This window comes from Mycobacteroides sp. H003 (genome assembly GCF_001440135.1).
Taxonomy (GTDB): Bacteria; Actinomycetota; Actinomycetes; order Mycobacteriales; family Mycobacteriaceae; genus Mycobacterium; species Mycobacterium gwanakae.
Genome location: NZ_LJYL01000020.1, coordinates 169561 through 227004, shown reverse-complemented (window position 1 = coordinate 227004; position 57444 = coordinate 169561). Strand labels below are relative to the sequence as shown.

Below are 57444 nucleotides of genomic sequence, written 5' to 3'. Positions count from 1 at the left end.
CTCCTGGGCGCGGGGTTCGACACCACCACCTTGCGCCGCGTCGCGCACGGCCCGATCAAGATCTTCGAGGTCGACGCACCGACTACCCAGGCGGACAAACGAGCCGTCATGGAACGGCTCCAACTAACCGACAGCAGCGATGAAATCGTGTGGGTTCCTTGCGATTTCGAACATGACGCACTCCGCGAAAGGCTCCTCGCCAGCGGATTCGATCCCACCCGGCCAAGCCTGTTCGTCTGGCTCGGTGTGACTGCTTACCTCACCCAGGACGCGCTCGACGCGACACTTGCCGACCTCGCGACGGTCTGCGCGCCCGGAAGCCTGCTGGTTTTCGACTACCTGGACACCAGTGTCGTCACGGGCGGAGACAACAAGTCGGTGCGTGCCCGGCTATGGACCGAAGCGGCGGCACGGTTCGGCGAGCCGTACCTGACCGGTCTCACCGAGGCAGACGCCGACGCGCTGCTGGCATCGCATGGATTCCAGTGCCGCCAGCACCTGACCACGCTCGAATTGCTGCGGCATTACGCACCGGCATATGCCAGTCGATCACCTGCCGACGGCCGGGCGGCGATCACCACGGCGCAGCGCACCTGACGGTGGGCTCGCCACATATCCGCGATGCGAAGCGGTGACGGCCACAACGGCGTTCACCAGCTATAATGAGGGCCACAACCTGCATGAACAGGGAACTAATGCCCCGGGTACGGCGTTGAGCTAGACAGCCACCAGCAATTTGAGCGCGGGATCCGATTGCAGAGACCCGCAGTGAAGAGGAGAAGTACACATGGCAGATCGTGTTCTACGAGGCAGCCGACTCGGTGCCGTCAGCTACGAAACCGATCGTGACCACGACCTGGCGCCTCGCCGCATGGCTCGCTACCGCACCGAGAACGGTGAAGAGTTCGACGTTCCCTTCGCCCACGACGCCGAGATCCCGGCGAACTGGGCATGCCGCAATGGCCTGGAGGGCACCCTGCTCGACGGCGACGTGCCCGAGCCCAAGAAGGTCAAGCCCCCGCGCACGCACTGGGACATGCTCCTGGAGCGCCGCAGCGTTGAGGAGCTCGACGAGCTGCTCAAGGAGCGTCTGGAACTGATCAAGGGCCGTCGCCGGGGCTAGAACCACCCGCCCTGATGAGCGCCCCCGGCAGGTCCGTCTCGGGTTCAGCCGTGCTGATCACCGGTGCCGCCAGCGGGATGGGAAAGGCCACGGCCCGGATTTTCGCCGAAGACGGCGCGCTTGTCGCGGTCACCGATCTTCGGCTGGAGGATGCGCAGGCGGTCGCCGCCGAGATCGGCGAGTCCGCCGTGCCGTGGGCGCTGGATGTCACCGACGAGGCACAGATCATCGAGGTCGTCGCGGCGGTTGCCGAACGGTTCGGCCGGCTGGACATTGTGGTGAACAACGCGGGTTTCGCGGCGTTCAGATCACTTGATGACCCCGACTACGGCAGCACCTGGGATCGCTCACTTGCCGTCCACCTGAGCGCACCCCAACGGATCGTCCGTGCGGCGCTACCGTTTCTGCGCAACTCCCCCGCCCCGCGCGTAGTGAACATCGCCTCGACGGAAGCCCTCGGCGCCACGCCGTACGACAGCCCGTACGCTGCGGCCAAAGCCGGTCTGGCCGGCCTGACCAGGAGTTTGGCGGTCGACCTGGGCCGGGAGGGAATCACCGTGAACTGCATCTGCCCGGGTCCCATCGATACCGCGATGACCGCAGCGATCTCGGCTCAGGACAAGGACACCTATGCGCGCAGGCGCACCGCACTGCGTCGCTACGGCCGCGCCGAAGAGGTCGCCCACATGACGCTGAGCGTGTGCCTACCGGCCGCCTCGTACCTGACCGGCACGGTCATCCCCGTCGACGGCGGCCTGATGGCCCGCAATGCGTGAGGACTGACTCCCTCAGCGATTGATGCCGCGGGCTCGGTCCAGACGGCTTTGGACGCCCCATTTGGTCACCTTGACCAGGGCTTCGTTGATGATGGACCCACTCATCTTGGATTCGCCGATCGCGCGTTCGGTGAAGGTGATCGGCACCTCGGCAACCTCGAAGCCGTGCGCGATGGTGCGCAGGGTGAGGTCGATCTGGAAGCAGTACCCGTGCGATTCCACCGCCGCCAGATCCAGCTTCTCGAGCACCTCACGCCGGTAGGCGCGATAGCCCGCGGTGATGTCGTGCGGCTTCACACCCAGCACCAGCCGGGCATACACGTTCGCACTCCGGGACAGCACCAGGCGCCGCCACGGCCAGTTGACGACGGTACCGCCGGGTACGTAGCGAGATCCGATCGCCAGATCGGCTCCGGCGTCGACGGCGTCAAGCAGCCGGGACAGCTGTTCGGGTGCGTGGCTGCCGTCGGCGTCCATCTCCACCAGCACCGAGTACTGGCGCGCCAGGCCCCAGCCGAAGCCCGCGATGTACGCCGCACCGAGGCCACCCTTTTCCTTGCGGTGCATGACATGTACGCGGTCGGGGTCGGCGAGCGCCGCCTCGTCGGCCAGTTCGCCGGTGCCGTCCGGGCTACCGTCGTCAACGATCAGCACGTGCGCATCGGGTTGCGCCTTGTGCAACCGACCAAGGATCAGCGGGAGATTCTCCCGCTCGTTGTACGTCGGAATGATCACCAGGGTCCGGGCGCTCGGACGTTCGGTCACGGGATCCACTCCGGTCAGGTCTCCTTAATCGGTGAGGCCGGTTCTACCTCATGTTTGGGCCTCTTCAGCCCTCCATTGTGCAGTATCGCCAGGCCAGCCGAGGCCAGGACGGCAAGTCCGGCGATCAGAGCCAGCGCCCACTCCACCCACGGACCCCATTGCGTGGCCGGTGTCACGTCGTTGTGCAGCCGCACCTGCATGTCGATGTAGGCCGGTTCGAAGAACTTGGTGCGCCCCGCGTCGACGCCGTCGGGAGAGATAAACGCGCTGATCCCGGTGGTGCCGACGACGATGACTTCCCGATCGTGCTCGACGGCCCGCACCTTGGAGATGGCCAGTTGCTGTTCACTCATCGCCGTACCGAACAGGGCGTTATTACTCGGCACGGTGAGTATCTCGGCACCGTTCAGGGTGGACTGCCGCAGCGCCCGATCGAACAGAACCTCCCAGCAGGTGGCAACACCGATCTTCACGCCGCCCGCGGTGACGACGCCGTTGCCGTCTCCGGGGACGAAGTATCCGGCCCGGTCCGCGTACTTGGAGAAGTGCGCGAAGAAGGTCCGCCACGGTAAATACTCACCGAATGGCTGCACGATCTGCTTGTCGTGACGCTCGCCGGGGCCGCTGTCGGGATCCCAGACGATCACCGAATTGATCGATTTGGGCTGTTCGGGGGTGGAATCTGGATGCCGCAGCACGCCGCCGACCAGGATGGGAACGCCGATGGCCTGCGCCGCCTCGGTGATTGCCTCGGCTGCGTCGGCGTTGCGGATCGGATCGATGTCCGAGGAGTTCTCCGGCCACACCACGAACTGCGGCGCCGGGGCCTTGCCCGCCTTCACGTCCGCGGCCAGCAAGAGCGTTTCCTTGACGTGATAGTCGAGCACGGCGCGCCGCTGTGCGTTGAAATCTAGCCCCAGCCGGGGCACGTTCCCCTGCACCGCGGCGACGGTGACACTGCGGCCATCGGTGGCGCCGTGGCTGGCGTGTCGAACCTGCTGCCAGCTCACCGCCATGGCGAAGAGCACGAGGCAGACGCACGCCCCGGGCAGCAGCACCGAGGGCACCGGACGCGCACCGCCTGGTCCCACCGAGGGGCTGCGCCACCAGCGGTACATCTCAATGCCGAGCGCGGTCACCGCGAACGCGCCCAGGGCCACCGTGAAGGACACCAATGGCGCGCCCCCGTACCGAGCCAGGCTCAGCATCGGACCATCGCCCTGACCGAAAGCGACTCGACCCCATGGGAATCCGCCAAACGGAACGCTTGCCTTACCCCATTCGGCGGCAGACCACGCGGCAGCGAACCACAGCGGCCAGCCCGGCAGCCGGCGCACGGCGACGGCCAGCACGCCGAACAGGGCGACCCAGGTCGCGCACAGCAACGACAGCGCCAGCCACGGGACGACGCCCACCAGCTGGCCCGTCCACGGCAGCAGCGGAACGTAGAAGGCGAGACCGAACAGCAGCCCGTACCCCAGCCCACCACGCAGCCTGGTGTTCGACGACCACAGCACCAAACCCAGGATGGACAGCGCCGGGAAGGCCGCCCACCAGAAACCCCAGGGCGGGAAGCTCGCGCACAACAGGAGACCGCCGATCACCGCCGCACCCTGGCGGGGCGCCGCGCGCAGCCAGGCCCGGCCGAACGCGATACTGCGGGCACGCACCGCCGCCGCGAAGGCCGCGCCACGTGAAGGCCCGGTTTTCGCCGGAGCCTCCGGCTCCTCGCCGGCCGGAACGTCGGCGGCCTCGGCCAGCTCGGTCACGTCCTGGTCGACAATCTCCTCAACGGACTCGTCGACAGTTTCGTCAGCCATGGATCACCGTGCCACGGTGCACAGTTCGTAGACACTTGGGAAGCACAGCGGCGGCGTCCGATAAGTCCGGCAGGGCGGGGACACGCGAGCGTGGGTCGGTGGACCACCGCTGTACACCCGGTTGGCTGGTGTTGATGGTCAACTCCCCTGTCTCCCAAATCGCATAGCTGGCAAGTGCTCCCGGGATCAGCGTGCCCGTGGCACCGTCATGAACTCCCTGGGCGCGCCAGCCACCTCGGGTGGCGGCGCCGAACGCCGCGCGGACCGAGACGGAACTGGTTGGGGTGCGATGATGGGCTGCCGCCCGCACCGTCATCCACGGATCCAGGGGCGTGACAGGGGCGTCAGAACCGAACGCGAGGGGCACGCCTTGGGATGCTAACAGCGCCAGCGGGTTTAGCTGAGTACCTCGATCCACGCCGAGTCGTTCCGCGTACATACCGTCGGGGCCGCCCCAGAGGGCGTCAAAGGCCGGTTGCACACTGGCGATCACCCCAAGGCGACCGAGCTGCTCCGCCTGTGCCGCCGAGATCATTTCCAGGTGCTCAAGGCGGTGCCCGCACCTAGCCACGGCCGGTATGCCGTGCCGGGTGGCGACGCGGTCCAGCGCGTCGATCACCTGAGTGACAGCAGCGTCACCGATCACGTGGAATCCCGCGGTAATACCGGCCCGTGTGCACGAGTCCAGGTGCGTCTCAACGGTTTCGGCATCCAGATGCATGGTGCCGCAGGTGTGTGGCGCGTCGTGGTAGGGCTCCTGCAGCCAGGCGGTGTGCGATCCCAACGCACCGTCGACGAAGAGGTCTCCGGCCAGACCGGCGGCCCCCGTCAACGCGATGAGCTCGCGCGCGTGCTCGGCGTCGCGCGCCGGCTCGCCCCAGTATCCGGTGACCTGCACGCCATGCTCGGTGGCCAACAGCTCGCGGAAATCGTCCAAACCACTGATCTCCGGCCCGCCGCACTCGTGCACCGACACCAGACCCAGCGATGCCGCACTGTCCAGCGCCGCGCGCCGCGCTGTCGCACGCCCATTGACGGAGAGCGCGCCGCGCGCATGTGCCCGTAACAGGTGATGAGCCGCACCGGCCACCGGATGTTCGGGATGAAATCCCGTGGCCCCGGCAAGCCCGGGTACCTGCTGCCGCAGCGCGGTCGACGCCGCAGCCGAATGCACATCGATCCGGCTGAGGTAGACGGCCCGGCCAGGCGCGGCCTCGTCGAGATCGGCGGTGGTCAGCGGCTGCCGCTCGGGCCATCGCGATTCGTCCCAGCCATGCCCCCAGATCACCTCATCGGAGTGCTCGCCGGCGTACGCGGTCAGTCGGGCCAGGCACTGCTCCCGCGAAGACATCCCGGACAAGTCGAGCCCGATGAGGGACAGTCCGATGGCGGTGAGATGAACATGGGCGTCGACGAACGCGGGCGCGACGAAGGCACCCTCGAGGTCGACGATGTCGGCGTTCGGGAACTCGGCACGACCGAGGTCGTCCTCGCCGATCCAGCTGATGACATCGCCAGTCACGGCCATCGCGGTCGCCGCCGGATGCGACGGGCTATGCACGCGCGCATTGACGAGCAGTTGAGTCTGCACTCGCTAATTCTGCCGGGTTCGGGCGGTGTCTACGCAGGCAGGTCGTGGCCGGGACGGTATCGCCGAGACGGTCCGGCTTGCTCGTCACTCACGTCGATGACCTCACCGTCGATGTAATCGACGGTGCTCGCCCGTGTTTGAGCCCCCTGAAAGGCACCGTATCCGGTGGGTATGACGGTGATGAGGGGCGCACGCCTACTCAGCTGGCGGGCCGCGACCAGGGTCAGGACCGGCCGCAGGACCGCACGGGTCGGGGGCAGCAGCATCAGCAGTCCGACGACCGAGGAGACCAGCCCGGGAATCACCACCGCAATAGTTCCCAGCGCGATGAGCGCGCCGTCCGCGACGGCCCCTCCCGGGGATCTGACTCCACGTCGCAGCTGATCAACGGCGCGTCGAGCCTGAGAGCCGGCAAGTATGAGACCGGCCACGAAGGCGGCAAGGACGGCGATGATGGTCCAGCCGATACCCACCGCCGAGGTCAACGCCACCAGGGCGGACACCTCCACGATCACGTACAGCAGAAACAGACCAGGCCACATATCCGGTCAACGAGCCGACCCGTCGCCGGGTTCCCGACTCACGCCGCGGTTCAGGCGGTGATGGCCAACCCGATGGTGCCGCTGCTGCCGCGACGCACGATGCTCGCCTTGACCAGCACCCAGCCCAACAGCCCGTACTTGCGCGTGATGGCCGCGCGGGCTCGCTGCGTGCCCTCGGTATCCAGGACGCGCGCGGTGCCCTCGATCTCGCCGCTGCGGACCTTGCCGCGCACATCGCAGATGGCCAGCGAGACCCGCGGGGTGTTTCGGATCCGGCGCACCTTCCAGGACGTCGTCTCGGTCCACACGAGAAGTTCACCGTCCTCGGGCGCCGCCCAGACCGCGGCAGGTTTGGCCCGGCCGTCCTTGGTGTAGGTGGTCAGCAGGACATACTTGGCAGCACAGACTTCGTCGAATGTCGGCACCGGGAGGTTCGCACCCATGCCGACCAGTCTAGAAACCTCAGGGCGCTTCCGGCGCGCCGAGCGTCACTGAAATCCCAACCCTGGCGCCGTTACGCCGGTCCAGCCAGGCGGTCACGATCCGGCTGGCCAGCCCGTATCGGCTGACCACCGCCGACCGAATACGCGCCACGGACGCCGGATCCTCGACGATCACCGCGGTGGCGTCGGCGGACGGGCTGATCACCCTGCCGCGCTGAGTACAGACGGCCACCCGCACCTTCCTGTTGCGCCGGATCCTTCCGACCTTCCAGGTGTTGGCACTTGTGGTCAGCAGAAGCTCGTCGCCCTCTGCCACGAAGCCCATCGGAGTTGGCTTGGGCACACCGTCTTTGGTGAATGTGGTCAACAAGATGTAGCGGCCCGCCGCCACCGTGCCGATGTTCAAGCCGATATCCCGGGCCATGCTCCGATGCTACGACTCCAACTCGCCCTCGGTTTCCAGGAACACCGAACGCAAATCATCCAAAACTTGCTGATCGGGTTCTTGCCAGAGACCCCGGCTGGCTGCCTCCAACAATCTCTCGGCAATCCCGTGAAGAGCCCACGGGTTCGATTGCTGCATGAACTTGCGATTCTGCTCGTCGAGCACATAGCTGTTGGTGAGCTGCTCGTACATCCAGTCGGCCATCACGTTCGCGGTGGCGTCGTATCCGAACAGGTAGTCGACGGTGGCGGCCATCTCGAATGCACCCTTGTAACCGTGCCGGCGCATCGCCTCCAACCACCGCGGATTCACCACGCGCGCACGGAAAACCCTTGTGGTTTCTTCAGATAACGTGCGGGTATGCACCGCGTCGGGCCGGGTGTTGTCGCCGATGTATGCCGCTGGCGCCTTGCCGGTGAGCGCTCGCACCGCGGCGACCATGCCACCGTGATACTGGAAATAGTCGTCCGAGTCGGCAATATCGTGTTCACGGGTGTCGGTGTTCTTGGCCGCCACCGCGATCCGGCGATACTGATGACGCATATCCTCGCTGGCAGCCGCACCGTCCAGTCCGCGGCCGTAGGCGAATCCGCCCCACGCTGTGTAGACCTGTTCCAAATCCGAGTCGTTGCGCCAGTTTTGACTATCGATCAGCTGAAGCAGTCCCGCCCCGTAGGTGCCGGGCTTGGAGCCGAAGATGCGCATGGTGGCACGGCGCCAGTCTCCGTGTTCGGCACGATCAGCCTCGGCGTGCGCCCGCAGATAGTTCTCCTCGGCAGATTCGTCGAGTCCGGCCGCAAGGGCGACGGCGTCGTCGAGCATGGTCACCACGTGCGGGAAGGCGTCGCGGAAGAATCCGGAGATGCGCACCGTGACGTCGATGCGGGGGCGCCCGAGCTCCGACAAGGAGATCGCCTCGAGGCTCACCACGCGCCGGGAGGCGTCATCCCATACCGGCCGAACTCCCAGGAGGGCAAGGACTTCGGCAATATCGTCGCCAGAGGTCCGCATCGCCGAGGTACCCCAGATCGAAAGCCCGACGGACCGCGGCCAGTCGCCATAGTCGGTGCGGTATCGCTGCAGGAGCGAGTCCGCCATGGCCTGCCCGGTCTCCCAGGCCAACTTCGACGGAACCGCCTTGGGGTCCACCGAGTAGAAGTTGCGTCCGGTGGGCAACACGTTGACGAGTCCGCGCAGCGGCGAGCCGGAGGGCCCGGCCTCGATGAATCGGCCATCAAGAGCGCGAAGCACCGCGTCGATCTCACCGTTGGTGCCGTCCAGCCGTGGCACCACCTCCGTCGTCGCGAACCGCAGGATCGATGCGACCTGCGGGTCGTCGGTGAGTTGACCGACCGCATCCGGGTTCCAGCCTGTGCCCTGCAACGCGGCTAGCAACGAATGTGCTTGCTGATCAATCTCATCCACCCGCGCACGGTCGTCGGTGCCGTCCTCGGCCAGGCCGAGCGCCTGCCGCAACCCCGGCACCGACTGTTCGCCGGCCCACATCTGCCGGGCGCGCAGGATCGAGAGCACCAGATCAACCTGAGCGGCACCCGTGGGCGCACTGCCCAGGATGTGCAGGCCGTCACGGATCTGCACATCCTTGATCTCGCAGAGCCATCCGTCGACATGCAGCAGCATGTCGTCGAAGACGTCCTCGTCGGGGCGCTCTTCGAGTCCCAGGTCGTGGTCCATCTTCGCTGCACGCATCAGCGTCCAGATCTGCTGGCGGATCGCCGGCAGTTTGGCCGGATCCAGCGCCGAGATGTTCGCGTGCTCATCGAGAAGCTGCTCCAAACGCGCGATATCCCCGTAGGTCTCGGCGCGCGCCATGGGTGGGATCAGGTGATCGACCAGGGTCGCGTGTGCGCGCCGCTTGGCCTGGGTGCCCTCGCCCGGATCGTTCACCAGGAACGGGTAGATGAGTGGCAGGTCACCGATCGCGGCGTCGGTAGCGCAATCTGCCGACAGGCCAACGGTTTTCCCGGGCAACCACTCCAGGTTGCCATGCTTGCCCAGGTGCACCAGCGCATCGGCGCCAAACCCACCCTCCTCGCGCGGGGCCGACAGCCAGCGATACGCGGCCAGATAATGGTGGCTCGGCGGCAGATCGGGATCGTGATAGATGGCCACCGGGTTCTCGCCGAACCCGCGAGGCGGCTGCACCAGCAGCAGGGTATTGCCGGCTTGCAAGGCGGCGATCACGATATCGCCGTCGGGGTTGACGCTGGTGTCCACGAACAGATCGCCCGGCGGCGGTCCCCAGTGTTCGACGACCTGCTCGGCAAGACCGGGTGCCAGCCGGGAGAACCACTCCCGGTACTGCCGCGCCGGCACACGAATCGGGTTGCCCGCCAGCTGGTCTTCGGTAAGCCAGTCCGGATCTTGGCCACCCCGCTCGATGAGCGCGTGCACCAGGGTGTCCCCGTCCCCGTCCGTGGCGGGGCGACCGGTGGCGGGCAGTCCGGGGATGTCGCCGTCGGCGCCCACGTCGTAGCCGGCCTCCCGCATCGCGGTCAGCAATGCCACCGCACTGGCCGGAGTGTCCAGTCCCACCGCGTTCCCGATCCTGGCGTGCTTGGTGGGGTATGCGGAGAACACGACGGCAATCCGGCGTTCACCGGCGGGGATGGATCGAAGCTTCGCGTGCCGCAGCGCGATACCTGCCACCCGGGCGCAGCGCTCCGGGTCGGGAACATAGGTGATGAGGCCGTCGCTGTCGATCTCCTTGAACGAGAACGGCACGGTGATGATGCGCCCGTCGAATTCGGGCACCGCGACCTGAGTGGCGACGTCCAACGGACTCATGCCATCGTCGTTGGCCTCCCAATCATCTCGGGGGCTGGTCAGGCACAGCCCCTGCAGGATCGGGATATCAAGGGCGGCAAGATGGCCGACATTCCACTCGTCGTCAGCCCCTCCGGCTCCCACAGCCGCCGGGGTGGCACCGCCCGCGGCCAGCACGGTGACCACCATCGCGTCAGCGGCGGCGAGCGTCTCCAGGAGTTCCGCCGGCGCGGTGCGTAGCGAGGCGCAGTACACCGGAAGCGCCCGCCCTCCGAGGTTTTCAATGGCGGTGCAGAGAGCCTCTATGTATGCGGTGTTCCCGGCCAGCTGCTGAGCGCGGTAGTACAGCACCGCGACGGTGGGACCATCGACACTCCCGGTCGCACGCTCCAGCACTCCCCAGGCCGGGTTTGTCGTCGGCGGTTCGAAGCCGATACCCGTCATCAGGACGGTGTCGGACAAGAAGGCGTGCAGCTGCTGCAGATTGGCCGTCCCGCCCTCGGCCAGGTACCGGTGCACCTGCAGGGCGACGCCGCCCGGAACGGTCGAGCATTCCATGAGTTCGGCATCGGGAGCCTGTTCACCGGAGACCACCACGGCCGGCACTCCGGAGGCAATGACGGCGTCGATGCCCTCCTCCCAGCCGCGACGTCCGCCCAGAAGCCGGACAACCACCAACCCCATCCCCTCCAGCAGGCCCGGGACGTCGTCGACGTGGATACGAGAGGGGTTGGCCCATCGATAGTTCGCACCGCTGGCGCGCGCGCTCAGCAGGTCGGTATCCGATGTCGACAGAATCAGGATCGGGGCATTGCTCACAGGACATTCGTACCGTAGTCCTACGGTGAGTAGGTGACCCGCTCCTCAGCCGACGACGCATGCCCCGGTGCGCTGCGGTTACATGAGGCGGCCGACGGAGCACTGGCACGCATCCGGCTGCCCGGCGGAATGCTCTCGTCGGCGCAGTTGGCCGCGTTGGCCACAGCAGCAGGCAGCCATGGCGCACCCGTTTTGGAGCTGACCTCCCGCGGCAACATTCAGCTGCGATCGATCCGGGATGCGGACGCGGTGGGCACCCTGCTATCGGACGCCGGGCTGCTGCCGTCGCCCAGCCACGAACGAGTGCGCAACATCGTGGCCTCGCCGCTCTCGGGCCGGGCCGGTGAGTTCCCCGATGTGCGGCCGCTGGTCCGCGCGCTCGACCAGGGGCTGATCTCAGCTTCCGTGCTCGCCGGCCTGCCGGGCCGCTTCCTGTTCAGCCTCGATGACGGACGCGCCGACATGGCCACCATGGGTGCGGACATCGGGCTCGGCCATGGGCCGGGCGGCTGGCGTGTTCTCCTCGATGGTCATGGCACCTCTACGTGTGTCGCCGACCCGGACGCCGCCGTCGACCATGTGCTCGCGGCGGCGCAGACCTTCGTAGAGATTCGGGGAAACGCATGGCGCGTCCGGGAGCTGCCGGACGGCGCCAAGACCCTGGCCGCGGCGATCGGTGCAACACTGATCGCGGGGCCGGGCGAGGCAGGGCCCGCGCCGCACGCGCCCGTGGGATGGATCGAGCAGTATCCCGACCACGAGTTGGTGACGCTGGGGGCCGCCGTTCCGTTGGGCCAGCTGCCGGCTCGGGTGGCGGCACTGCTGGCCGCCGCCGAAAGACCCGTCGTCATCACCCCATGGCGGTCGGTACTGCTGTGCGATCTGCCCCACGAGGACGCCGACGCGGTGCTGCGGGTGCTGGCACCTCTGGGCCTGGTCTTCGACGAGCGCTCCCCATGGCTCAATGCCAGCTCGTGCACCGGGCTACCGGGATGCGGACGCTCCCGAACCGATGTCCACGCCGACGTCCGGCTCGAAGTCGCCGAAGAGATCGCCAGCGGTATTCATTCGCCGGTACATCGGCACTGGGTCGGGTGTCCACGGGCCTGCGGCTCCCCCAGCACAGGGCAGGTGCTGGTGGCGACGGAGCTGGGTTATCGACCGCTCGAGCGGCACCCGTAGGGTTAGCGCGTGCTGGACTACGTGCGAGACGGAGCCGAGATCTATCGGCAATCGTTCGCGACCATCAGGGCCGAGGCAGATTTGTCGGCCTTCCCCGATGACGTCGCGCGGGTGGTGGTCCGGCTCATTCACACTTGTGGGCAGGTGGATTTGCCCGGCGAAATCGCCTTCACCCCCGATGTGGTGACACGCGCCCGAGCGGCATTGGATGCGGGTGCACCCGTCCTGTGCGATTCGTCGATGGTCGCGGCCGGGATCACCCGTCTGCGCCTGCCCGCGGACAACGAAGTGGTGTCCTTGGTGACTGATCCGCGCGCCGCCGATTTGGCCCAGCGCACCGGGACTACGAGATCTGCTGCTGCGGTCGATCTTTGGGCCGATCGACTGCCGGGATCGGTGGCCGCGATCGGGAATGCTCCCACGGCGCTATTCCGCATACTCGAACTCATCGACGAAGGTGTGGCGCCCCCGGTGGCCGTCCTGGGCGGGCCGGTCGGTTTCGTCGGTTCGGCACAGTCCAAGCAGGAGCTGATCGACCGTCCGCGTGGCATGGACTACCTGTTGGTGCGAGGGCGGCGCGGTGGCAGCGCGATGGCCGCCGCTGCCGTGAATGCGATTGCGAGCGAGAAGGAATGAGCAGAGGAACGCTCTGGGGTGTGGGCCTGGGCCCCGGTGATCCCGAACTGGTGACCGTGAAGGCGGCCCGCGTGATCGGCGAAGCCGATGTGGTGGCATTCCACAGCGCACGGCACGGCCGCAGCATCGCCCGCTCGATTGCGCAGCCGTATCTGCGGACCGGCCAGATCGAGGAGCACCTGGTCTACCCGGTGACCACCGAGACCACCGATCACCCGGGCGGATACCGCGGTGCGATCGATGACTTCTACGAGGAGTCCGCGAATCGGATTGCCGCCCATTTGGATTCGGGCCGCAATGTGGCGCTGCTCGCCGAAGGCGATCCGCTGTTCTACAGCTCGTACATGCATATGCACCGCCGCCTGACCGACAGGTTCGACGCGGTCATCATCCCCGGTGTGACGTCGGTCAGCGCCGCATCAGCCGCAACGGGTACGCCCTTGGTCGAGGGCGACGAGATCCTGACGGTCATCCCCGGCACCTTGCCCGCCGACGAGATCGCCCGCAGGCTCAGCGATTCGGATGCGGCAGTCATCATGAAACTGGGACGCTCCTACGGCGCCGTCCGACAGGCGTTGGACACCGCCGGCGTGCTGGACCGTGCCTACTACGTGGAACGGGCCAGCACCACGCAGCAGCGGGTACTGTCCGCCGCCGATGTCGATCCGTCTTCGGTGCCCTATTTCTCACTGGTCCTGGTTCCCGGAGCGCAACCCCTCGGCGACACCGCACAGGACGGAATGGTGACGGTGGTCGGTTTGGGCCCCGGCCATCATGATTGGACCACCACCGAGGTACGGCACGAACTGGCGCTCGCCACCGATCTCATCGGATACGGGCCGTATCTGGATCGTATCCCCGCTCGCGACGGTCAAGTCCGTCATGCCAGCGACAACCGTGACGAGCCCGCACGCGCCGAACTGTCCTTCAAGCTCGCTGCGGGTGGCCGTCGGGTAGCCGTGGTGTCCTCGGGGGACCCGGGTGTGTTCGCGATGGCGGCGGCGGTGATGGAAGAGGCCCGAGCGTGGCCCGATGTCACGGTGCGGGTGCTTCCGGCGATGACGGCGGCGCAGGCCGTCGCCAGCCGGGTCGGGGCACCCCTCGGGCATGACTATGCGGTGATCTCGCTGTCCGATCGCCTCAAGCCATGGCAGGTCATCGAGTCCCGGCTACGCGCCGCGGCCGCGGCCGATCTGGTCCTGGCCGTGTACAACCCGGCCTCGAAGTCGCGCACCTGGCAAGTGGCCTCCATGCGCGACGTGCTGCTGGAACACCGCGACCCGGCGACTCCGGTCGTACTGGGACGCGATGTCGGCGGCGCGGGAGAGTCCGTGCGGGTGACCACCCTGGGTGACCTCGACCCGTCAGCGGTGGACATGCGCACCCTGCTGATCATCGGGTCCTCACAGACCCAGTGGCAGGACACCGATTCGGGACCTCAGGTGTTCACGCCTCGGCGGTATCCCGCTCAGTGACCCAGTGCTGTGCCTCGTCCACGGTGGACACGGTGCGCACCTTCTCCGGCAGGGCCGGCCTGTCGATCATCACCACGGGAATGCCCAGCACTGCAGCGGCTTCCAACTTCGCCGAAGTCATCGTTCCGCCGCTGTTCTTGGTGACCAGCACCTCGATCTCGTACTGGCGCATGAGATCGGTCTCTTCCTCGAGCGAATAGGGCCCACGCGACAACAACAGATGGTGCCGCTCGGGCAGTTCGTCGGCAGGCACCGGCTCCACCACACGGATCAGGAACCAGGCGTCCGAGAACAGAAACGCCCCGATGCTGGAGCGCCCCGAGGTCAGAAACACCCGTGAAAAGCCCTGTGCCACCACCGTGTCCTTGGCCTCGGCGGCCGAGCACACCACGGTGGCATCTCCTGCCGGCCAGGGTGGACGGCGCAGGATGAGGTGCGGGATACCCAGCCGGGCGCATGCCGCAGCCGCGTTCTCGGTAATCGTCGCCGCGAACGGATGCGTAGCGTCGACCACGGCGTCGATATTGTTATCCAACAACCATTTCCGTAGTCCGGCCTCTCCACCAAAGCCCCCGATGCGCAACTCGCCGGCCGGAACTGCGGGGTTACGCACCCGCCCCGCGAGCGAGGTGGTGACATCGAACCGGGGTGCCAGCCGCTCCGCCAGCTCGCGCGCCTCCGCCGAGCCGCCGAGAATCAAGATCTTCATCTAATGTGTTGCCCCTCTGCGACGTCCGGCCGAGTACAGGTAGCTATCCGTGAACCCCTCTGCCGCAAGCACCTTTCCGACGAAGATGACCGCCGTCTTGGTCACGCCCGCTTGTTTCATCTGCTCGGCGATGTCCGCGAGAGTGCCACGAAGGATGGTCTCCGATGGCCAGCTGGCATATGCGACGACAGCAACCGGCGTGCCCGGCGGATACCCCCCGGCGACGAGGTCAGCTACCACATTGTCGATTTGGGCCGCGGCCAGGTGCAACGCCAGCGTCGCCCGCGGCGCCGCCAGGGTGCGCAAATCCTCGCCGGCGGGCATCGCGGTGGACAGCGTCGAGACACGGGTGATTGTCACGGTCTGCGCGACACCGGGAACGGTGAGCTCGGCGCCCAATGCCGCCGCGGCCGCGGCGAAGGCAGGCACACCGGGCACGATCTCGTGACCGATGCCCAGGGCATCCAGTCGGCGGCACTGCTCGGCCACCGCACTGTACAGCGAGGGGTCACCCGAGTGCAGCCTGGCGACATCCAATCCCTGTGCGTCAGCGCTGGATATCTCCTCGATGATGGCATCCAAGGTCAGTGGGCCAGTGTCGATGATTCGGGCGTCGGGCGGGCACACCGCCAGAAGGTCGGGCGGCATGATCGATCCGGCGTACAGGCACACCGTGCACCGCTGCAGAATCCGCTGACCGCGCACCGTGATGAGGTCGGCGGCGCCCGGTCCCGCGCCGATGAAGTAGACGGTCATGGCTTTTCCCCGGTCCATTGAGCCACGGGCAGCCGGGATCTCCAGCTGGTGAAGGCTCCGAGCGGAGCCGCGTCCTCCACGCGGTACCGGTGCAGCTCTCCCCCATGGCGGGAATACCAATGCAATAGCAGCGCTTCTGACTCCGCGGTCACCGCGTTGACGACAATCCTGCCTCCGCTCGGCAGCCGTTCCCAGCACGCCTCCAGCAGACCGGCATTGGTCACGCCACCGCCGACAAAGATCGCGTCCGGCGGGCAGGCCCTGTCGAAATCGCCAGGTGCCGCGGCGAAACACTCGACGTCTACGCCGAATTTCGTCGCGTTGGCCACGATCGCGGCCCGCCGCGATGGCTTGATCTCGAAGGCCGAGGCGCTGCAACCGGTGCCACTGCGAGACCATTCGATCGCGATGCTGCCCGACCCTGCGCCCACATCCCAAAGGCGCTGACCCGCTCGCGGCGCGAGTGATGCCAGCGTGACCGCCCGGATCTCGCGCTTGGTTATCTGCCCATCGTGTTCAAAGGCGTCCTCGGACAACCCCGCGACCAGTGGCAGCACCGCCTCTCCCGCTGCCGTCGGAACATATTCCACGGCAACGACATTCAATGCATGACCAGGAGAATGGCCCCAATCGCGAGCGACCCCTTCCAGGCTTTTCTCTGCCGCTCCACCCAGCTGCTCCCACACCGTCAGCCGTGAGTCACCCAGCCCGGAATCGGTCAGGGTCTGCGCCAGCTCAGCCGGACTGTCCGCGTTGCGGCTGAGCACGATCGCCCGACCGCCGAACCGCAGTGCGGAGGTCGCTGGCGCATTGACCAGGCTGATGATCTCCACATCGTTCACCGCCCATCCCATTCGTGCGCAGGCCAACGACACACTGGATACGTGCGGTAACACATGCACCCGATCCGCTCCGAAGAGCCGGATCAGCGTGGTGCCGATGCCATGCAGCATCGGGTCACCGCTGGCCAGCACGTGGACATTACCGAGACCATCGAACATGGTGGGCAACGCGGGCAACAGGGGCGAAGGCCATACCCGGCACTCGGCCACCAGGGATTCTTCGGCCAGCAGTTCCAGCTGGCGTAGCGAACCGAATATCACTGAGGCGTGCTGCAATTCGCGGCGGGAATGCATGGATAGCCCGTCGACACCGTCCGCACCTATCCCGATCACGGTGATCACCGCGGCATCCTGCGCCATAGAGATGACGGTACCCAGCGCATGATGAATGCGAGCGTTCCCAGCGCACGCGGAATCCACACGGTGCGCTTCCCGCTGCGCAGGGCGCGCACGGTCGCCTCCGCCACCTGGGGCGGTGTGCTCGCCAATGGTGCCGGTGACATACCCGCCGCCATCCGCCCGATCACGAAGCCGGGGCGCGCTATCAACAGGTGCACGCCCGAACCGTGCAGGGCGTCGGCGAGCCCGCTCGCGAAACCGTCGAGCCCCGCCTTGGCCGATCCGTACACGTAATTGGCACGCCGCACTCGCCATCCGGCGATCGAGGAGAACACCACCAGCGCACCGCGCCCGGCACCGCGCATGCGCACGGCCAGCTGGGTCAACAACGCCACCTGCGCCACGTAGTCGATGTGCACGATCGCCGCCGCATGGCCGGCATCGGTTTCCGCCCGCTCCTGGTCACCCAGCAGTCCAAACGCGAGCACCGCCACGTCGATGGCTCCGTGCCGCTCGGTAAGGGCGGCCAGCACCGATTCGTGGGTGTCGAGCCGGTCGGCGTCGAACTCGACGCAATCGACCGCAACGGCCCCGGCGTCGCGGACGCGCCGTTCCTCGTCCTGCAGGTCACCGGCCCGGCGCGCCGCGAGGACCACCGTGTTTCCGGCGGCGAGACGAGTGGCCACCTCAAGTCCGATTTCGCTGCGTCCGCCGAATATCACCACCGTCGACGGTCTTCCCGCACGCGGATCATCCCCAAGCTGGCCGGAGTGTCGCACCGTGTCGGTCACGTCAGCGATTATGTCCTGCGCTAGCGTGAGACTTGATGCCGAACACCCCTACAACTCGACTTACCGATGATGCGCTGGCGTTCCTGTCCGAGCGCCATCTCGCGATGCTGACCACCCTGCGGCAGGACAACAGCCCGCACGTGGTGGCTGTCGGCTTCACTTTTGACCCGGTCACGCACATCGCGCGGGTCATCACCACCGGCGGGTCACAGAAAGCGGTCAACGCCGAGCGTGGAGGCCTCGCGGTACTGAGTCAGGTGGACGGCGCCCGCTGGCTTTCCCTGGAGGGCTCGGCCACCGTCGTCACCGACAAAGAGGCGGTACGCGACGCCGAGCTGCGTTATGCGCAGCGCTACCGCACACCGCGGGTGAACCCGCAGCGGGTGGTCATCGAGGTCAAGATCGAACGGGTACTGGGCTCCTCGGATCTGCTGAACCGCGGCGACGCTCCTACCGAGTAGGCACCACCGTCAGGCCGTGCGGCCGTGAATTCACCGATTCGCAACCATTTTCGGTGACGACGACGATGTCCTCGATTCGCGCGCCCCACTGCCCCGGGAAGTACACACCAGGCTCGATGCTGAAGGCCATTCCTGGCTCCAGGATCAGATCGTTGCCCTCCACGATGTACGGCTCCTCGTGTACCGACAATCCGATGCCGTGTCCGGTGCGATGCACGAATGCTTCACCCATCCCCGCCTCGACGAGAACGCGGCGCGCGGCGGCATCCACCGACTGGGCGCTCACGCCGGGCCGGGCCGCCCGTACCGCTGCCTGCTGCGCCTGCTCCAGAATTGAAATCCGGTGAGCCACATCGGAGTCAGGCTCACCAATGCTGTAGGTACGCGTGCTGTCGGAGTTGTAACCGGGCTCGTAGCTGCCGCCGATGTCCACCACGACGATGTCCCCGGTCTGCAGCTCGCGGTCGGAGCATTCGTGGTGCGGGTCGGCCCCATGCGGACCGGACCCGACGATGATGAAGGCGACTTCCGAATGCCCCTCGGCCACAATCGCTTCAGCGATGTCGGCGGCCACCTGCGCCTCCGTGCGGCCCGGCACCAGCAGTTCGGGCACCAGCGCGTGGACGCGATCGATGGCCGCCCCGGCCTTGCGCAGGGCATCGATCTCGGAGGCGTCCTTGACCATGCGCAGTCTGCGCAGCACCCCGGTGGCCAGTATCGGCACGGTCCCGATCAATTCGGTCAGCGGGAGTAGATGCAGCGCGGGCATGGACTCGGTGACGGCAATGGTGCCCGACAACGCACCATCCGGGGAACCCAACGCCGCCCGTACCAGCTCATAGGGATTCTCCCCGTCCACCCAATCGCTGATCGGGATGCCGAGGTCGCCGATCGCCGAATCCTGCAGCGCCGCAAGCTCCATCCGCGGCGCGATCAGGGTGGGCGTTCCCGAGGCAGGCACCACCAACGCGGTGAGCCGCTCGAATGTCTGCGCGCGTGAGCCGGTCAGATATCTCAGGTCGTATCCGGGTGTGACCACCAAGCCCCCCACCCCGGCCGTCGCGGCCTCCTGAGCGGCACGTTGCAGACGGTTGGCGTACACATCGGATTCAAAACGCTGGGGTGCCATACGGTCCAGGCTATCTGGCATAGGTTGAGTGCCGTGTCAGAAGACCTCCACCGACCCGTCCTGCTCCTCGACGGAGCCAGCCTGTGGTTCCGTTCATACTTCGGCGTCCCGGATTCCATCAAGTCCCCTGATGGCAGGCCCGTCAATGCGGTCCGCGGCTTCCTCGACACCATCTCCCAGCTCATCACGCTGCATCGGCCGCATCGGCTTGTGGTGTGCCTGGATCTGGACTGGCGGCCCGCCTGGCGGGTTGCCGCGATTCCGTCGTACAAGGCGCATCGTGTGGTCACGGAGGAGCCCGACGGCGCCGTCGATGTCGAAGAGGTGCCCGACGACCTGACACCCCAGGTCGACATGATCGCCGAAATGCTGGATGCGTTCGGCATCGCGTCCGCCGGCGCCCCGGGATTCGAAGCCGACGACGTACTGGGCACCCTCGCGGCCGCTGAACGGCGCGACCCGGTGATCGTGGTCAGCGGGGACCGAGACCTACTGCAGGTGGTCACCAATGCCCCGGTACCTGTTCGCGTCTTCTACATGGGGCGCGGGTTCGCCAAGGCCACATTGTTCGGACCGGTAGAGGTATCCGAGCAGTACGGCGTGCCCGTCGAGCGCGCCGGCGCGGCGTACGCCGAGCTGGCCCTGCTGCGCGGCGACCCGTCCGACGGTCTGCCCGGTGTAGCCGGGGTGGGCGAGAAGACCGCCGCCAAACTTCTGGCCGAGCACCACTCGCTGACCGGCATTCTCGCAGCGGCCGATGATCCAAAATCAGGGCTGGCCAAGGCCGTTCGCGCCAAGTTGCAGGCCTCGGTCGACTACATCGCGGCTGCCGAGCCGGTGGTGCGGGTGGCCGTGGATGCGCCGGTCACCATCGATCGGGACAGCGATGCGCTACCGCTGGCCGCCCGAGATCCGCGGCGAGTCGCCGAACTCGGTGCCGAGCTGGGCATCGGTTCGGCGATCACGCGCCTCCAGAAGGCATTGGACACGCTGCCGCAGCCTTAAGCCGAGAACGCAAAACGCCGAGCGCGTCACTGCATGCGCTCGGCGTTTTGGCGGAACTCGTTACTTGGGGCGGCCGACCTCGTAGGTGCCCTTGTCGTTCTGGAAGGTCACGGTGACCTGTCGCTTGGTGCCGTCGATGCTGACATCGCAGTTGAAGGTGGCGCCCTTCTTCACCTCGGGATTCTGGCCATCGTTGCACTTGACGTCCTTGACGTTCTTGGCGCCGTAGCCATTGGTTTCGTCGGTGAGAACCTTGGTCACACCCTCCTGCGCCTTGTTGACGTCCAGGGTTGTGGTCATGGCCCAGCCAGGTGCCAGGAAGGCGGTAATCAGCACCACGATCAGGATCACCGCGGCCGCGACGATACCGCCGATGATCGCGATGGTCTTGGTGGAACGCTGCGGCTTTCCGGCGCCGAACTGCGGGAACGGCTGTCCCTGCTGCTGTCCGTACTGGCCCGGGTATCCACCCTGCTGTCCGTACTGTCCCGGCTGGCCGTAGGCGCCGGGCTGACCGAACTGGCTTGGCTCACCGAACCCCGGCTGACTGGGCTGCTGGCCGAACTGGCTCGGATCCCCAAATCCACCGCCCGGGAAACCCGGCTGCTGGTACTGCGGATACTGCTGGCCCTGGCCATAGGCGGGCTGCTGCCAACTCGGGTCACCCTGCTGCGCCGGATCTGAGGATTGCGGTGTCTGCCACGGCTCTTGGCCTTGCCCAGGTTGGGGCGCCCACTGTCCGCCAGGTTCGGTTCCCTGTGGACCGCTCATCGTTCCTCCCGTGTCGCGACTTTGTTACTTACCGGTGTGTAAGAGGGTGCTGACGCTCCACCTTAGCGTTTGCTCGTCGTTATGTGCCATCAACGGCAACGACGCCACGCCGCACGTCGGCGACCGCGGCCCTCGCCACCGAGCGCACCCCGGCGTCCGGCGCTGCCTTGTTGATCTGGTCGAGCAGATCAACCACTTGCCGGCACCACCGCACGAAATCACCTGCCGGTAGCGCGGTGCCCGTATCACCGGCCGCCTCCAACGATGCCGCCAGATCACCGGTGGTCGCCCAGCGGTACACCGCCGCGACGAAGCCCTCATCGACCTCGCGCGTGGGCGCGAGCTGATGCCGCTGTTCGTCGTGACGCAACCGTGCCAGTGCCCGGTGGGTTTCGGCGAGCGCCGCGCGCAGCGCCGCAGTGGGCGCCTCCCCCGTCACCGATACCGCATCACCACGCGACTCGTACAGCACGGCCGAGGCCACGGCCGCCAGTTCCGCGGGTTTGAGCCCCGCCCACAGTCCGCGCCGCAGACATTCGGCCACCAGCAGATCGCTCTCGCTGTAGATACGCGCCAGCAGCATGCCGTCCTCGGTCACCTTCTTGCCGAGTTCGGAGCTGTCCTGGACGTATCCGCGTTCGGTCAGCAGCGTCAGGATGCGGTCAAACGTGCGCGCGAGTGAGTTGGTGGCGGCCGACACCTTCTTCTGCAGTTGTGCGTTATCGCGTTCGATGCGCAGGTAGCGCTCGGCCGTCCGCGCCAGTTCCTCACGGTTGGGAGCGTGGTGCACCGGATGATCCCGGATTTCACGGCGCAGCCGTTCAACCTCGACGCCGAGATCTGAACCATCAGTGCCCGAATCGTTCTTGCGCCCCTTCACGGGTTGCGGCCTGCGCACCCGGCCCTCGTCCAGTGCCGATCGCAGGGCTGACGCCACGTCACGGCGCACCTTGGGCTGGCGGTGCTCGACACGCTTAGGCAGGCTGATGGATCCGAGCGGTTCCGCGGTTCCTGAGTAGTCCGCCGATGAAATCCTTCCGGCCCAACGATGTTCGGTCAACACCAACGGGCGCGGGTCATCGTCGTCGTGGGCCGGCTCCAGCACGACGGCCACGCCATTGCGGCGGCCGTGAGGTATCGCGATGACATCGCCGCGCTTGAGCGCCGCCAGGGCATCGTTGGCCGCACCGCGACGTTCCAGCCGCGAGGTGCGCGCCGCCGCCCGCTCGCGCTCAGAGAGCCTGCCGCGCAACCGGACGTATTCCAGGACGGACCCGTCGTGCCCGTCAATCTCCTTGGCGATCTCGTCCAGCATCTTCTTGCCACGTTCGATACCGCGGACCAGTCCCACCACCGAGCGGTCGGCCTGGAACTGCGCGAAGGATCGCTCCAGTAGTTCGCGCGCCGGATCCGGGCCCATGCGGTGCACCAGATTGATCGTCATGTTGTAGGACGGCGCAAACGAGCTGCGCAGCGGGAAGGTACGCGTGGACGCCAGACCTGCGATCTCGCTGGGTTCCACCTCGGGCGTCCACAACACGACGGCGTGTCCCTCGACGTCGATTCCGCGTCGGCCCGCCCGCCCGGTCAACTGGGTGTACTCCCCCGGAGTCAACGCCGCGTGCTGCTCGCCGTTGAACTTCACCAACCGCTCCAGCACCACCGTGCGCGCGGGCATGTTGATACCCAATGCCAGTGTCTCGGTGGCAAATACCGCCTTCACGAGCCCCTTGGTGAACAGTTCCTCGACGGTGTGCCGGAAGACCGGCAGCATGCCGGCATGGTGGGCGGCGATACCGCGCAGCAGCCCCTCACGCCACTGCCAGTAGCCGAGCACGTCCAGGTCTGCCTCGGGCAGCCCCTCGGTGCGGCGGTCGATGATGGCAACGATCTCCCGCCGGTCCTCCTCGGTGGTGAGGCGCAACCGGGATCGAAGGCATTGCGCCACAGCGCCATCGCAGCCAGCACGAGAAAAGATGAACGTGATCGCCGGAAGTAGGCCGTCCTCGTCGAGCCGGGTGATGACCTCGGGTCGCGATGGCGGGCGATAGAGCGTGGGAGGACGCCCGCCACGATCGTGTGGTCCCCGTCGGCGTGGGCGGTCGAAGTCTGCGAAGCGATCGGCCTGGCGCCGCTGGGCTATGTAGCGGGTGAGCTCCGGGTCGACATCGGTTTTCTTGCCGTCGTAATCAAAGAGATCGAAGAGCCGCCGCCCGACCATGACGTGCTGCCATAGCGGGACCGGCCTGGTCTCGTCGACCACGACGGCCGTGTCCCCGCGGACTGTTTTGATCCATCCGCCGAATTCTTCGGCGTTGCTTACCGTGGCCGACAGGCTGGCCAGGGCCACCTCTTCGGGCAGGTGCAAAATGACTTCTTCCCAGACCGCACCGCGGAATCGGTCGGCCAGGAAATGCACCTCGTCCATGACCACATACGAAAGACCATGCAGTGCTGGCGAATCCGCATACAGCATGTTCCGCAGCACCTCGGTGGTCATCACGACCACCGGGGCATCGGAGTTGATCGAGGAGTCTCCGGTAAGCAGGCCGACCTTCTCCGGTCCGTACACCGACACCAAGTCGTTGTGTTTCTGGTTGCTCAGCGCCTTGATCGGGGTGGTGTAGAAGCACTTGCGTCCGGCCGCCAGCGCCAGGTGGACCGCGAATTCTCCGACGATGGTCTTACCCGCGCCGGTGGGTGCACAGACCAGCACGCCGTGGCCGTTTTCCAGCGCCGTGCACGCGCGGACCTGAAAGGGATCGAGAGCAAAACTCAGCCCTTGGGAGAACGCACTGAGTTGGGTTCCGATGCTGGTCACTTGCCCATGTTGTCAAACCGCTCGGGAGGACCGATCGGTTCGGGCGCGGCAATGGCCTCGGGAGCATCCAAAGCCGAGGCCTCGTCATCGCTGAGCTCCTGCGCGGCCTCCCGCTTGGCCTTGCGTCTGTCGTGGATCCGGGCCACCTGAATGGAGAACTCCAGCAGCACCGTCAGCGCGAGGCCCAGCGCAGTCATCGTGAACGGATCCGATCCCGGGGTCGCGAAGGCCGCGAACACGAACAGGCCGAAGATGATGCCCCTACGCCAATTCTTGAGCTTGGCGTAGGACAGGATCCCAACGAAATTGAGCATGACGAGCAACAGCGGGAACTCGAAGCTGACGCCGAAGACCAGCAACACGTTGATCAGAAAACTGAAGTACTCGTCACCCTTGAGCCCGGTGACCTGGACGTCGCTGCCCACCGTCAAGAGGAAATGCAGGGCCTTGGCCAGCACCGTGTAGGCCAATAGCGCACCGGCGACGAACAGCACCGTCGCCGCGGTGACGAAGATGACCGCGAATTTGCGTTCGTTGCGATACAGGCCCGGCGTGATGAACCGCCAGATCTGGTACAGCCACACCGGACAGGCCAGCACCACACCGGCGGTCAGACCTACCTTGAGGCGCAGCATGAACTGCTCGAAAGGCGCGGTCGCCAGCAGCCGGCAGGCCCCATCGGCGCTCAGATTGGCGCGCGCGCTGGCCGGCAGCGAGCAGTACGGTCCACGCAACCACTCACCGAGGCTCTCCACACCGAACATCGCGTGCTCGTACCAGAAGAACCCGACGATGGTGGTCAGCAGGACGGCGGCCACCGAGATCAACAGACGGGTACGCAGCTCCTGCAGATGCTCGACGAGCGACATGGTGCCGTCGGAATTCTTGGGCTGTCTGGACTTTCGCTGCAGCCCAAGAGCACCCAGGACCTTATTCATGAACGCATGACCTATCCGGCCGGCCTATCGCGGCGGAACGCGGCTAGGCAGTGGGCTTGTGACCGGGAGTCGATTCGATCGGCGGTGCTTCCACCGCGGTAGCGGGTGGCACTTGCTGCTGCTCCACCGCTGGTGGGGCGTCGGCCGCCTTCGCAGAATTTCCCTCGTTTTGCAGTTCCTTGACTTCGGATTTGAAGATCCGCAGCGACTTACCCAGCGAACGCGCGAGGTCGGGCAGCTTCTTGGCACCGAAGAGCAGCGCGAATACGACAATTACGATCACCCAGTGCATGGGTTGTAGACCGCCCAACGTGGTCACCTCCTCTGGCGTCGTGTCTGCCTTGATGCTACCCCAGGGCTGATCGCGGTCAGCTGGCCCGATACGCCGCCAGTGCCGCCGCCGCGTCGGTACGCACCCGTCGCGCCAGGGATTCCGGCGCCAGCACCCGGATCGCCGAACCGAAACCGAGGATCAGCCGCGCCATCCAGTCCTCGGAGGCATAGGTCATGGCGGCCTCGACCGATCCGTCGGCATGCTGGGCGCCGGTGGGCCGCATCGGGAAGTAGTCGAAGACCCAGGAGGCACTCGGCCCGACCAATACCGTCGCGGCCGGCAACGAGGGGTCCGCCTCGAACAAGCCGGTGTCGGTGGCCGTCTGTACCGCGGGCGCAGGGGGTGCCGATCGCTGATCGAGAACCTCGGCTTGTTCGATCCTGTCGAACCGGAACAGCCGCACCCCCTCGGAGGCGCGACACCAGGCCTCCAGGTAGCTGTGTTCCCCCACGACCGCGATCCGAATGGGGTCGACTATCCGCTCCGACAAGGCATCTCGTGATGCCGAGTAGTACTCGATGCGCAGCGCCTTGCGGTTACGCACAGCCGCGCGGACGGCGGAGACCGCCGCGGACTCGACAGGGGTCGCCGATGAAGCGTCCGATTCGGTGGTTGATTCTCTTCGTCCGAGCGTCTCGTCGCCAGCCCCCGCCGCATCCTCGATCTTGGCGATAGCGCTGCGTGCGGCCTCCGGGTCGACGGTGCCGGGCATGTCCAGCAGGGCGCGCAGGGCGACCAACAGCGCCGTCGCCTCGGGCGAGGTGAGGCGCAGCGGACGGTCGATACCGGCCGAGAATGTGACCTCGATGCTCTCCTCGGAGAACGAGAGATCGATCAGATCGCCGGGGCCGTAACCAGGCAGGCCACACATCCACAGCTGGTTCAGATCTGCCATCAGCTGTTTGGTGGTGACGCCCAGGTCCGCGGCGGCGTCAGCGGCACTGATACCGGGATTGGCCTGAAAGTACGGAACCATGTTGAGAAGCCGGGTCAGACGATTCGACAGCTCGGTCATGCCGTAACTCCTGCGTGTTCCTGGAGACGAGCGATGACCTCGTCGCGCACCTGCGCCGGCTCCAACGCGACCGCATCGGCGCCGTGGGAGGCGATCGAACGAACCAGGCGGTCGGGTGAGGCCACCTCGATCTCGACCACATCGCCGTCGCGTTCGCCCAGCCGACGGGGTTCGACCATGGCACCCATCCGGCGCAGCTCCTGGGCGCGCCCCTCGGCGATCCATACCCGCGCGGTGATGCGCACCGGCCCATCGCCGACAGCTCTGGCCACGATGGCGCGCAGATCCACTCCGTCGGGGCGGCGCACCGTGCCCGGCTTTTCCAGCATCGTGACGTCCTCTCCGATGCGGGAGAGCCGGAACGTACGGGTGGCATTGCGGTCTCGATCGTGTCCGACCAGGTACCAGCGGCCGCGGTCGGTGATCACGCCCCACGGCTCCACGGTGCGCGTGACGTAGGGCTCGGCGCGTGAGGGACGGTGTCCGAACTGCACTGCCTGACCGGAGTCGATGGCGGACAGCAGGATTCGCAACACCGATTCCGACCCACGACCACCGGGCATCGCGGCGGGCGCCGCCACCGAAACGTTCTCGGCGGCGGGATCGACGTCGACGCCCGCCGCGCGCAGTTTCATCAGCGCACCCTGTGCGGCGGTGACCAGTTCGGGCGACTGCCACAGCTGCGTGGCGACCGCAACAGCCGCGGATTCATCGGCGGTGAGAGTGATATCGGGCAACTCGTAGGCGTCGCGACGGATGCGGTAGCCCTCCGTGGCGTCGAAGGACGACACTTTGCCCGTTTCCAGCGGGATGCCCAGGTCGCGCAGTTCGTTCTTGTCGCGCTCGAACATCCGGCTGAAGGCCTCATCGCTCGGCGAGTCCGAGTAACCGGCCACAGAGGTGCGGATTCGTTCTGCGGTGACATAGGTTCGGGTGGACAGCAGGCAGATCACCAGGTTCATCAACCGCTCGACTTTGGAGATCGCCACGGCGGAAAGCTTAGAGGAAACCGGCACGTCAGCCCGGAGCGCATGCGGGAGTGTCCGAATGTTTGTTCGGACACGACCCAAACGCCGAGCGCGAGCGCTACATGCTGGCGATGAGCCGTTCCACCCGCTCGTCGACCGACCGGAACGGGTCCTTGCACAGCACGGTGCGTTGCGCCTGGTCGTTGAGCTTGAGGTGCACCCAGTCGACGGTGAAATCGCGGCCGGCCTCCTGGGCGGCGGTGATGAAGTCGCCGCGCAGCTTGGCGCGCGTGGTCTGCGGCGGCTGATCGACGGCGGCCTTGATCTCCTCATCGGTGGTGATGCGTGCGGCCAACCCCTTGCGTTGCAGCAGGTCGAACACGCCCCGGCCACGCTTGATGTCGTGATAGGCCAGGTCCAGCTGAGCGATCTTCGGGTCAGACAGCTCCATGTTGTAGCGGTCCTGGTACCGCTGGAACAGCTTGCGCTTGATCACCCAGTCAATCTCGGTGTCGACCTTCGAGAAGTCTTGGCTCTCAACAGCATCCAGCGTGCGGCCCCAAAGTTCGACGACCTGCTCGACCTGCTCATTGGGTTCTCTGGTGTTGAGATGTTCCACGGCCCGCGCGTGGTATTCGCGCTGGATGTCCAGCGCGCTGGCCTGCCGCCCCCCGGCGAGCCGGACCGGACGGCGGCCGGTGAGGTCGTGGCTGACCTCGCGGATAGCACGGATCGGGTTGTCCAACGAGAAGTCCCGGAATGCCACACCCGACTCGATCATCTCCAGCACCAGCGCCGCGGTGCCCACCTTGAGCATGGTGGTGGACTCGGACATGTTGGAGTCGCCGACGATGACGTGCAGGCGCCGGTACTTCTCGGCGTCGGCGTGCGGCTCGTCGCGCGTGTTGATGATGGGGCGGCTACGCGTGGTCGCCGAGGACACACCTTCCCAAATATGCTCGGCGCGTTGCGATAAGCAATAGGTCGCGGCCTTGGGCGTGAGCAGCACCTTGCCCGCCCCGCAGATCAATTGGCGGGTGACCAGGAACGGCAGCAGCACATCCGAGATCCGGGAGAACTCGCCGGCCCGCACGATGAGGTAGTTCTCGTGGCAGCCGTACGAGTTACCCGCGGAATCGGTGTTGTTCTTGAACAGGTAGATGTCGCCGCCGATGCCCTCGTCGGAGAGACGCTGTTCGGCGTCGATGAGCAGATCTTCCAGGACGCGCTCTCCGGCGCGGTCATGGGTGACCAGCTGCACCAGGCTGTCGCACTCGGCGGTGGCGTACTCGGGGTGGCTGCCCACGTCAAGGTAGAGCCGCGCGCCATTACGCAGGAAGACGTTGGAGCTGCGCCCCCAGGACACCACCCTGCGGAACAGGTAACGGGCGACCTCGTCCGGGCTCAATCGCCGGTGGCCGTGAAATGTGCACGTGACGCCGAACTCGGTCTCGATCCCCATAATTCGACGTTGCACACCATCGAGCCTACTGGGTGAGGCCATCGACAGCGGGGAGGCTGGCCTTTCTCGAGGCCATCTGTCTGGGTATCTCAGCAGCACGACCGGCGATCCGATACGGTTCGGTTCGGGTTGGGCCCGGTTTTCCGCACGCCGTATTGGCACACAACGACAGGTTTCGACAATGCATATTGCGCTGTTCACCGATCTTCACCCTGAGAGCCTGGGCGGGGCGCAGATCTCGGTGGCGCGCCAGCGTCACGGGCTGGAACGGCTGGGACACAAGGTGACGGTGTTCACCGCGCCGCTGGCCCACACCGTTGACCCCGACCCGAACGTCGTCGAGGTCAAGCCGGTGCCATTCGTGGCCGAGGCGATGCGCAAGCTCGGCAAGCACGACGATTTCACCTTCGTATGGCCCGGGGCGGCGAACAAGGAACTGATCGATCGTGAGCTTCGTGCCCGCGGGCCGATCGACATCATCCACAGCCAGGGCGACCTGGGCGTCTGCATCGCCGGCGTGGAAGCGGCCCGCCGCAATGGCATCCCGGTGGTGCAGACCAAGCACACCCGGTACGACGTGTACTTCGAAAAGGCCAGCCCCAACCCCCTGCTGTTGGCGTGGATCTTCAGCCAGATGCAGGAGCGCCATCTACCCAAGGATTTCCACCTGACGACGGTGCAGGAATCGGCCGCGTCGCGGCGGGCGTGGCAGCTGATGATGGCCCAGGCGCAGGCGGTGGATCACGAGATCACCCCGACGACACACTTTGCCCAGGCCCTCACCGACCGCGGGCTGCGTCGGCCGATTTCGGTGGTCTCCAATGGCGTGGACGACGAGCTGGTGGACATCGCCCGTGAAGCCGCCGACGACAAGCCGACCGACGACGAGCCGCTACGGCTGATCTGGTGCGGACGGCTGTCCCCGGAGAAGCGGGTGCTGGAGGCCGTGAAGGCCGCCACCCAGGTCCAGAACTGCGTCATGGACATCTACGGCGACGGCCACCTCGAGCACGCCATCAAGAAGTACGTCGATTCACACGGAGCTTCGCACCGCATCAGGCTGCGCGGCCGGGTCAGCCAGGACAGCTGCCTGGCGGCGATGGGAGCCAGCAGCGCCCTACTGTTCACCTCCTACGGTTTCGACACCCAGGGACTGGTTCTGCTGGAGGCGATTTCGATGTCGACTCCGGTGATCTTCTGCGACGAGATCCTGGGCGAGTCGGTACCCGACGGCGGTGGCCTGGTCACCGAGAACGAATCCGTCGAGGCCATTGCGAAGGCCATCCGGGCGTTGGCCGATGACCGCGCCAAGCTGCGGCAGATGACCGAGGTGGTGACCGCGCACCAGGACGAGCCGCGGCAGTCGCTGCAGACCGAGAAGATAGTCGCCATCTACAACGATGTGTTGAAGAAGGCCAACGCCTGACCCCGTGAGGCCGCATAGGCTGACCGGGTGGACTTCTCCGAATACTCCCGATACGACGCCACCGGCCTGGCTGAGCTGGTGGCCACCAAGCAGGTCACCCCGGCCGAACTGCTCGCTGCGGCCCGCGCCCGCGCGGTAGCGGTCAACAACAAGATCACTGCCATAGTCCGGACCATTCCGGAGGCGGATAAACAGGTCGAGGGCGAGCTGAGCGGTCCGTTCGCGGGGGTTCCTTTTCTCATCAAGGACCTCGGCCAGGACTACAAGGGCCACCCGACATCGGGAGGGTGCCGGGCGCTGTCCACCCTTCCCGCGCCGGAGCATTCCACCATCGTGCAGCGGTGGCTCGACGCCGGTCTGGTCATCTTCGGCAAGACCAACACCCCCAAGTTCGGCTCGAAGGGCATCACCGAGCCGGAACTTTTTGGGGCTAGCCGGAATCCGTGGGATCTGGACCGCACACCCGGCGGATCATCGGGTGGCTCCGCGGCCGCCGTCGCGGCGGGAATCGTGCCGGTGGCCGGTGCCAGCGACGGCGGCGGGTCCATCCGCATCCCCGCGGGATGTTGTGGTCTGGTGGGCCTCAAGCCAGGGCGTGGCATCACTCCGATGGGTCCGGCGGCCGGCGAACCCATGCACGGCGCGGCCGTGAGCGGCACGGTCTCACGCACCGTCCGCGATACCGCCGCCATGCTCGATGTCATCGCCGGACCGGATGCGACGTCGCCGTACCTGCCTGCCATACCCGAGGATTCGTACGCCTCGCAGGTGGGCAGGGATCCCGGAAAGCTGCGGATCGGGGTGCGCATCCCGACCGTCATCACCCCCAATCCCGATCCGGCGGCAGCCGCCGCGGTCGAGGCCGCGGTGCGTGTCCTGACGCATCTGGGCCACGAGGTGGAAGAGGTGAGCGCCCCGTATGACGATGGGCAGCTGGCACGCGACTTCCTGCTGACCTGGTTTGTGCACGCGGCCTACGAGGTGGACGACACCAAGCGGCTGACCGGAGCCGGTGACGAAGGCTTCGAACGCGACACCCTGCTCATCGCCGCGCTGGGCCGCGCCACCAACGGCCCCGATTATGTTGCGGCCGTGGAGCGCCGGCACAACTATGTACGGGAACTGGCCACCTTCTTCGGCGACTACGACCTGTTGCTCACGCCCACGCTTGCCAAGGTCCCACCGAAGATCGGCGAGTTCAACCTTCCGGCACCCTTGGCGGCGGTGTCCGATCTGTTGTTGCGCACCAAGACGGCCCGCGTGCTCAAGTACGCCAACATCGTCGACAGCATGATCAACGACAACCTCGGCTGGGTTCCCTATACCCAGTTGGCGAATCTGACTGGGCGCCCCGCGATTTCCCTGCCCCTGTATCAAACGCCGAAGGGCCTGCCCCTCGGTGTGCAGTTCGTCGCCCCACTGGGCGGCGAATCACTGCTCATCCGGCTGGCCGCCCAGTTGGAGGCAACCGCACCGTGGGCAGACCGCCGGCCCACGCTCTAGCGCGGTAAAGTGGACGCCGGGCGTGCAGGAGCGCCCGGTGTCCGCCCGAAGAGGCTCAGCCTCCCTGCCTTGCTTGCACTGGTTTACCGACCTCTTCTCGCACCTGGTCTCGCGGACATCGGGCACACGAGAGGAGGCCGTCATGGCCAGCACCCTTCCCACCAATCCGTCACTTGATCGCCTCCGCGATGAGGCGCGCGGACTGCAGCGCGCGATGCGAGCCACCGATCTTGACGCGGCCGGCGTGGTGCGTCAACACCATCCACGTCCGGATATCGCCTTGGCGGGTGAACAATTCGCACTGCACGATGCCCAGCTGACAGTGGCCCGCCGCTACGGATTCACCGGCTGGCCCGCGCTCGTGCACTACGTGGAGCTTGCCGCCGGACTCAGCACCGATCCCAGCGCGGTGTCCGAAGCGGCGCTCGACACGGCCGACCGATTCTGCGCTCTGGCATCGCTGCGATACGACGAAGACGATGAACCGCCCCGTTGGCAGGCGGCCGCGGACCTGGTGGCCGCCGATCCCGCGCTGGTAGATCGGCATGTATGGGCGGCCGCCTCGGCCGCCGACCCGGCCGCACTCGCACGACATCTGGCGGCACACCCAACACTGGCGAGCACTAATGGTGGTCCATACCAATGGTTTCCGATCATGTACCTGTGCTACGGCCGTGCGCCATTGGGTCGTACGGAGCAGCAGACGGTGGCTGCCGCGCGCCTGCTTCTGGACGCCGGCGCCGATCCGAACGCGGGATACCTCTGGCGCGGTCTGTCCACTCCGTTCACCGCGCTGACGGGGGTGTTCGGCGACGGTGAGCAGGGGCCGGGACGTCAGCCCCGGCACCCCTTCGCCGAAGCGCTGGCCACCGTTCTGCTGCAGCGCGGCGCACACCCGGTGGATCAGCAGACCCTCTACAACAGGATGTTTCGCCCCGACGATTCGCATCTGGAGCTGCTGTTCGCCCACGGGCTGGCCGATGCCGGGGCAAGCCCGTGGGAACTCCGCCTGGGCGAGGCCATGGAGACCCGTCAACAGATGTGGCGGCGGCAGGTCGACTGGGCCGCCGAGCACGGGTTCTCCGGCAGGCTGGAACTGCTCGCACGGCATGGAATCGACACCGCGGGCGCCACCGTCGTGGTACCCGCCTTCCCCACCGACGTCAATGCCCGCGACGACGAAGGCGCGACGCCGCTGCATCACGCCGCCTGGGCGGGCGACCTCGGGTTGATCCGAAGGCTTCTGGACGCAGGAGCCGATCGCACAATCGCCGACAACCGTTTCAGCACAACGCCGCTGCAATGGGCAGAACACGCGTACCAAATGGAGGCGGCAAAACTACTGCGGGATACCGGACATGGATAGGCGCCGGATCAGGCGGAGTCCCTGAGTCGCTGCACGTCGTGCTCGACGCAGCCCACCTCGTCGGCCGCCTGCGTAACCGATAGAGCGGGATTCAGCAGAATCCGCAGTTCACTGGGGGTAAAGGTCGGCTCGATTTCCCAGGGCGCATGATCCCACCCGGTTTCACTCATGCCGACGAAGAGTTCTTCGCTCATTTTCGATCCTCAGAACAAGGAGAAGTAAGAACGGGACACCACGATGAGGGCCCAGCTGAGGTGAGCTTCTTCGCCCACCCGTGACGTATGCCAGTAATGCTAGCCGCGCGCGTCAGCCAGATACAGCACCGTCCCGATAACACTGCGTAACGAGTCCGCTCTCCCTGTGGCACAACCATGTTAACGGGTGCGCAGCCGTGCAGACTCGAGGCCGGACACTCGTCGGTTCGACCTGCCGCAAACTGTTCGCGCGCGTCACGCGGCAGCGGCCTTGACGGCCTTGCCCACCTCGGTACGCAGTTCGGCGTACTCGGGAGAACGGCGTAGATCGTCGGGGTCGATGCCGGTTCTGGGCAGGTTCACCGGAATGTCCAGTGCCACTTGCCCCGGGCGGCGGGTCAGCACGACGATGCGCGACCCGAGGAAGGCAGCCTCCTCGGCGCTGTGTGTGACGAACACCGTGGTGCGGCCCGACTCGGCACTGACCTGCCGGACATCTTCCTGGAGACGCTCGCGGGTGAGTGCGTCGAGCGCGGCGAACGGTTCGTCCAGGAGGAAAAGCGGGGTCTCCGCGGCGAGGGCCCGGGCGATGGCCACCCGCTGCTGCTGGCCGCCGCTGATCTCCCAGATGCGCCGACTCGCGGTGCCCTCCAGCCCGACCCGGGTGAGCAGTTCGTCCCGGCGCTGCGTCCATCGATCCCGAGGCACCTTTGCGTACTTCAGGGCGAGCTCGACGTTGCCTCCCACGGTGCGCCAGGGGAATAGCCGTGGCTGCTGAAAGACGACTCCGGAGGTGATGCCTGGGGTGGGCGCATCGCCGGCCACCTGTACGGCCCCCTCACTCGGTGATTCGAATCCGGCCAGCAGCCGCAACAGGGTGCTCTTTCCGCAGCCCGAGGCCCCGACCAAGACCAGAAAGGTCCCCGGATCGACAGTCAGGTCCACCGGGCCCAGTGCCGTGGTCCTGTCCGCGCCGCTGCCGTAGCGGTGCGTGACGCCACTGATCTTTATCGATCCGGTTTTGCTTTCCTGGACAGTGCTCTCCACATCATTTGCCAATGACACCGGGTAGGCCTTTCGTGTAGACGGCATTCTCGAATGTCGACAGTGGCGCCGCAGCGGGGATCTGCTTCTGTTCGGCCAGGAACTGTGACGCACTCTGCAGGTCCACGGCGATATGGCCCGGCTTTCCCTGTTCACCAAGCCATTTCGGAGACGCGACCTCACCGGGAGTCAAGTAGATCCCCTGCTTGAGCTGGCCCGCCACCTCTTGTGGAGTGAGCCCGTTCTCGGCGGCGATGGCCTTGGCCGCCGCACTCGGATCGTCATGAATGAGTCGCAGCGCCCGTGCCTGCTGCTGGCGCCACACGTCGACGATCTCCGGGTGCGCGTCGGAGAAGACGTTGGCCACGGCCGCCAGGTCCAGGGTGGGTTTACTCCCCTGGGCCAGCTGCCGGCTGGTGATGAGATCCCTACCGTTCTTGCGCACCTGGTCCACCGTGGGCAACCAGGTGTAGACGGCGTCCACGTCACCACGGTCGAAGGCGGCCAGCGCGGCTTGTGGCTGCAGATCCACGAGCTGAACATCCTTGGCGGACAGTCCGTTCTGAGCCAATGCCGCCAACAGGCTGTAGTGGGCGGTGGAGGCAAAGGGGGTACCCACGCGCTTGCCCCGCAGGCCCGCGATCGTCGTGACACCGCTGCGATTACTGGCCACCAGGGCCTCGTTGTCACCCGCGACATCGAGAACGAAGGCCACCCGGTACGGGATGTTCAAGGGCGCCGACAATCCCCGCGCGAAGGGACTTGAGCCCAGCGACCCGAAGTCCAGCTCCCTGGCGATGAATGCCGTGTTGACATCGGCACCGGAGTCGAACCGCGTCCACTTGATGTTGTAATCGGGTAAAGCCGTTTCCAGCCAACGGTTTTGCTTGACCACGAGGTCGCCGCTGGGGAAGTTCTGATACCCGATGCGGATGGTCGGTTTACCATCCTGCAGGCCTGAGTGGTCGATGGCGCATCCGGACAGGAGCCCGATCGCCACCATCAGCGCCGCCGCGATTCGGCCCGCTCTCATACCTTTCCCCTCCACGGCACCGCACGGCGCTCCACAGCCCGCAGCGCCGCGTCGATGATCAGTCCCGAGATCCCGATCGAAAAGATTCCGACGAGTACCACAGGCGTGTTGTTGTAGTTGCTCGCGTCTTTCACCAGACCGCCGATTCCGGGTATGCCGTTGAACAATTCGGCGGCGACCACCGAGGAGTACGCCATGCCCACCGCGAGCCGAACTCCGGTGAATGTCTCCGGCAGCGCCGCGGGGATGACAACGTCACGGGTCACCTGCCAGCGGGTGGCGCCCAGGGCGCGGGCAGCCTCCACCAGCCCGACCGGTGCGGCCACCACGGCGGCGGTGGTGGCGACCGCGGCCGGTGGCAGCGCCGCCAACGCGAGCAGCGTGATCTTGGGGGCCTCGTCGATGCCCAGCCAAATGACTAACAGGAAGAAGTACGCCAACGGCGGCAGCGTGCGCAGGAACGTCAGCCACGGCTCGAGCACGCTGCGCACCCAGCCGACCGATCCCATGACCAGGCCCAGCAACACGCCGCCGGTAACGCCGATGATGACACCGAAAAGCAAGCGGCGCAGCGTCATATACAGATGTTCGGCCAGCAGGTAGCCACCGTATCCATGCACGCCGTCATGGTTGGTGGAGACCTCGATGAACGCGTGCCACACGCTACTCGGATACGGCACGAAGGTCTGGTTCCAAATGCCGCTCACCGCGGCCAACTGCCAGATGCCGACGAACACGACCACCGAGAGCAGCGGCAGGGCAGCGCTGGTCAACCGGCGGCGCCACTGCGACGGGCGCGGGGCTGCTTCCTTCGATTCGGCGGGCGACTCTTCGGGGGGAACGATGTCGACAAATACAGACACTATGCGAATGGCTTTCTGTGGCTAGGCGCGATGGGGCGGCGTCAGACAACAGCAGCTATCAGCAGAGGGCGTCGAAGGCACCCGGTATTGATACCGGGTGCAAACCCGGACACTCAAGGGTCCGGCTCAGCGCGAACGAAACCCGCGACGGGGCGGTGGTCCGAGATCGTCATCGGGCTCGTGCTCCCATAAACCGATAACCGGGGCCGAGCCCTTGGGCAACTCCCCCAGCAGCTCGCGGGTGTTCTCGCCATTGACGAGATATCCGGGGCTGTAGTGCTCGTTTTCATCCCCGCGCCGCTGGTTCGTGTGCGACGGATACGCACCCATCATCGGCATCATCGCACCCCATGGCCGGATCGCCGCCCCCGCACCGATGCCGCCGGTACTCGCCGGCGCTGCTCCCGCGCCGAGCGGCGGCATCCGGTCCGGGGTAAGCGGCTGACGACTCGCGGGTGTCGCCGATTCGAACCCGGCGCTGCGGGTTGGGTTCTCATGCCAGAGCGGATCACGCATCCAGTTCTGCTGCGCGTAGACATCGTCCTCACCGAGCTCGTCCACCCCCGATCCGGATTTCTGCCTCGACCCGAAATCATTGCCCGGAAAGGGATTACCCGGCATTCCCGCCACCATGAGGGGTACCTGCAACGGCATACCGGCACCGCCCTGAGGCATCGTCTGCTGCGGGTTCGTCTCCGACTCCCCCAACGCCCACCGCGCCAGGAAGTCCCCGGCCCTCTCGGCCTGTTCGTCCCGCGACGAATCGCCTGCCGCACCCAGACCGGGGCCGGATCCGAAACGAAGTCGTTCCCGGGGGCCGACCAGTTGGGCCACCGCATTTCCGGCCTGTACCGCCGGACCGCTGTACACGGTGCGTACCTGCTCCAACGCTCGTTCCCACAGATCGAGGTCATCGGTGACCGAGGCTCTCCAACCGACCGGCACGCCCAGCCGACCCACTGGTGCGCCGGTACTCGGGGCCACGACCTGCCGCTGTAATTGACCCGTCACGTGAGCCAGCAGGCTCAGACCGGTGGACAAGGTGGTGGCCTCCCCGAGTGCCACCCGCGAGTTCTCCACGTACGCCTGCATGGTGCTCAGCGCCTCCCGCGCCCCTGCGCCGCTCCAGCTCTCGCCGATCATCGCCGTGACGTCCTCGAGAAATGCGATGAGCAGCGAATCGAGCTTGCTCAGAGTGCTCGTCCATTCGCCGGCGATGCGCTTGATACCGTCGGGCTCCATCCGCGCCTGCAGGTCCATGATCGATTCGTGGCTCCATTTGTCGCCGTGCCATTCATCGGGCTGCACTGCACCGGTCATCTCACCGCCCCCGCTTTCCGGGAGCAGTCGGCAGAGTTCGTGTCGATGTCGCGGTAGGCGTCGCCGATGCGCCGGAATGTTTCGGCGAACTCGGTAAGTACGGATCGATGCTGTTCGAGAACGGCGGTGAGCGATCCCTCGGGTGCCCGGACGGCGTCATGAACCACCTGGTACCACCCCCGGCCCTCCGCACAGTCGCCGAAGATCGAATGGCCTGCGGGTGCGATGGTGTCCAGACGCGCGATGGCGCCCGCAAAAGCGCTCCGTAGCAGCTCGCAGCGCGCGGCCAGCTCCTCACAGGCGCCGTCTGCCAGTCGCAGTGTCGCGAGATCGATGTATGTGTCTTTGTCGGTGGTGACGGACATGACTGCTCCTACCTGAGACGAAACGGGTTCGATACAGGTACGACCACCGACGACAGCTCACGGTTCCGCCGATTTCAGGCTGTGGATAACTTCCGGGACGCGGTGTTATCCGCTGGGGACAGCAAACGCGTGCGAGCTAACTGTCCTTGGAATCCTTGGAGTCTTTGGAATCACCGGCCTCGGGGCCCGGATCGCCGCCGCCCTCGATCTCCCCCGGGGAGAAGTCCTCGGGCAGAAGCGCTTCCAGCGCGGCGCCCTTGATCCGGCGGAAGGCTCTGCGGGGACGGCTCTGTTCCAGCACCGCCACCTCAAGTCCGCCCAGCGCCCGGCCCTCCGAACCGTTGACGCCGGCCGTCCCTGCCTGCAGTGCCTTCACCGCGAAACCGACCGCGTCCTTCAGCGTGGCGCCCTCGGCGTAGCTCTCCTTGAGCGAGTTGATCACCGGCTCGGTGTTACCGCCCATGACCACCCAGTGCGGCTCATCGGCGATCGAGCCGTCGTAGGTGATCCGGTACAGCACCGGCTGGGTGTCCCGCCCGTGATGAGCCACCTCACCGACACACAGCTCCACCTCATACGGTTTGGCCTGCTCGTTGAAGATGGTGCCAAGCGCCTCGGCGTAGATATTGGCCAGCTGCCGTCCACTCACGTCGCGGCGGTCATAGGCATAGCCGCGCATATCGGCCCACTGGATACCACCGCGGCGCAGTCGGTCGAACTCGTTGAACTTTCCGACGGCGGCGAAACCCACCCGGTCGTACACCTCGCTGACCTTCTGCAGCGAGTTGGACGGGTTCTCGGCGACAAACAACACGCCGTCGGCATAGGTGAGCGCCACGACCGAACGACCGCGGCTGATTCCCTTGCGCGCCAACTCCGAACGGTCGCGCATGAGCTGCTCGACCGAGGCGTAATACGGAAAGGTCATGAGGGATCACCACTTTCGGCCGCTTCGGTCCGCTTCTGGATGACCTCGCGCGCGATGCTTTCGATATCGGCCTCGGGCACCCGAATCGCTCCGCCGGAATCGATCCGAATGGCCGTCGGGAACACCCGGCGCACCAGATCCGGTCCGCCCGTTGCCGAATCGTCCTCGGCGGCGTCGTACAGCGCCTCTACCGCCACCGCCAGCGCACCCAGTGCGTCGCCGCCAGACTTGTAGAGCTTCTTGATCGATGATTTGGCGAACACCGAACCAGAACCCACCGCCTGGTATCCGTCACTCTCGACGTGCCAACCGCCCGCGACATCGAAAGACACGATGCGCCCAGCGGTTTCACCGTTGGGGTCGTCGATGTCGTAGCCCACCAGCAGCGGCACCGCCACCAGCCCCTGCATGGCCGCGGCGAGGTTGCCACGCACCAAGGCCGAGAGCCGATTGGCCTTACCGTTGAAGGTCAGGGGCACACCTTCGAGCTTCTCGTAGTGCTCCAATTCGACGGCATACAACCGCGCGAACTCGACGGCGATCGCAGCGGTTCCCGCGATACCGGTCGCCGAGTAGTTGTCGGTGATCTGCACCTTGTCGATATCGCGGTTCGCGATGTAGTTGCCCTGGGTGGCGCGCCGGTCACCGGCGATCAGAACTCCACCGCGGTACGTGAGCGCCACGATGGTCGTGCCGTGCGGCAGGTTCGTGATCACGTCACCTGATGCCTTTCCGAGTCCCGGAAGCAACTCCGGGGCCTGAATCCTCAGGTACTCGGAGAACGAGGAAAGGTGCGAGTGTCGGGTGAACTGCTGGGGCGCGATCGAATCATCGCGCCAGATCACTGGCCACCCTTTTGGACGTACGCCCGCACGAAGTCCTCGGCGTTCTCTTCCAGCACGTCATCGATCTCATCGAGCAGATCGTCGGTGTCCTCCGCCAGCTTTTCGCGGCGCTCCTGCCCGGCCGGTCCTCCCAGGTCGGTGACATCGTCCTCGTCACCGCCACCACCGCGCTTGGTCTGCTCCTGCGCCATCGCTGCCTCCTGACTGCTAGGTCGGTTCTGTTCAGCCTACCGGGCAGCGCCCACGGTGTGACGTTTCACGGGCGTGCGTCGCCGAACCCGTTACGTGGTGAGCTGATCGACCAGTTCAGCAGCCGAATCGACCGAATCCAGCAGCGAGCCCACGTGGCTCTTGCTGCCGCGCAGCGGCTCCAGCGTTGGAATCCTGACAAGCGAATCCCCACCCAGGTCGAAGATCACCGAGTCCCAGCTGGCGGCGGCAATGTCGGCGCCGAAGCGGCGCAGGCACTCGCCCCGGAAGTAGGCGCGGGTATCCGACGGGGGCCGCGTGACCGCGTCCAGCACCTGTTGCTCGGTGACCATCCGCTGCATGGACCCGCGGGCCACCAGCCGGTTGTAGAGCCCCTTGTCCAGGCGCACATCGGAGTACTGCAGGTCGACCAGATGCAGACGCGGTGCCGACCAGCTCAGATTCTCGCGTTGTCGGAATCCTTCCAGCAGCCGCAGCTTGGCGGGCCAGTCCAGCAGGTCGGCGCATTCCATCGGATCGCGCTCCAGCAGATCGAGAACCTTGGCCCACACCTGCAGCACGTGATCGGCCTGCGGATCCGGGTCGCGGGAGGCGACCAACTCGGCCACCCGCTCCAAGTAAATACGTTGCAGCGCAAGGCCTGTCAGCTCTCGGCCGTCCGCAAGCGCCACGGTGGCCCGCAGCGACGGATCACGACTGATCACGTGCACCGCGTACACCGGCCGCGCCAGGGCCAGGTCCGAGAGATCGGCCCCGGATTCGATCAGGTCGAGTACCAACGAGGTGGTACCCACCTTCAGGAACGTCGAGGTCTCGGCAAGGTTGGCGTCACCGATGATGACGTGCAAGCGCCGGTACTTGTCGGCGTCGGCATGCGGCTCGTCGCGGGTGTTGATGATGCCGCGCTTGAGCGTGGTTTCCAGACCGACCTCTACTTCGATGTAGTCGGCACGCTGCGACAACTGAAAGCCCGAGTCGTCACCGGAGGGCCCGATTCCTACCCGGCCGGAACCCGTGACCACCTGGCGCGACACGAAGAACGGCGTCAGGCCCGCGATGATCGCCGAGAACGGCGTCTGGCGGTCCATCAGGTAGTTCTCGTGGGTGCCGTAGGAGGCACCCTTGCCGTCGATGTTGTTCTTGTACAGCTGCAGCCGCGCGGCGCCGGGCACGCTGGCGACGTGGCGGGCAGCGGCCTCCATCACGCGTTCACCGGCCTTGTCCCAGATCACCGCGTCGAGCGGATTGGTGCATTCGGGCGCCGAATACTCCGGGTGGGCGTGATCGACGTACAGGCGGGCACCGTTGGTGAGAATCATGTTGGCCGCCCCTACCTCGTCGGCATCGACGATAGGAGCCGGACCGGTGGTGCGCCCCAGGTCGAACCCACGGGCATCACGCAGCGGCGACTCCACCTCGTAATCCCACCGGGTGCGCTTGGCGCGCTGGATCCCCGAGGCCGCGGCGTACGCCAGCACTGCCTGCGTGGAGGTGAGGATCGGGTTGGCGGCGGGGTCCGTAGGAGACGAAATGCCGTATTCAACCTCGGTACCGATGATCCGTTGCATGACGCTCAGCCTAGAGAGTTAGGGCTGAACACCACGCCGGGGACTGTTCAGACTGCTCTGCGCGCCGCGGAATCCGCATTAGCGTCGGATTCATGAGCGGCCCAGAGAAGATCCATGTCGACCTCAGCGGAGCACCGCAGACCATGCTGGCGACGTTCTACGCCAAGGCATTGGATGCCGATCTGCCGAAGCCGATCCTCGGCGACCGGCTGGCCCGTGACATCGCCGACCGCATCGACTACGACTGGTCTAAGACGACCATCACCGCGGGTAGGTCGCCGGCCGTCACCACCCGTTCCGCACATTTCGACGGCTGGGCGCGCGCCTTTCTGTCCAGGCACGCCGAGGCCGTGGTGCTGCATCTGGGCTGCGGTCTCGACGGCCGGTATTTCCGGCTGAACCCCGGTGCGGGAGTCCAGTGGTACGACATCGATTACCCCGACGTGGCCGCGCTGCGCAGCCAGCTCTATCCGACACGCGATAACTATCACGTCGTGTCCGCATCGGTGACCGATCCGGCATGGCTCGCGCACATTCGGGGCGACCGCCCGGTGCTCGCGATCGGAGAGGGGCTCACCATGTATCTCACGCAGGCCGACGGCATCGCCCTGTTTCGCCGGATTGTCGATCACTTTCCGTATGGGGAACTGCAATTCGATGCGTTCAACAGGTTCGGCATCAAGACGCAGTGGTCGAACGCGGTGGTGCGACGCTCGGGGGCGACCCTGTATTGGGGCATCGACGGTCCCGAAGACATTATTCGCGAGATCCCCAAGCTGCAGCTCCTCGAGTGGGAGTCACCCTTCGATTCGGCGACCTTCCAACAGACCAGGACCGCGTATCGGCTTCTCGCCAAGGCGATGTCGGTATCGCCGACGCTGCGGTACATGGCGCAGTATCACCGCTACGCATTCTGAGAATTGGGGGTTGACCGCGGCAGTCCTTGCCGTTTCGGGGCCGGCAATCGGGGGGACGGATCGCCGCGGCCAACCAGTCTATGACGCCGGTCTACTCAACTGCGGCGCTGCGCTTTCGCCGATCTCGTCGACCTCCAGCAGCCGCCGCGCGACGATCGCCATTTCTCGTGGGTCGCCGACGGTGAGCCGGACACCGCCATCGGGATACTCCTTCGCGACAACGTCATCGGTTCCCAGGATGGACATCCAGCGCTCGCCGTCACCGCGCGCCGGCAGATACACGAAATTGGCATGCGACTCCGGGATATGTGCACCCATCTGAGCGAGCCGTTCCCTGAGCCGATCACGCTCGTAGACAATAGAATCGACCCGCAGTCGCAGCTCGTCTTCGGCCGCATACGAGGCGGCCACCGCCACTGCCGCCGCACGGTTCATGCCGAATGGGAGCTGGTATCTACGAATGACAGCACAGACCGCGGGAGCGGCCAACCCATAGCCGATCCGCAGCCCCGCCAATCCGTATGCCTTCGAGAAGGTACGCAGCACCACCAGGTTCGGGTGTATCGCAAGAAGACGCGGAACGTCCAGATGTTCGTCGGGATCCACGAATTCGATGTAGGCCTCGTCGAGGATCACCACACTGGTCGGCGGCGCCGCGCGGACGAACTCATAGACCTGGTCCGCGGGTATCAGTGTTCCGGTCGGGTTATGGGGCCGGCACAGCACCACGGCAGCGGCATCGGCGTCATACGCCGCACCCAGTAGCTCATCCAGATCTGTGATCCCGTTATCTGCCAGCGGAATCGGAACCTGGATCAACCCGGCGATATCGGCCAGTATCGGATAGCCGTCGAATGTCGGGTGCGCGAACACCAGCGAATCGCCCGGCTGACATAGCGCCTGCAGCACCTGCAGCGCGACGCCGGTGGCGCCAACGCCCACCACCACTTCTTCCGGTGTCATGCCCACCCGTTCGGCGATCAGTCGCGGAAGCACCACGGGCAAGAACTCGGGGTACCTGTTCACCTCCGCAATGTCATGCCTGAGCGCATCGCGCACCGATGGCAGTGGACGATAAGGATTCTCGTTCAATGCCAATCGGAGTGGACTGACCGTCACAGGCCCCTCCCTCCCCATCGCACGGCCGCCGCTGCCGCGTAGTCACCGGCGTGGGCGAAACCTGCCAGCATCACCGTGTCGCCGGACTTGACCTGGCCGTCGGAGATCGCCTGATCGAGAGTGTGCGGAATGCCCACCCCGAAGAGGTTGCCGCACTCGTCGAAGGTATCCGGGTGCTTCTCCCGGGGCAGCTGCAGGGCGTCGCGCCAGTTCCGCAGAAATATGCGGTTCGGCTGGTTGGTCACCAACGCGTCCAGATCCGTTGACGGAAGCCCGATTCGATCGCAGACGGCCAGGGCCACCTCGGGCACCATGCGATTGCCACGGGCCAGCACCTTGCTGATCTTGTGCTCGGTGAACGCCACCCTCCCCTGCCCTGCCCCGGCCTCCCAGTACTTGCGATGAGGCGTCACCGCGTACGTCATGTCGCCCGCGAACTCGCCGAAGTTCCGCGTCTCGATGCCCAGTACCGGGGAACTCCCATCGCGGGTGATCAGGGCCGCGGTGGCGCCGTCCCCCGGAATGGAAGCCTGTGCGGTGGAGCGCACCTGCTCTTGCACGAAGATCTGGCCGGCCGCATTCTGCATGTTCACGATGAGGGCCGAACGGGCGCTCGACGAGGCCATCATCTGCTGCACGAGCTTGAGCATCAGAACGAACGAGACGCAGCCACCGTTGTGTATGTCCAAGATCCATTCCGGGCGGATCTGCAGCCGGTTCGCCACCTCCCCACCGCAACCCACGAAGGGTAGGTCGGGCAGCTGGGTATGTGTCAGCAGGATGTCCACCTCGTCCAGCACACTGTCGCCGTGCCGATCCTTGAGTCCGGCGACCGCACGTTCGGCCATGTCCACCGCGGACTCGTCGGCGGCGACGTGATGCCGGAAGGCCGGGCTGCGGAACATGACGTTCTCCGCCAGATCGTCATCCTTGGCGTACTGCGCGAAGTAGTCGGCGCTGACCCGGTTCTCGGGAAGATAGCTGGAGATGTCGAAGATGCTGATGGTCATTTCATCCACTCCGGAACGATCGGAAGCCCATGGCTGTGGCGATACTCGGCGATGGCCTTGAGGTTCAGCAGTTCCAGCAGGTGACCCGCACCGAACATGTCCCAAAAGTCCCCGACCCACGGCTTACGTTGGGGCGGAGCGGTTTCTGGATAGGGGTTCTCGTCGTAGAACGGATGGTGGCAGTTGGTCCACAGCACGACCGAGCCCGGCTTGTTAAGCACGATCTGCGCGTCGACCACTCGCATGAGGTAGATCATCCAGAGGTGATCACCTTGATCCCAGGCACAGTGATAATCGACGGTTCCGGATTCGGCGTTCGATTCCGTGCGGGTGTAGATCAGCGTGTCCGATCCCAAACGGTCATGTGCGACCCACAACCCGGGCTCATCGGTCTCCTCGAAGCCGCGCAGGCTGTAGGTCCACTCCTCCAGGCAACGAGTGTCGGACAGGTAGCGGTGCAACTCGTCGGGCGGGCAGTCCACATACTCCTGGACCGTGCAGAACGGGCCGAACACCTGGTCATGCGGGTACACCGACCGCATCATGTCCATGATGATCGGCGTCGCCTTCTCACGTGGCGAGGTCTCGATCCGATGCACCCCGGGCAATGCGTCCTCGGTGCCGGCATCGGCGGCGATATCGCTAAGCGCGGGCAAGGCTTTCAGGCAAGGCTTGGATGCTTCGGTAATCGTGTCGGTCATGCGTTTTCTCCTTAGCGATATCGGATGACAAGAACGGGGCAAACGGGGGTATCTCGTCGGTGGAACAGATGACCTCCACCACAGAGGGACCGCCATGGGCCATCGCCGCATGCATGGCGGCCTCGAAATCGGCCACCGTATCGGCCGAACGGCACATCAGACTCGGGAACATCGCGGCCATCCCGGCGGCGATATGCGAGGGTGTGAACCGGTTGAAGCTGTACTTTCCTCCGTAATACAGCTGCTCACGGGTGACGCACATGGCATGTGCGTTGTTGTTGACAATGACGAATGTCACCGGCAGCCGGTGCTCGATCGCCGTGTGAATCTCCATGCCGTGCATGAAGAATGCCCCGTCCCCCGCCACCACCACGGTGCGGCCGCCCCGCGCGAACGCACAGCCGATGCCCGCACCGAAGGCATACCCCATGCCGCCCATACCGAGCGCGACAACATAACGGCCCCGGTGCCGGGCGCCCAGGTAGTGCACCGCGGCAGCGCCGGTGTTACCCGCATCGACGAAGATATCCGCCTCCGCAGGAATCACCCGGTCGAGAACGTGCATGCCATCGTGGTACCTGACACCGTCGCCGTCATGCGCGGGCGGTTCCAGATGGGCTGGCGCGTAGAGCGTTTCACTGTCCAACGAGTCCGAACGCGCCGGCACAGCCGCGGCGAGCTGGGCCAGGGTCGATGACAGGTCCTCGGTCTGCAGGTGACGGGACGGGATATGTGGTGTCGCCGAACCGATCGAGAGCACCGGCGTCGTCGCGAAGTCGACACCGCCTCGGGTCATCACGGGCATGGTGGTCCCGATGCAGACACATGTCACACCGTGGCGCAGTACCCTTTCGATGGCCGGGTGTCCCATCACCCCGATGACGCCCAGCAGCCGTGGATCATCGCCGTCTACAGCATCTTTGGCATCGGGCGACACCGCGACAAAGGCATCGAGACGATCGAGGAGATCCGACAGCTCACCGCGGGCGTTGTGTCGTGCCACCTCCGGCCCCGCTACCACCAGCACCCGCCCCGGCGTATCGGCCAGATGCTTGGCGAAGTCGGCAAGCTGCGCGGGCACCGCTCCAGGCCGCACGTGCGGCTCCGGCAGCTGTGGTGTGGTGTGCAGGCGCGCCTGCTGGACGTCTTTAGGTATCAAGAGAACCGCCGGCAGACCGTCTCGAAGCGCGGCCAGGGCATGACCGAGCGCCTCGGCGATTTCTTCGGGATTTTCCACTCGGGTGCAGTAGCCGGAAATGGGCCGGAAAACCGCCTGCAGATCCATGCTCCCGGCGCGCCCACTCCCATCCTGAAACGCCCCGTTACCTTCTAGCGGGCGCGGCGGCTGGCCCACGATCGCCAGCACCGGCACCCGGCTCGCATACGATTCAGCAAGCGCAGGAACAAGATTGACAGCGCCGCCGCCCGAGGTCGCGGCCACTACGCTCATCCGCGAGGCGGCACGCGCATAGCCGTCGGCCATGGTGCCGGCCGAGAACTCGTGCTTGGCGACGACGGCCTGGATACCCGGCGCGTAGTGCACGGCATCGTACAGATCCTCGATGTTCGCACCGTCGACCCCGAAGACGACATCGACATGGTGACGACGCAACTCGAGGACGAGCCAGTCGACCAATCGCATGGTCCCGTTCCCGTTCCCGTTCCCGAGCGCGATATCGCCGGCCGTACAGCTCCGGGCACGTATCGGGGTGGTCATGACTAGTACACGACTGTCACACGTGACGGGTTCAACAATCCGGAAGAAAAAGTGATCGAGTTATCTCAATCATGTGATGGCACAATATGAATCGCATTTCAGGTAATGCCGATATGGGCACGTCAAAGCACCACGAACCTGATGGGATGGGCGTCAGCGACGCAGTTCGAGGAACACCAACGGCACGGCGTCACCGTGATTGTCGATCACCTGGACGCTCTCGATCTGATCCTGCGCCACCGGGACGGTCATCGATGTCATCATCGCGGAGCCCGGCTTGGCCGTCCACGAACTGGCGATGATGTTCCCGCCAGCTCGGGTGCCGACGCGCAGTGCATAGGGTGCCGCCGAGTCATCCGGGTCGTCTCCGTATGCCGGATAGCTGCACCACATTTCGATACGGGTGCCGGCACCGTCCTGGACAATGGCCACTTGAGCGCTCAGCGGTGAGGGCGTCACCTGGCGCATCGGCTGCCAATGCTCCCCCGCCGGCAACGAACCCGCGGCGACATTCATCGGTGCGGGCCGGTGATACCACGGCGGCGGCACCAACGAGACCGTCAGCGCGACAGCGGCGGCCACCGCGACCGCACCCACATAGGCGAGCCGGCGCACCGCACTCTGCCGCCGCCACCGGGCCTGCAGCTTGGGCCACAGCGCCTGCACCGGGCAGCTGGTGGCGGGCTTGGCGAGCACGGGCGGGTCTTCGAGTTCCATCTTCTCGGCGTAACCGCGATCAACCTTGGACAGCAGACCGGGCATGGCTGTCACCTCGGACAGCGCGCGCTGGCAGCTGACACAGTCGACCAGGTGCTGTTCGTATTGACGCCGCTCGGCGGACGAGAGCGCACCCAGCACATAGGCGGCGTCCCAGTCGGCGTAAACATGCTCCACAGTCATCGTGTGACCCCCATTTCCTGCAGCGACAGCCGAAGCGCGCGCACGCCATAGTGCAGGCGTGACTTGACGGTGCCCTCAGGCACCCCCAGCTCGGCGGATATGTCGGCGACTGAACTCCCCCGGTAATACGCACGCAGGATGACAGCGCGGTGATCGGTGGACAACGTGCGCAGCGCTTCGGCCACCAGCCACGCGTCCAGCGTTGCGTCCACCTGATCGGGAGAGGCGAACTCGGGTGTCTCGGCGGTGGCTATCTCGCTGCGAAAGCGCGAGCTACGTGCGTTATCGCGGACCAGGTTGTGGGCGACCGTGAACAGCCATGCCCTCGCCGACCCTTCCGTCTGGTTGACCAGCGTCGGATGCCGCCAGGCTCGCAACAGCACCTCCTGCACGATGTCTTCCGCCAGCGCCGAGTCGTGGGTCAGGTGCATGACATAACGATGCAGCGGGCCTGCGTACTCGTCGTAAAAGGCCCGCATAAGACTCGATGAGCCATTGACGCCGACGCCTTTCGGCCCAGCCTGCCCATCCGCCATGGAACACCTCCGACGGTTACACGATCCGACCGCCCGATTGGTTCAACGTACGCCCGTTTTGCCTCGTCGAACAGCCTTGTCATCATGATCAGGTGCGCAATCTCGACGACATTCACGAATGGTTCCTGTCCCGTGGACTACCCGTCGTGCTGGATCGTCGCGTCCGCTCGCGTGAGCTCATCGACCGGGCCGCGCCCATGATCGGAGTCGCCGGTGCGGGGGTGGCGCTCTACGAGCTGATCTCCACCGACAACGACACCCGCTCGATTGTGCTGATGATCCTGCTCGGGGTGGTGGCACTGCTGATGGCGGCGCAACCGCTGGTGCTCACCGCACTGCAACGTGTCGGAACCATCCGTGCCGACGTGGTGCGCCGCGCCCTGTCATGGCTCGTCATCGCGATCTTCGTGGTAGCGCTCCCGGCCACCGACACCGGTTCGTGGCCGGAGGCCGCCGCGAAGATGCCCGCCTTCCTGCTGGCCGCGCTGGTGCTTATCTGGTTGACGTACCTGGGTGCCGGGTCGATCGGACTGTGGGCCCTGCGGTACGCATCCACGCAGTTCGGTGCGCTGGGCACGCTCATGTCCCGCGCGCTGCCACTGCTCATGCTGACCGTGGTGGTGTTCTTCACCGGAGAGCTCTGGCAGCTGTCGGCCCGGATCACGCGCGAAAGGCTCTGGCAGACAATCGGCTTCCTGGCCCTCACCGCCACCGTGTTCATGGTCGCCACCGTGCGCGACGAGTTGAACAATCTGCGCGAAAACCGGGCCGAACGTCCCGCGCCCGCCGCGCTACTGGCCGGCACCCCACTGGCCGACCTGACCGGAGCCGACGGTCCGGAGCCGCCGCGGCCCGCACTGCGCTGGCCCGAACGGCTGAATGTGCTACTGGTGATGGTGGTTTCGCAGGCCATCCAGGTGGTGTTCTTCACCACCGGGGTGTTCGCGTTCTTCATGTTGCTGGGCATCGTGGCCGTGCCGCACGACGTGATGGCGTTGTGGTCCAATGAGGCCGCGTGCCCGTCGGGAGCAGCGCCGCCATGTTCGGGCACCTGGTACGGGATTCGGATCGGCGTGCCACAGACTCTGATTCATATGTCGCTGCTGGTCGCGGTGCTGTCGGGGCTGTACTTCACCGTCAACAGCAGCATTGATCCGCAGTATCGGACACGTTTTTTCGAACCGTTGATCGCCGATGTGGCGGTAAGCCTCGCCGGACGCGACGTGTATCTATCGGCCTCACAGCGGATCTGACCTCAGCGCATCCGTGCCGCCAGCGTCGGTACACCGTCACCTTCCAGCTCACCGAGCACCACCGGACGGCCCGCCATCGCCAGCACCAGCGCCTCCCCGGTGCCGCACACGTGCGGGCCATTGCCTTTCGCCCAATCCACGTCGTTGGCCATGAACCTCAGCCCCTTGGTGTACCGCTTCGGGTGGGCGCCAAAGTCGGGATGATCCAACGCAAAGACCAGCCGGTCCTCGGGAATGGCACGCGGCCTGCCCAGTGGCCGCCGAATATCCTGGTGGTGCACCATGGCGTCGGTATGAAGCGCTGCGGGCGCCATCTTGCCAAACGCTCCGGGCCGCACTGCCGACTCGAAATGGTGCAACAGCTCTTCATTCGACAGGTGACCGGTGCGCTCCACCAATGCATCGTTGAGCTTGTTGATCGATGGGTTCCGTAGCGCGGTCCCCAGATAGACACCCAGCGATACCGCGTCGACGGCGGCGTGTGCCACGACATCGCGGACCCGCCAGCCTGCGCACAGTGACGGGGCCAACCAATCGTCTTCGGTCAATGTGTGCAGGAACTCGGCCAGGCTGGTGCGCTCGGCGGAAAGCATTTCTCGGGGTTTCATGGTCTTCACGGATACCTCCTCGGGCTGTACTCGCCATGCTAGGAAGACCGCGCTGACCAGCACCGCCTCCGCATGCCACGCACTGCCAGATGATGCCAATGCCCCCTCGCGGGCCCACCGGACTTTCTATCCTCGCGATATGTCTGGACGCCGGCTCGACCAAACCGCAAGTCTGACCGCACAGTTCAACGCGTGGCAGCGCGCTGCCGAATCGATGCAGCGCGATGGCCTGCTGAACGATCCGCAGTCCGGATGGTTCGTGACCCATCCGCTGCTGCGTGCGGCACTGACATCTCCCGCTGCCGCCAGGTGGGGCCTGCGTCTGGTGGACCGATGGTGCGCGGGCCTGCATGCCCTCATCGTGCTGCGCCGCCGCGTTTCCGACGACGAAGTGCGGACCGCCGCGCGATCCGGCATCGGTCAAGTGGTGATGCTGGGGGCGGGCTTCGACACCTCGAGTCAGCAGCTCGGTTCCCTGCCCGTCACCGTATTCGAGGTCGACGCACCCACCACCCAGCAGGCGAAACAACATCTCATCGCCGGACACCGCGGTGACGAGTCGCGGCTGGTCTGGGTCCCCTGCGATTTCGAGCGCGATGACCTGACATCACGTCTGCTTGGCGCCGGATTCGATACGGCCGCACCCTCACTCGTGGTGTGGCTCGGCGTGACCTACTACCTCACCGAGGCCGCCCTCGAGTCGACCCTGGCGCAACTGACGAAGCTCTGCGCACCGGGAAGCAGGCTCGTCCTGGATTACGGTGATCCCGATATCGTCGGCCCCGACAGTCGCCGTCGCGAAGTCCGGCGCGGATCGCGGTCCGTCTCCCGGCGCGGCGAGCCGTACCGCACGGGCATGACGGCGAGACAGGCCGACGAACTGCTTGCGCGCCAAGGCTTTCAGATCACCGAGCAGCTGCGGATACCCGAGCTGCTGCGTCGCTACGATCCGACCGGCGCGCGGGCACTCGCACCCGGCGACTGGACCACGGTGGTCACAGCCCGCCGCGAGTGAGCACGGTGCCTACAGGTACTGGCCCAGGCTCGATTCGGTGTCGATGGCGCGGCTGGCGCTGGAGCTCTTGCCGGTGACCAGCGTACGGATGTAGACGATGCGCTCGCCCTTCTTGCCCGAGATCCGTGCCCAGTCATCCGGATTGGTGGTATTGGGCAGGTCCTCGTTCTCGGCGAACTCGTCGACGATCGAGTCGAGCAGATGTTGAATACGCAGACCCTTCTGACCGGTCTCCAGCACCGCCTTGATGGCGTTCTTCTTCGCACGGTCCACCACGTTCTGGATCATGGCGCCGGAGTTGAAGTCCTTGAAATACATGACTTCCTTGTCACCGTTGGCGTAGGTGACCTCCAGGAAACGGTTGTCGTCGATCTCGGCGTACATCCGGTCCACGACCTTCTCGATCATGGCCTTGATGGTCAGCCCGCGATCGCCGCCGAATTCCGCCAGATCGTCGGTGTTCACCGGCAGTTTGTCGGTGAGGTACTTGGAGAAGATGTCTTGCGCCGACTCCGCATCCGGCCGTTCGATCTTGATCTTCACGTCGAGGCGGCCGGGCCGCAGGATCGCCGGGTCGATCATGTCTTCACGGTTGGAGGCACCGATGACGATGACGTTCTCGAGACCCTCGACACCGTCGATCTCGGATAGCAGCTGCGGCACGACCGTCGTCTCCACATCGGAGCTGACGCCGGTACCACGAGTGCGGAAGATCGAGTCCATCTCGTCGAAGAAGACGATGACCGGCGTACCGTCCGAAGCCTTTTCGCGAGCCCGCTGGAAGATCAGGCGGATATGCCGCTCGGTCTCGCCGACGAACTTGTTGAGCAACTCCGGGCCCTTGATGTTCAAGAAGTAGGACTTGGCCTCGCGCGAGTCATCGCCGCGCAGCTCTGCCATCTTCTTGGCCAGCGAGTTGGCGACGGCCTTGGCGATGAGTGTCTTTCCGCATCCGGGGGGCCCGTACAGCAGCACACCCTTGGGCGGACGCAGGGCGTACTCCCGATAGAGGTCCTTGTGCAGGAACGGCAGCTCCACCGCGTCGCGGATCTGCTCGATCTGCCGCGTCAGGCCGCCGATGTCGCTGTAGCTGACATCGGGCACCTCTTCGAGCACCAGATCCTCGACCTCGGCCTTGGGAATCCGCTCGAAGGCGTATCCGGCCTTGGTATCAACCAGCAACGAATCGCCGGGCCGCAGCTTCCGGGGCTTCAGATCCGCTCCGTCGGCATCCTCGGACACCTCGGAGAGATCGGGCGCGATCAGCGGATCGGCCAGCCAGACGATGCGCTCCTCGTCGGCATGCCCCACCACGAGCGCGCGGTGACCGTCGTCCAACAGCTCCCGCAGCGTGCTGATTTCGCCGACCGATTCGAAGTTGCCGGCCTCGACCACCGTGAGCGCCTCGTTGAGGCGCACGGTCTGCCCCCGCCGCAGTTCGGCGGTCTCGATGTTGGGAGAGCAGGTCACCCGCATCTTGCGACCCGAGGTGAACACGTCCACCGTGTCATCGGCCTGTACGGCCAGCAACACGCCATAACCGCTCGGCGGCTGGCCCAGCCGGTCAACCTCCTCACGCAGCGCCAGGAGCTGCTGACGGGCCTCTTTGAGGGTGTCCATCAGCTTGGCGTTGCGCGCATTAAGGGAGTCGATACGAGCCTCAAGCTGGTTCAGGTCGCGCAGACGACCGGTGTCACCAGATCCGTGGGCCGCGCTGCCTTCCAGCTCCTGGCGAAGGGCCGCAACCTCTCGACGTAGCCGTTCCAGTTCGGCGGCATCCGGTGTGCCGAACGCCTCTGAACGCTCCGACTCACTCATGATGTCCTCCTTTCCCACACCGAGAATTGGTGCGGTGGATGCTTCAACGCTACCGGCGATTGGCCGCCCGTGCGGGGTCTACCCGTTGCCTGGGACGTCTACGCTGTTAGCGTTCGTCACATTCAGGTCGATCGGAAGGACAACCGTGAGCTCACGAACCGGTATGTCAGGGGTCGCCACGCTGGGTTTACTCGCGGCGGCAGCGGTTGGCTTGGCAGTACCAATGGGCGAGCCGACAGCCAGCTCCGCTGGCCCGACAGCAACGACCACCATGTCCGCGGACATTACCCCCGTGTCCTGGGACGTCCCCATGGATGTGCCCACCGAACCTGCCGACGCGGCACCCACGTCCGATGAGCTAAGCGGTTTGCTGTATTCACTCGCAGACCCGGGCGTGTCGGCCCTGGCCAAGGGTGGCCTCGTGGAAGGCGGCATCGGCGCGGGTGAGGCGATTTACGCCGATCGTGCCTTCAAGAGTGCCAACCGTGACGGGTTCCTGCCACTGGCATTCACTGTGTCCGACATCAAATCCACCGGACCGGGTGTGGCCGCTGCGGCGGTCACCATCACCGGGCCCAAGACGCAGGCATACACGACGAAGATCAACTTCGTGAACCAGGACGGCTGGAAGATCAGTAAGGCCTCCGCGGTTTCGCTGATCCAGGCGGCATCGGGTAAGTCTGGAAGGTAGACGTGTACGAGGAGGGCTGGATGATCACCACGACCTCGCACGCCGATATCGTCACCGCACTTGGCCGAACGACTTAGCCGATATGCCGAATGGAGTCACCAGGATCATGGCCCGTCACCTTCAACTCGCCGCCGCCGGCGCAGCCGTTCTCGCCCTGACCGCCTGCAGCAGCTCAAACGATAAGGCCGCCCCCGCCAGCGCTTCGGCGACTCAGCCCGCATCCTCGGCGGTGGCCGCCGCTGTCCCGAACCATCCGCTGCCCGATCCGGCGGTGCTGACCGATGTCCTCAACCGCCTCGCCGACCCGAACCTGCCCGGCGCCGAGAAGATCACCGCCGTTCAGGGTGCTACTCCCGAGCAGCTGGACAAGTTCACCAAGGCGATCGGCGACGCCGGGTTCTCGCCGTTGTCGTTCACCGTCAAGGACCCGAAGTGGTCGACGGAAACCCAGGGCGACGTCGAAGCCGTCGTCACCATCAACAGCCCCAGCCCGAAGATGGGTGGTTTCGCGGTCCCGATGTCGTTCTCGCCCGAAGGTGAGGGCTGGAAGCTGTCCAAGCGAACCTCCGACCTCTTGCTCAAGACCGGAACGTCGCTGGCGGGTACCGCCACACCGCACGAGGCGCCTCCCGCCGGCGCACCCGCGCCCGAGACACCGGCCCCAGCGCCTACCCCGTAGCCCCCCGCTGGCGACGGCTCTAGCTCGGTAGGCGCTTACGCCGCAGCGGTGTCGGAGTGATGGTGCCCGGCGCCAGACGACGCGCACTGACCAAGAACGCGGTATGCCCGCGCATGCTGTGCTCGGGACGCACCGCCAGCCCGACGACGTTCCAGCCGCGCTGCATCGACTCCCAGGACCTCGGTTCGGTCCAGCATTGCTGTTCCCGCAGCGCCTCGACCACGCGCGACAGTTGCGTGACGGTAGCGACGTACACAATAAGCACGCCACCTGGTACCAGCGATTCGGCTACCGCGGGCAAAGTCTCCCAAGGGGCCAGCATGTCCAGGACCACCCGGTCGACGCCACCGGCATCAGCAGCCCGCTCGGCGAGATCACCGATCACCAGCTCCCAGTTGTCCGGTTGCTCCCCGAAAAACGCTGTGACGTTTCGCACAGCATGTTCGGCGTGATCCTCACGAATCTCGTAAGAGATCACCGTTCCCTCGGGCCCCACCGCGCGCAGCAGCGAGCAGGTGAGCGCACCCGAGCCCACACCGGCCTCCAGTACCCGCGCGCCCGGGAAGATATCGCCGTCATGAACGATCTGCGCGGCGTCCTTCGGGTAGATCACCTGCGCGCCACGCGGCATCGACAACACATAGTCGATCAGCAAAGGACGCAGCACCAGAAACTGGTCGCCGTTGGTCGACTTCACCACGCTGCCCTCGGGGATGCCGATCACCGTGTCGTGTGTGATGGCACCGCGATGGGTGTGGAATTCCTTGCCCGGCTCGAGCACCATCGTGTAGTGCCGCCCCTTGGGGTCGGTCAGTTGCACGCGATCGCCCACGACAAAGGGCCCGGTCCGAGTCATGCGCTCACCTTGCCAGGTGCGTATCGCGCACCGCGAACTGGGCAGGCCTTGCAGGTAAAACGGGGTCACCCACCAATGTGTTTCGGCACACACGATTTAGCTCTAGAGGCCAAAGGCACGTACTGTCATGGGTAAGCGCCACTGTGCGCCTGCGTCGTAGATCATTCTTTCGTCAGCCAGTCCGCTGATTTCAGGCTTTTCTCACGGCGATCGATGTTGCCCATTGGCAATCTCGCCATCTCGAAGCCTCGAAAGGCGTCATTTCTCATGTCTTCAACCACATTCGCGTCACTCGGCGTGGCCGCAGTACTGGTCCGCGCCCTGCAGCAGGGCGGCATCGACGCCCCATTCCCGATCCAGGCCGCCACCCTGCCGGACACACTCGCCGGCCGTGATGTGCTGGCCCGCGGCAAAACTGGCAGCGGCAAGACCCTTGCGTTCTCCATCCCCGTCGTCGCACGTATCGCCGAAGGCACTCGAGTGCCGGGCCGCCCGCGGGCGCTCGTGCTCGCTCCCACCCGCGAGCTGGCGACCCAGATCAGCGCAGTCATCGAGCCGCTGGCGGCCGCCTACCGCATGAAGGTCACCACCATCTTCGGCGGTGTCTCGCAGCACCGTCAGGTTCAGGCGCTCAAGGCCGGCGTCGACATCGTGGTCGCCTGCCCCGGTCGGCTCGATGACTTACTCAAGCAGCGCCACCTGACTCTGGACGGCGTTGAGATCAGCGTTCTGGACGAGGCCGACCACATGGCAGATCTCGGATTCCTGCCCGTCGTAACACGGTTGCTCGCCGCGACCCCGAGTTCCGGTCAGCGCCTGCTGTTCTCGGCCACCTTGGATAACGATGTCGACAAGTTGGTCAAACGATTCCTGCACTCCCCCTCCGAGCATTCGGTTGATCCCGTCGATTCCCCGGTTGCCGCGATGACACACCATGTGTTCACGGTCAGCGGCCCCGACGCCAAGCGTGAACTGGTGAACACGCTGGCCTCCGGCACCGGACGGCGCATCCTGTTCATGCGCACCAAGCACCACGCCAAGCGGCTCGCGCATCAGCTCAATCAGTCGGGCATCCCGTCAGTTGATTTGCACGGCAACCTCTCTCAGGGTGCACGCGACCGTAACCTGGCCGCCTTCGCGAACGGCGAAGCGCGGGTGCTGGTTGCCACGGATGTCGCTGCCCGCGGCGTGCACGTCGACGATGTCGCTCTCGTCGTGCACGTCGACCCTCCCGCGGAGCACAAGGCGTACCTGCACCGTTCAGGCCGCACTGCGCGCGCCGGTGGCACCGGCGACGTGGTCACGGTGGTGCTCCCCGAGCAGCGCCGCGATGTCACACAGCTGCTACGCAAGGCCGCCATCACCGCCACGCCCCAACAGGTGACGGCCCATTCCGATGAGGTCAAGACCTTGGTGGGCGAGGTGGCTCCGTATGTGAAACCTGCTCCCGCACAGAAGGCCAACGGCTCATCAACGGCGAACGGCCAGCGATCCCACCGACCCCGCGGCGGCGCCGAGGGACGTCCGGCACGTGCGCCTCGGCGCGGCGGACAGGGCCAAGGCCGCCAGGGGCAGGGTCAAGGGCGTCAAGGCCAGGGACAGCGATCCGCCCGCAGGGCGGGCAACAGCGCCTCCCGGTAACCGGCCGGCGCGAGCGATTCCCTACACCCGCGCCGCGGCCCGGATCGCCGCCTTCTCCTCGTAGTACTTTGCACGCTCATCCACGGCGGCAAGGAATTTCACGAGAGTGTCACGGGCCTGCTCCCCTTCGGCTCCGATATCGGAGCGTTCGAACACCCGCCAGAACCTCAGGATGGGTTGCAGAACCTCATCGTGATGGATGCGCAGGTCGTAGATGCCCGCTTTCGCGATGGCTATCGCGTTCTGCGCAAATCCCGCCATCCCCATACCCGGCATCGCGAAACCGACGATCTCCTTGCAGATGGCCTGCATCGCAGCATCGGGTTCGATATCGAGTGCCGCCGACATGAGATTGCGATAGAAGACCATGTGCAGGTTCTCGTCCAGCGCGACGCGCGCCAGCAGCTGATCGGCGATGGGGCAGCCCGAAGCCTTCCCCGTGTTGCGATGAGATATCCGCGTGGCCAGCTCCTGGAACGACACGTACGCGAGCGCCTCCAGGGGCGTCTTGTCCCCTGAGTCGTAACCGGCGATGGTGTGCGCCATGCGCATCGCTTCGAGGTTGCTCGGGTC

At 65.8% G+C, this 57444-nt stretch carries 56 protein-coding genes (2 of these 56 cut by a window edge); 17 read left to right on the top strand and 39 right to left on the bottom strand.

The genetic code is table 11. The annotated features are described in order from the left end of the window. From AOT87_RS15135 to AOT87_RS15125, 3 genes are all read left to right on the top strand, one after another. On the top strand, nucleotides 1–597 hold the 3' portion of the coding sequence (locus AOT87_RS15135; RefSeq protein WP_070940425.1) for an SAM-dependent methyltransferase. It extends 306 nt beyond the left edge of the window; the window shows 597 of its 903 coding nt (coding positions 307–903); its start codon lies beyond the left edge, outside the window; its stop codon occupies nucleotides 595–597. A 190-nt stretch (nucleotides 598–787) separates the two neighbouring features. After that, nucleotides 788–1123 (top strand): RNA polymerase-binding protein RbpA, encoded by a 336-nt coding sequence (locus AOT87_RS15130; protein ID WP_005061379.1) that lies wholly within the window; start codon nucleotides 788–790, stop codon nucleotides 1121–1123. Nucleotides 1124–1200: 77 nt separating this feature from the next. Next, entirely contained in the window at nucleotides 1201–1899 is a 699-nt protein-coding gene (locus AOT87_RS15125) for an SDR family oxidoreductase (protein ID WP_324612895.1), read from the top strand. Nucleotides 1900–1911: 12 nt separating this feature from the next. Here AOT87_RS15125 and AOT87_RS15120 read toward each other — a convergent pair whose 3' ends face one another. From AOT87_RS15120 to cobN, 7 genes are all read right to left on the bottom strand, one after another. Next, complete coding sequence (locus tag AOT87_RS15120; protein ID WP_057967047.1) at nucleotides 1912–2673, bottom strand: polyprenol monophosphomannose synthase; 762 nt, start codon at nucleotides 2671–2673, stop codon at nucleotides 1912–1914. 5 nt (nucleotides 2674–2678) lie between these two features. Then, nucleotides 2679–4484 (bottom strand): apolipoprotein N-acyltransferase, encoded by a 1806-nt coding sequence (gene lnt / locus AOT87_RS15115; RefSeq protein ID WP_057967046.1) that lies wholly within the window; start codon nucleotides 4482–4484, stop codon nucleotides 2679–2681. Then, nucleotides 4477–6012 (bottom strand): amidohydrolase, encoded by a 1536-nt coding sequence (locus tag AOT87_RS15110; RefSeq protein ID WP_044104705.1) that lies wholly within the window; start codon nucleotides 6010–6012, stop codon nucleotides 4477–4479. The genes lnt and AOT87_RS15110 overlap by 8 nt, the downstream gene beginning before the upstream one ends. A gap of 92 nt (nucleotides 6013–6104) precedes the next feature. Beyond that, entirely contained in the window at nucleotides 6105–6617 is a 513-nt protein-coding gene (locus tag AOT87_RS15105; protein ID WP_057967045.1) for an FxsA family protein, read from the bottom strand. Between the two features lie 50 nt (nucleotides 6618–6667). Further along, nucleotides 6668–7069, bottom strand: coding sequence for a PPOX class F420-dependent oxidoreductase (locus AOT87_RS15100; protein ID WP_057967044.1), 402 nt, complete (start codon nucleotides 7067–7069; stop codon nucleotides 6668–6670). A 10-nt stretch (nucleotides 7070–7079) separates the two neighbouring features. Next, nucleotides 7080–7484, bottom strand: a complete 405-nt coding sequence (locus AOT87_RS15095) for a PPOX class F420-dependent oxidoreductase (RefSeq protein ID WP_057967043.1) — start codon at nucleotides 7482–7484, stop codon at nucleotides 7080–7082. A 9-nt stretch (nucleotides 7485–7493) separates the two neighbouring features. Next, nucleotides 7494–11111 carry a cobaltochelatase subunit CobN gene (cobN, locus tag AOT87_RS15090; protein WP_057967042.1) on the bottom strand — a complete coding sequence of 1206 codons (3618 nt, stop codon included), beginning with the start codon at nucleotides 11109–11111 and terminating at the stop codon, nucleotides 7494–7496. Nucleotides 11112–11144: 33 nt separating this feature from the next. On the opposite strand from cobN, the gene cobG reads away from it, so the two are divergent. From cobG to AOT87_RS15075, 3 genes are read left to right on the top strand one after another with little or no spacing between them, the layout of a single operon-like run. Next, nucleotides 11145–12293 (top strand): precorrin-3B synthase, encoded by a 1149-nt coding sequence (cobG, locus tag AOT87_RS15085; RefSeq protein ID WP_057967041.1) that lies wholly within the window; start codon nucleotides 11145–11147, stop codon nucleotides 12291–12293. Nucleotides 12294–12302: 9 nt separating this feature from the next. Then, complete coding sequence (locus AOT87_RS15080) at nucleotides 12303–12929, top strand: precorrin-8X methylmutase (protein ID WP_057967040.1); 627 nt, start codon at nucleotides 12303–12305, stop codon at nucleotides 12927–12929. Beyond that, the gene (locus AOT87_RS15075; protein ID WP_057967039.1) at nucleotides 12926–14404 is read left to right on the top strand and encodes a precorrin-2 C(20)-methyltransferase; all 1479 of its coding nucleotides are present in this window, start codon (nucleotides 12926–12928) and stop codon (nucleotides 14402–14404) included. Before AOT87_RS15080 ends, AOT87_RS15075 begins: the two co-directional genes overlap by 4 nt. On the opposite strand, the gene AOT87_RS15070 is transcribed toward AOT87_RS15075, so the two are convergent. Genes AOT87_RS15070 through AOT87_RS15055 form a run of 4 tightly spaced genes read right to left on the bottom strand, consistent with a single transcriptional unit; the run spans nucleotide 14376 to nucleotide 17775 of the window. Next, nucleotides 14376–15104 (bottom strand): cobalt-precorrin-6A reductase, encoded by a 729-nt coding sequence (locus AOT87_RS15070; RefSeq protein ID WP_078322031.1) that lies wholly within the window; start codon nucleotides 15102–15104, stop codon nucleotides 14376–14378. The two genes, AOT87_RS15075 and AOT87_RS15070, sit on opposite strands and share 29 nt — an antisense overlap. A gap of 9 nt (nucleotides 15105–15113) precedes the next feature. After that, nucleotides 15114–15869 carry a precorrin-4 C(11)-methyltransferase gene (gene cobM, locus AOT87_RS15065; RefSeq protein ID WP_057967037.1) on the bottom strand — a complete coding sequence of 252 codons (756 nt, stop codon included), beginning with the start codon at nucleotides 15867–15869 and terminating at the stop codon, nucleotides 15114–15116. Continuing rightward, nucleotides 15866–17071, bottom strand: a complete 1206-nt coding sequence (locus AOT87_RS15060) for a bifunctional cobalt-precorrin-7 (C(5))-methyltransferase/cobalt-precorrin-6B (C(15))-methyltransferase (protein ID WP_057967036.1) — start codon at nucleotides 17069–17071, stop codon at nucleotides 15866–15868. Before AOT87_RS15060 ends, cobM begins: the two co-directional genes overlap by 4 nt. Further along, complete coding sequence (locus tag AOT87_RS15055) at nucleotides 17050–17775, bottom strand: SDR family NAD(P)-dependent oxidoreductase (RefSeq protein ID WP_030095634.1); 726 nt, start codon at nucleotides 17773–17775, stop codon at nucleotides 17050–17052. The genes AOT87_RS15060 and AOT87_RS15055 overlap by 22 nt, the downstream gene beginning before the upstream one ends. 101 nt (nucleotides 17776–17876) lie before the next feature. Between AOT87_RS15055 and AOT87_RS15050 the strand changes: the two genes are divergently transcribed. Beyond that, nucleotides 17877–18302, top strand: a complete 426-nt coding sequence (locus tag AOT87_RS15050) for a F420-dependent biliverdin reductase (protein ID WP_030095633.1) — start codon at nucleotides 17877–17879, stop codon at nucleotides 18300–18302. Here AOT87_RS15050 and AOT87_RS15045 read toward each other — a convergent pair. Further along, entirely contained in the window at nucleotides 18292–19431 is a 1140-nt protein-coding gene (locus tag AOT87_RS15045; RefSeq protein ID WP_057967061.1) for a Xaa-Pro peptidase family protein, read from the bottom strand. The two genes, AOT87_RS15050 and AOT87_RS15045, sit on opposite strands and share 11 nt — an antisense overlap. 60 nt (nucleotides 19432–19491) lie before the next feature. On the opposite strand from AOT87_RS15045, the gene AOT87_RS15040 reads away from it, so the two are divergent. Then, nucleotides 19492–20436 carry a 5'-3' exonuclease gene (locus tag AOT87_RS15040; protein WP_057967060.1) on the top strand — a complete coding sequence of 315 codons (945 nt, stop codon included), beginning with the start codon at nucleotides 19492–19494 and terminating at the stop codon, nucleotides 20434–20436. Nucleotides 20437–20496: 60 nt separating this feature from the next. On the opposite strand, the gene AOT87_RS15035 is transcribed toward AOT87_RS15040, so the two are convergent. From AOT87_RS15035 to pafA, 7 genes are all read right to left on the bottom strand, one after another. After that, nucleotides 20497–21207, bottom strand: coding sequence for a DUF4333 domain-containing protein (locus AOT87_RS15035; RefSeq protein ID WP_057967035.1), 711 nt, complete (start codon nucleotides 21205–21207; stop codon nucleotides 20497–20499). Between the two features lie 79 nt (nucleotides 21208–21286). After that, nucleotides 21287–24028: an RNA helicase gene (locus AOT87_RS15030; protein WP_057967034.1), complete on the bottom strand. Its 2742-nt coding sequence runs from the start codon at nucleotides 24026–24028 to the stop codon at nucleotides 21287–21289. Then, nucleotides 24025–24897 carry a twin-arginine translocase subunit TatC gene (gene tatC / locus AOT87_RS15025; protein ID WP_057969764.1) on the bottom strand — a complete coding sequence of 291 codons (873 nt, stop codon included), beginning with the start codon at nucleotides 24895–24897 and terminating at the stop codon, nucleotides 24025–24027. Before tatC ends, AOT87_RS15030 begins: the two co-directional genes overlap by 4 nt. A 112-nt stretch (nucleotides 24898–25009) precedes the next feature. Then, the gene (gene tatA / locus AOT87_RS15020) at nucleotides 25010–25276 is read right to left on the bottom strand and encodes a Sec-independent protein translocase subunit TatA (protein WP_044104701.1); all 267 of its coding nucleotides are present in this window, start codon (nucleotides 25274–25276) and stop codon (nucleotides 25010–25012) included. A gap of 58 nt (nucleotides 25277–25334) precedes the next feature. Further along, a complete protein-coding gene (locus tag AOT87_RS15015) occupies nucleotides 25335–26315 on the bottom strand; it encodes a YafY family protein (RefSeq protein WP_057968013.1) in 981 nt (326 codons plus the stop codon). Continuing rightward, a complete protein-coding gene (locus AOT87_RS15010) occupies nucleotides 26312–27304 on the bottom strand; it encodes a YafY family protein (protein WP_057968014.1) in 993 nt (330 codons plus the stop codon). Before AOT87_RS15010 ends, AOT87_RS15015 begins: the two co-directional genes overlap by 4 nt. Nucleotides 27305–27401: 97 nt before the next feature. Further along, a complete protein-coding gene (gene pafA / locus AOT87_RS15005) occupies nucleotides 27402–28760 on the bottom strand; it encodes a Pup--protein ligase (RefSeq protein ID WP_030095624.1) in 1359 nt (452 codons plus the stop codon). A 166-nt stretch (nucleotides 28761–28926) separates the two neighbouring features. Between pafA and AOT87_RS15000 the strand changes: the two genes are divergently transcribed. The 3 genes from AOT87_RS15000 (at nucleotide 28927) to AOT87_RS14990 (ending at nucleotide 33040) form a co-directional block, all read left to right on the top strand. Next, nucleotides 28927–30171: a glycosyltransferase gene (locus AOT87_RS15000; protein WP_057968015.1), complete on the top strand. Its 1245-nt coding sequence runs from the start codon at nucleotides 28927–28929 to the stop codon at nucleotides 30169–30171. A 27-nt stretch (nucleotides 30172–30198) separates the two neighbouring features. Beyond that, on the top strand, nucleotides 30199–31674 hold the full coding sequence (locus AOT87_RS14995) for an amidase (RefSeq protein ID WP_057968016.1): 1476 nt from the start codon (nucleotides 30199–30201) through the stop codon (nucleotides 31672–31674). A gap of 142 nt (nucleotides 31675–31816) precedes the next feature. Then, a complete protein-coding gene (locus AOT87_RS14990; RefSeq protein ID WP_057968017.1) occupies nucleotides 31817–33040 on the top strand; it encodes an ankyrin repeat domain-containing protein in 1224 nt (407 codons plus the stop codon). 8 nt (nucleotides 33041–33048) lie between these two features. Here the strand turns inward: AOT87_RS14990 and AOT87_RS14985 are convergent, their stop codons facing one another. The 10 genes from AOT87_RS14985 to dop form a co-directional block, all read right to left on the bottom strand. Then, on the bottom strand, nucleotides 33049–33234 hold the full coding sequence (locus AOT87_RS14985) for a hypothetical protein (RefSeq protein ID WP_057968018.1): 186 nt from the start codon (nucleotides 33232–33234) through the stop codon (nucleotides 33049–33051). A gap of 255 nt (nucleotides 33235–33489) precedes the next feature. Continuing rightward, nucleotides 33490–34299 (bottom strand): ABC transporter ATP-binding protein, encoded by an 810-nt coding sequence (locus tag AOT87_RS14980; protein WP_057968019.1) that lies wholly within the window; start codon nucleotides 34297–34299, stop codon nucleotides 33490–33492. After that, nucleotides 34283–35311: an ABC transporter substrate-binding protein gene (locus AOT87_RS14975; RefSeq protein ID WP_057964727.1), complete on the bottom strand. Its 1029-nt coding sequence runs from the start codon at nucleotides 35309–35311 to the stop codon at nucleotides 34283–34285. The genes AOT87_RS14980 and AOT87_RS14975 overlap by 17 nt, the downstream gene beginning before the upstream one ends. After that, the gene (locus AOT87_RS14970) at nucleotides 35308–36174 is read right to left on the bottom strand and encodes an ABC transporter permease (protein WP_030095617.1); all 867 of its coding nucleotides are present in this window, start codon (nucleotides 36172–36174) and stop codon (nucleotides 35308–35310) included. Before AOT87_RS14970 ends, AOT87_RS14975 begins: the two co-directional genes overlap by 4 nt. Before the next feature lie 126 nt (nucleotides 36175–36300). Continuing rightward, nucleotides 36301–37494: a hypothetical protein gene (locus AOT87_RS14965; protein ID WP_057968020.1), complete on the bottom strand. Its 1194-nt coding sequence runs from the start codon at nucleotides 37492–37494 to the stop codon at nucleotides 36301–36303. Continuing rightward, nucleotides 37491–37859: a hypothetical protein gene (locus AOT87_RS14960; protein ID WP_057968021.1), complete on the bottom strand. Its 369-nt coding sequence runs from the start codon at nucleotides 37857–37859 to the stop codon at nucleotides 37491–37493. Before AOT87_RS14960 ends, AOT87_RS14965 begins: the two co-directional genes overlap by 4 nt. A gap of 136 nt (nucleotides 37860–37995) precedes the next feature. Next, nucleotides 37996–38787 carry a proteasome subunit alpha gene (prcA, locus tag AOT87_RS14955; RefSeq protein ID WP_030095614.1) on the bottom strand — a complete coding sequence of 264 codons (792 nt, stop codon included), beginning with the start codon at nucleotides 38785–38787 and terminating at the stop codon, nucleotides 37996–37998. After that, nucleotides 38784–39632: a proteasome subunit beta gene (gene prcB / locus AOT87_RS14950; protein WP_057968022.1), complete on the bottom strand. Its 849-nt coding sequence runs from the start codon at nucleotides 39630–39632 to the stop codon at nucleotides 38784–38786. The genes prcA and prcB overlap by 4 nt, the downstream gene beginning before the upstream one ends. Continuing rightward, nucleotides 39629–39823, bottom strand: coding sequence for a ubiquitin-like protein Pup (locus AOT87_RS14945; RefSeq protein WP_030095612.1), 195 nt, complete (start codon nucleotides 39821–39823; stop codon nucleotides 39629–39631). Before AOT87_RS14945 ends, prcB begins: the two co-directional genes overlap by 4 nt. A gap of 90 nt (nucleotides 39824–39913) precedes the next feature. Continuing rightward, entirely contained in the window at nucleotides 39914–41410 is a 1497-nt protein-coding gene (gene dop, locus AOT87_RS14940) for a depupylase/deamidase Dop (RefSeq protein WP_030095611.1), read from the bottom strand. 92 nt (nucleotides 41411–41502) lie between these two features. Between dop and AOT87_RS14935 the strand changes: the two genes are divergently transcribed. Continuing rightward, nucleotides 41503–42327 carry a class I SAM-dependent methyltransferase gene (locus tag AOT87_RS14935; protein WP_057964724.1) on the top strand — a complete coding sequence of 275 codons (825 nt, stop codon included), beginning with the start codon at nucleotides 41503–41505 and terminating at the stop codon, nucleotides 42325–42327. Between the two features lie 78 nt (nucleotides 42328–42405). Here the strand turns inward: AOT87_RS14935 and AOT87_RS14930 are convergent, their stop codons facing one another. The 6 genes from AOT87_RS14930 to AOT87_RS14905 form a co-directional block, all read right to left on the bottom strand. Then, complete coding sequence (locus tag AOT87_RS14930) at nucleotides 42406–43464, bottom strand: aminotransferase class I/II-fold pyridoxal phosphate-dependent enzyme (RefSeq protein ID WP_030095609.1); 1059 nt, start codon at nucleotides 43462–43464, stop codon at nucleotides 42406–42408. Further along, the gene (locus AOT87_RS14925; protein WP_030095608.1) at nucleotides 43443–44456 is read right to left on the bottom strand and encodes a 3-oxoacyl-[acyl-carrier-protein] synthase III C-terminal domain-containing protein; all 1014 of its coding nucleotides are present in this window, start codon (nucleotides 44454–44456) and stop codon (nucleotides 43443–43445) included. The genes AOT87_RS14930 and AOT87_RS14925 overlap by 22 nt, the downstream gene beginning before the upstream one ends. Further along, on the bottom strand, nucleotides 44453–45112 hold the full coding sequence (locus tag AOT87_RS14920; RefSeq protein ID WP_030095607.1) for a hypothetical protein: 660 nt from the start codon (nucleotides 45110–45112) through the stop codon (nucleotides 44453–44455). The genes AOT87_RS14925 and AOT87_RS14920 overlap by 4 nt, the downstream gene beginning before the upstream one ends. Beyond that, complete coding sequence (locus AOT87_RS14915) at nucleotides 45099–46799, bottom strand: thiamine pyrophosphate-binding protein (protein WP_057968068.1); 1701 nt, start codon at nucleotides 46797–46799, stop codon at nucleotides 45099–45101. Before AOT87_RS14915 ends, AOT87_RS14920 begins: the two co-directional genes overlap by 14 nt. Before the next feature lie 228 nt (nucleotides 46800–47027). Then, nucleotides 47028–47774: a zf-HC2 domain-containing protein gene (locus AOT87_RS14910; protein ID WP_057968023.1), complete on the bottom strand. Its 747-nt coding sequence runs from the start codon at nucleotides 47772–47774 to the stop codon at nucleotides 47028–47030. Continuing rightward, nucleotides 47771–48253, bottom strand: a complete 483-nt coding sequence (locus AOT87_RS14905) for a sigma-70 family RNA polymerase sigma factor (protein WP_005061267.1) — start codon at nucleotides 48251–48253, stop codon at nucleotides 47771–47773. Before AOT87_RS14905 ends, AOT87_RS14910 begins: the two co-directional genes overlap by 4 nt. Nucleotides 48254–48402: 149 nt before the next feature. Between AOT87_RS14905 and AOT87_RS14900 the strand changes: the two genes are divergently transcribed. Continuing rightward, nucleotides 48403–49563, top strand: coding sequence for a hypothetical protein (locus tag AOT87_RS14900; protein ID WP_057968024.1), 1161 nt, complete (start codon nucleotides 48403–48405; stop codon nucleotides 49561–49563). 2 nt (nucleotides 49564–49565) lie between these two features. Here AOT87_RS14900 and AOT87_RS14895 read toward each other — a convergent pair whose 3' ends face one another. Then, on the bottom strand, nucleotides 49566–50171 hold the full coding sequence (locus tag AOT87_RS14895; RefSeq protein ID WP_030095603.1) for a maleylpyruvate isomerase family mycothiol-dependent enzyme: 606 nt from the start codon (nucleotides 50169–50171) through the stop codon (nucleotides 49566–49568). A gap of 139 nt (nucleotides 50172–50310) precedes the next feature. Here AOT87_RS14895 and AOT87_RS14890 point away from each other — a divergent pair, with 139 nt between their 5' ends. Beyond that, nucleotides 50311–51186, top strand: coding sequence for an SAM-dependent methyltransferase (locus tag AOT87_RS14890; protein ID WP_057968025.1), 876 nt, complete (start codon nucleotides 50311–50313; stop codon nucleotides 51184–51186). 9 nt (nucleotides 51187–51195) lie between these two features. Here AOT87_RS14890 and arc read toward each other — a convergent pair whose 3' ends face one another. After that, on the bottom strand, nucleotides 51196–53004 hold the full coding sequence (arc, locus tag AOT87_RS14885; RefSeq protein WP_046255735.1) for a proteasome ATPase: 1809 nt from the start codon (nucleotides 53002–53004) through the stop codon (nucleotides 51196–51198). A 163-nt stretch (nucleotides 53005–53167) separates the two neighbouring features. Between arc and AOT87_RS14880 the strand changes: the two genes are divergently transcribed. Beyond that, entirely contained in the window at nucleotides 53168–53695 is a 528-nt protein-coding gene (locus AOT87_RS14880; RefSeq protein WP_057968026.1) for a hypothetical protein, read from the top strand. Between the two features lie 82 nt (nucleotides 53696–53777). Next, nucleotides 53778–54374: a hypothetical protein gene (locus AOT87_RS14875; RefSeq protein ID WP_078321990.1), complete on the top strand. Its 597-nt coding sequence runs from the start codon at nucleotides 53778–53780 to the stop codon at nucleotides 54372–54374. 19 nt (nucleotides 54375–54393) lie between these two features. Here the strand turns inward: AOT87_RS14875 and AOT87_RS14870 are convergent, their stop codons facing one another. Then, nucleotides 54394–55230 carry a tRNA (adenine-N1)-methyltransferase gene (locus tag AOT87_RS14870; protein ID WP_030095598.1) on the bottom strand — a complete coding sequence of 279 codons (837 nt, stop codon included), beginning with the start codon at nucleotides 55228–55230 and terminating at the stop codon, nucleotides 54394–54396. Between the two features lie 267 nt (nucleotides 55231–55497). On the opposite strand from AOT87_RS14870, the gene AOT87_RS14865 reads away from it, so the two are divergent. After that, nucleotides 55498–56871, top strand: a complete 1374-nt coding sequence (locus AOT87_RS14865) for a DEAD/DEAH box helicase (RefSeq protein WP_078322005.1) — start codon at nucleotides 55498–55500, stop codon at nucleotides 56869–56871. A 21-nt stretch (nucleotides 56872–56892) separates the two neighbouring features. On the opposite strand, the gene AOT87_RS14860 is transcribed toward AOT87_RS14865, so the two are convergent. After that, nucleotides 56893–57444: the 3' portion of an acyl-ACP desaturase gene (locus tag AOT87_RS14860; RefSeq protein WP_057968071.1), read on the bottom strand. 369 nt of this gene lie beyond the right edge of the window; the window shows 552 of its 921 coding nt (coding positions 370–921); the start codon falls outside the window, past its right edge; the stop codon is at nucleotides 56893–56895.

Coding starts and splice junctions, on each gene's coding strand:
- AOT87_RS15130 (WP_005061379.1), top strand. CDS start 788: ATGGCAGATCGTGTTCTACGAGGCAGCCGACTCGGTGCCGTCAGCTAC.
- AOT87_RS15125 (WP_324612895.1), top strand. CDS start 1,201: ATGGGAAAGGCCACGGCCCGGATTTTCGCCGAAGACGGCGCGCTTGTC.
- lnt (WP_057967046.1), bottom strand. CDS start 4,484: ATGGCTGACGAAACTGTCGACGAGTCCGTTGAGGAGATTGTCGACCAG.
- AOT87_RS15110 (WP_044104705.1), bottom strand. CDS start 6,012: ATGGCCGTGACTGGCGATGTCATCAGCTGGATCGGCGAGGACGACCTC.
- AOT87_RS15105 (WP_057967045.1), bottom strand. CDS start 6,617: ATGTGGCCTGGTCTGTTTCTGCTGTACGTGATCGTGGAGGTGTCCGCC.
- AOT87_RS15095 (WP_057967043.1), bottom strand. CDS start 7,484: ATGGCCCGGGATATCGGCTTGAACATCGGCACGGTGGCGGCGGGCCGC.
- AOT87_RS15075 (WP_057967039.1), top strand. CDS start 12,926: ATGAGCAGAGGAACGCTCTGGGGTGTGGGCCTGGGCCCCGGTGATCCC.
- cobM (WP_057967037.1), bottom strand. CDS start 15,869: ATGACCGTCTACTTCATCGGCGCGGGACCGGGCGCCGCCGACCTCATC.
- AOT87_RS15060 (WP_057967036.1), bottom strand. CDS start 17,071: ATGGCGCAGGATGCCGCGGTGATCACCGTGATCGGGATAGGTGCGGAC.
- AOT87_RS15050 (WP_030095633.1), top strand. CDS start 17,877: ATGCCGAACACCCCTACAACTCGACTTACCGATGATGCGCTGGCGTTC.
- AOT87_RS15045 (WP_057967061.1), bottom strand. CDS start 19,431: ATGGCACCCCAGCGTTTTGAATCCGATGTGTACGCCAACCGTCTGCAA.
- AOT87_RS15035 (WP_057967035.1), bottom strand. CDS start 21,207: ATGAGCGGTCCACAGGGAACCGAACCTGGCGGACAGTGGGCGCCCCAA.
- tatC (WP_057969764.1), bottom strand. CDS start 24,897: ATGTCGCTCGTCGAGCATCTGCAGGAGCTGCGTACCCGTCTGTTGATC.
- AOT87_RS15015 (WP_057968013.1), bottom strand. CDS start 26,315: ATGACCGAGCTGTCGAATCGTCTGACCCGGCTTCTCAACATGGTTCCG.
- AOT87_RS15000 (WP_057968015.1), top strand. CDS start 28,927: ATGCATATTGCGCTGTTCACCGATCTTCACCCTGAGAGCCTGGGCGGG.
- AOT87_RS14990 (WP_057968017.1), top strand. CDS start 31,817: ATGGCCAGCACCCTTCCCACCAATCCGTCACTTGATCGCCTCCGCGAT.
- AOT87_RS14985 (WP_057968018.1), bottom strand. CDS start 33,234: ATGAGCGAAGAACTCTTCGTCGGCATGAGTGAAACCGGGTGGGATCAT.
- AOT87_RS14975 (WP_057964727.1), bottom strand. CDS start 35,311: ATGAGAGCGGGCCGAATCGCGGCGGCGCTGATGGTGGCGATCGGGCTC.
- AOT87_RS14965 (WP_057968020.1), bottom strand. CDS start 37,494: ATGACCGGTGCAGTGCAGCCCGATGAATGGCACGGCGACAAATGGAGC.
- AOT87_RS14960 (WP_057968021.1), bottom strand. CDS start 37,859: ATGTCCGTCACCACCGACAAAGACACATACATCGATCTCGCGACACTG.
- prcA (WP_030095614.1), bottom strand. CDS start 38,787: ATGACCTTTCCGTATTACGCCTCGGTCGAGCAGCTCATGCGCGACCGT.
- AOT87_RS14945 (WP_030095612.1), bottom strand. CDS start 39,823: ATGGCGCAGGAGCAGACCAAGCGCGGTGGTGGCGGTGACGAGGACGAT.
- dop (WP_030095611.1), bottom strand. CDS start 41,410: ATGCAACGGATCATCGGTACCGAGGTTGAATACGGCATTTCGTCTCCT.
- AOT87_RS14935 (WP_057964724.1), top strand. CDS start 41,503: ATGAGCGGCCCAGAGAAGATCCATGTCGACCTCAGCGGAGCACCGCAG.
- AOT87_RS14930 (WP_030095609.1), bottom strand. CDS start 43,464: ATGGGGAGGGAGGGGCCTGTGACGGTCAGTCCACTCCGATTGGCATTG.
- AOT87_RS14925 (WP_030095608.1), bottom strand. CDS start 44,456: ATGACCATCAGCATCTTCGACATCTCCAGCTATCTTCCCGAGAACCGG.
- AOT87_RS14915 (WP_057968068.1), bottom strand. CDS start 46,799: ATGCGATTGGTCGACTGGCTCGTCCTCGAGTTGCGTCGTCACCATGTC.
- AOT87_RS14910 (WP_057968023.1), bottom strand. CDS start 47,774: ATGACTGTGGAGCATGTTTACGCCGACTGGGACGCCGCCTATGTGCTG.
- AOT87_RS14905 (WP_005061267.1), bottom strand. CDS start 48,253: ATGCGGGCCTTTTACGACGAGTACGCAGGCCCGCTGCATCGTTATGTC.
- AOT87_RS14895 (WP_030095603.1), bottom strand. CDS start 50,171: ATGAAACCCCGAGAAATGCTTTCCGCCGAGCGCACCAGCCTGGCCGAG.
- AOT87_RS14890 (WP_057968025.1), top strand. CDS start 50,311: ATGTCTGGACGCCGGCTCGACCAAACCGCAAGTCTGACCGCACAGTTC.
- arc (WP_046255735.1), bottom strand. CDS start 53,004: ATGAGTGAGTCGGAGCGTTCAGAGGCGTTCGGCACACCGGATGCCGCC.
- AOT87_RS14880 (WP_057968026.1), top strand. CDS start 53,168: ATGTCAGGGGTCGCCACGCTGGGTTTACTCGCGGCGGCAGCGGTTGGC.
- AOT87_RS14875 (WP_078321990.1), top strand. CDS start 53,778: ATGCCGAATGGAGTCACCAGGATCATGGCCCGTCACCTTCAACTCGCC.
- AOT87_RS14870 (WP_030095598.1), bottom strand. CDS start 55,230: ATGACTCGGACCGGGCCCTTTGTCGTGGGCGATCGCGTGCAACTGACC.
- AOT87_RS14865 (WP_078322005.1), top strand. CDS start 55,498: ATGTCTTCAACCACATTCGCGTCACTCGGCGTGGCCGCAGTACTGGTC.